This is a genomic window from Luteibacter sp. 329MFSha (genome assembly GCF_900111665.1).
Classification (GTDB): domain Bacteria; phylum Pseudomonadota; class Gammaproteobacteria; order Xanthomonadales; family Rhodanobacteraceae; genus Luteibacter.
Window position 1 is genome coordinate 565080 of record NZ_FOJE01000002.1, and the last position, 44009, is coordinate 609088.

Annotated in this window: 44 protein-coding genes (1 of these 44 only partly in view); 30 read left to right on the forward strand and 14 right to left on the reverse strand. The window is 68.0% G+C overall.

Translation table 11 applies throughout. The features are described from left to right. Positions 1-87: the 5' end (the start) of a hypothetical protein gene (locus tag BMW54_RS13835; protein ID WP_090056965.1), read on the reverse strand. The gene continues 444 nt to the left of window position 1, outside the view; 87 of the gene's 531 nt are visible here — the first part of the coding sequence; its start codon is at positions 85-87; the stop codon falls past the left edge of the window. 167 nt (positions 88-254) lie between these two features. On the opposite strand from BMW54_RS13835, the gene BMW54_RS13840 reads away from it, so the two are divergent. Both BMW54_RS13840 and BMW54_RS13845 read left to right on the forward strand, forming a co-directional pair. Beyond that, positions 255-1025, forward strand: coding sequence for a DUF4097 family beta strand repeat-containing protein (locus BMW54_RS13840; RefSeq protein ID WP_090056968.1), 771 nt, complete (start codon positions 255-257; stop codon positions 1023-1025). A gap of 73 nt (positions 1026-1098) precedes the next feature. Then, on the forward strand, positions 1099-2202 hold the full coding sequence (locus BMW54_RS13845) for an SLC13 family permease (RefSeq protein ID WP_090056969.1): 1104 nt from the start codon (positions 1099-1101) through the stop codon (positions 2200-2202). Positions 2203-2208: 6 nt separating this feature from the next. On the opposite strand, the gene phaZ is transcribed toward BMW54_RS13845, so the two are convergent. From phaZ to BMW54_RS13870, 5 genes are all read right to left on the reverse strand, one after another. Continuing rightward, the gene (gene phaZ / locus BMW54_RS13850) at positions 2209-3492 is read right to left on the reverse strand and encodes a polyhydroxyalkanoate depolymerase (protein WP_090056972.1); all 1284 of its coding nucleotides are present in this window, start codon (positions 3490-3492) and stop codon (positions 2209-2211) included. Positions 3493-3576: 84 nt separating this feature from the next. After that, positions 3577-4341: a class I SAM-dependent methyltransferase gene (locus tag BMW54_RS13855; RefSeq protein WP_090056973.1), complete on the reverse strand. Its 765-nt coding sequence runs from the start codon at positions 4339-4341 to the stop codon at positions 3577-3579. Positions 4342-4367: 26 nt separating this feature from the next. Continuing rightward, a complete protein-coding gene (locus BMW54_RS13860; RefSeq protein WP_090056976.1) occupies positions 4368-6644 on the reverse strand; it encodes a xanthine dehydrogenase family protein molybdopterin-binding subunit in 2277 nt (758 codons plus the stop codon). Next, a complete protein-coding gene (locus tag BMW54_RS13865) occupies positions 6641-7192 on the reverse strand; it encodes a (2Fe-2S)-binding protein (protein ID WP_090056979.1) in 552 nt (183 codons plus the stop codon). Before BMW54_RS13865 ends, BMW54_RS13860 begins: the two co-directional genes overlap by 4 nt. 47 nt (positions 7193-7239) lie before the next feature. Then, positions 7240-8553, reverse strand: a complete 1314-nt coding sequence (locus BMW54_RS13870) for an APC family permease (protein WP_090056981.1) — start codon at positions 8551-8553, stop codon at positions 7240-7242. A gap of 376 nt (positions 8554-8929) precedes the next feature. On the opposite strand from BMW54_RS13870, the gene BMW54_RS13875 reads away from it, so the two are divergent. From BMW54_RS13875 to BMW54_RS13895, 5 genes are all read left to right on the forward strand, one after another. Beyond that, a complete protein-coding gene (locus tag BMW54_RS13875; RefSeq protein WP_256374595.1) occupies positions 8930-11542 on the forward strand; it encodes a bifunctional aspartate kinase/diaminopimelate decarboxylase in 2613 nt (870 codons plus the stop codon). Beyond that, on the forward strand, positions 11539-12888 hold the full coding sequence (gene murL / locus BMW54_RS13880) for a UDP-N-acetyl-alpha-D-muramoyl-L-alanyl-L-glutamate epimerase (RefSeq protein WP_090056983.1): 1350 nt from the start codon (positions 11539-11541) through the stop codon (positions 12886-12888). The genes BMW54_RS13875 and murL overlap by 4 nt, the downstream gene beginning before the upstream one ends. Next, positions 12875-14227 (forward strand): UDP-N-acetylmuramoyl-L-alanine--D-glutamate ligase, encoded by a 1353-nt coding sequence (gene murD / locus BMW54_RS13885; RefSeq protein WP_090056985.1) that lies wholly within the window; start codon positions 12875-12877, stop codon positions 14225-14227. Before murL ends, murD begins: the two co-directional genes overlap by 14 nt. A gap of 343 nt (positions 14228-14570) precedes the next feature. Next, on the forward strand, positions 14571-14768 hold the full coding sequence (locus tag BMW54_RS13890) for a hypothetical protein (RefSeq protein WP_090056987.1): 198 nt from the start codon (positions 14571-14573) through the stop codon (positions 14766-14768). Next, positions 14765-15532: a hypothetical protein gene (locus BMW54_RS13895; protein ID WP_139206109.1), complete on the forward strand. Its 768-nt coding sequence runs from the start codon at positions 14765-14767 to the stop codon at positions 15530-15532. The genes BMW54_RS13890 and BMW54_RS13895 overlap by 4 nt, the downstream gene beginning before the upstream one ends. A gap of 85 nt (positions 15533-15617) precedes the next feature. Here BMW54_RS13895 and BMW54_RS13900 read toward each other — a convergent pair whose 3' ends face one another. Both BMW54_RS13900 and BMW54_RS13905 read right to left on the reverse strand, forming a co-directional pair. Next, positions 15618-15881, reverse strand: coding sequence for a hypothetical protein (locus tag BMW54_RS13900; RefSeq protein ID WP_090056991.1), 264 nt, complete (start codon positions 15879-15881; stop codon positions 15618-15620). Continuing rightward, on the reverse strand, positions 15878-17032 hold the full coding sequence (locus tag BMW54_RS13905) for a flagellar hook-length control protein FliK (RefSeq protein WP_090056993.1): 1155 nt from the start codon (positions 17030-17032) through the stop codon (positions 15878-15880). Before BMW54_RS13905 ends, BMW54_RS13900 begins: the two co-directional genes overlap by 4 nt. A 156-nt stretch (positions 17033-17188) precedes the next feature. Here BMW54_RS13905 and tgt point away from each other — a divergent pair, with 156 nt between their 5' ends. The 4 genes from tgt (at position 17189) to secF (ending at position 21724) form a co-directional block, all read left to right on the forward strand. After that, positions 17189-18319, forward strand: coding sequence for a tRNA guanosine(34) transglycosylase Tgt (tgt, locus tag BMW54_RS13910; protein WP_090056995.1), 1131 nt, complete (start codon positions 17189-17191; stop codon positions 18317-18319). Between the two features lie 143 nt (positions 18320-18462). Next, positions 18463-18810, forward strand: a complete 348-nt coding sequence (gene yajC, locus BMW54_RS13915) for a preprotein translocase subunit YajC (RefSeq protein ID WP_089974384.1) — start codon at positions 18463-18465, stop codon at positions 18808-18810. 63 nt (positions 18811-18873) lie between these two features. Beyond that, positions 18874-20748 carry a protein translocase subunit SecD gene (secD, locus tag BMW54_RS13920; protein ID WP_090056997.1) on the forward strand — a complete coding sequence of 625 codons (1875 nt, stop codon included), beginning with the start codon at positions 18874-18876 and terminating at the stop codon, positions 20746-20748. Between the two features lie 13 nt (positions 20749-20761). After that, positions 20762-21724: a protein translocase subunit SecF gene (gene secF, locus BMW54_RS13925; RefSeq protein WP_090056999.1), complete on the forward strand. Its 963-nt coding sequence runs from the start codon at positions 20762-20764 to the stop codon at positions 21722-21724. Positions 21725-21804: 80 nt separating this feature from the next. Here the strand turns inward: secF and BMW54_RS13930 are convergent, their stop codons facing one another. After that, complete coding sequence (locus BMW54_RS13930) at positions 21805-22044, reverse strand: hypothetical protein (protein WP_090057001.1); 240 nt, start codon at positions 22042-22044, stop codon at positions 21805-21807. 204 nt (positions 22045-22248) lie between these two features. Between BMW54_RS13930 and BMW54_RS13935 the strand changes: the two genes are divergently transcribed. The 5 genes from BMW54_RS13935 to BMW54_RS13955 all read left to right on the forward strand — a co-directional run bounded on the left by BMW54_RS13935 (position 22249) and on the right by BMW54_RS13955 (position 26190). Beyond that, positions 22249-22527: a hypothetical protein gene (locus BMW54_RS13935; protein WP_090057004.1), complete on the forward strand. Its 279-nt coding sequence runs from the start codon at positions 22249-22251 to the stop codon at positions 22525-22527. 91 nt (positions 22528-22618) lie between these two features. Then, complete coding sequence (locus BMW54_RS13940) at positions 22619-23932, forward strand: two-component system sensor histidine kinase NtrB (protein WP_090057005.1); 1314 nt, start codon at positions 22619-22621, stop codon at positions 23930-23932. A gap of 81 nt (positions 23933-24013) precedes the next feature. After that, complete coding sequence (gene motA, locus BMW54_RS13945) at positions 24014-24868, forward strand: flagellar motor stator protein MotA (RefSeq protein ID WP_090057007.1); 855 nt, start codon at positions 24014-24016, stop codon at positions 24866-24868. A gap of 6 nt (positions 24869-24874) precedes the next feature. Then, on the forward strand, positions 24875-25885 hold the full coding sequence (motB, locus tag BMW54_RS13950) for a flagellar motor protein MotB (RefSeq protein WP_090057009.1): 1011 nt from the start codon (positions 24875-24877) through the stop codon (positions 25883-25885). A 77-nt stretch (positions 25886-25962) separates the two neighbouring features. Continuing rightward, positions 25963-26190: a hypothetical protein gene (locus tag BMW54_RS13955; RefSeq protein WP_139206110.1), complete on the forward strand. Its 228-nt coding sequence runs from the start codon at positions 25963-25965 to the stop codon at positions 26188-26190. An 8-nt stretch (positions 26191-26198) separates the two neighbouring features. Here the strand turns inward: BMW54_RS13955 and murU are convergent, their stop codons facing one another. Both murU and BMW54_RS13965 read right to left on the reverse strand, forming a co-directional pair. After that, positions 26199-26876 carry an N-acetylmuramate alpha-1-phosphate uridylyltransferase MurU gene (gene murU / locus BMW54_RS13960; protein WP_090057013.1) on the reverse strand — a complete coding sequence of 226 codons (678 nt, stop codon included), beginning with the start codon at positions 26874-26876 and terminating at the stop codon, positions 26199-26201. Beyond that, on the reverse strand, positions 26873-27883 hold the full coding sequence (locus BMW54_RS13965) for an aminoglycoside phosphotransferase family protein (RefSeq protein WP_090057016.1): 1011 nt from the start codon (positions 27881-27883) through the stop codon (positions 26873-26875). Before BMW54_RS13965 ends, murU begins: the two co-directional genes overlap by 4 nt. Positions 27884-28161: 278 nt before the next feature. On the opposite strand from BMW54_RS13965, the gene BMW54_RS13970 reads away from it, so the two are divergent. The 3 genes from BMW54_RS13970 to BMW54_RS13980 are packed head-to-tail and all read left to right on the forward strand — an operon-like array spanning position 28162 to position 30667. Further along, positions 28162-29766: a flavin monoamine oxidase family protein gene (locus BMW54_RS13970; protein ID WP_090057017.1), complete on the forward strand. Its 1605-nt coding sequence runs from the start codon at positions 28162-28164 to the stop codon at positions 29764-29766. Further along, positions 29763-30173 carry a c-type cytochrome gene (locus BMW54_RS13975; RefSeq protein WP_090057020.1) on the forward strand — a complete coding sequence of 137 codons (411 nt, stop codon included), beginning with the start codon at positions 29763-29765 and terminating at the stop codon, positions 30171-30173. The genes BMW54_RS13970 and BMW54_RS13975 overlap by 4 nt, the downstream gene beginning before the upstream one ends. Positions 30174-30175: 2 nt before the next feature. Continuing rightward, positions 30176-30667, forward strand: a complete 492-nt coding sequence (locus BMW54_RS13980) for a RidA family protein (protein ID WP_090057022.1) — start codon at positions 30176-30178, stop codon at positions 30665-30667. A 52-nt stretch (positions 30668-30719) separates the two neighbouring features. Here the strand turns inward: BMW54_RS13980 and BMW54_RS13985 are convergent, their stop codons facing one another. Together BMW54_RS13985 and BMW54_RS13990 are read right to left on the reverse strand one after the other, a co-directional pair. Further along, on the reverse strand, positions 30720-32033 hold the full coding sequence (locus tag BMW54_RS13985; protein ID WP_090057024.1) for an ammonium transporter: 1314 nt from the start codon (positions 32031-32033) through the stop codon (positions 30720-30722). Continuing rightward, positions 32023-32361 (reverse strand): P-II family nitrogen regulator, encoded by a 339-nt coding sequence (locus tag BMW54_RS13990; RefSeq protein ID WP_090057026.1) that lies wholly within the window; start codon positions 32359-32361, stop codon positions 32023-32025. The genes BMW54_RS13985 and BMW54_RS13990 overlap by 11 nt, the downstream gene beginning before the upstream one ends. A gap of 330 nt (positions 32362-32691) precedes the next feature. Between BMW54_RS13990 and BMW54_RS13995 the strand changes: the two genes are divergently transcribed. The 7 genes from BMW54_RS13995 to BMW54_RS14025 all read left to right on the forward strand — a co-directional run bounded on the left by BMW54_RS13995 (position 32692) and on the right by BMW54_RS14025 (position 38954). After that, positions 32692-33144 carry an SUF system Fe-S cluster assembly regulator gene (locus BMW54_RS13995; protein ID WP_090057028.1) on the forward strand — a complete coding sequence of 151 codons (453 nt, stop codon included), beginning with the start codon at positions 32692-32694 and terminating at the stop codon, positions 33142-33144. A gap of 14 nt (positions 33145-33158) precedes the next feature. Next, complete coding sequence (gene sufB, locus BMW54_RS14000; protein WP_090057137.1) at positions 33159-34619, forward strand: Fe-S cluster assembly protein SufB; 1461 nt, start codon at positions 33159-33161, stop codon at positions 34617-34619. A gap of 84 nt (positions 34620-34703) precedes the next feature. After that, complete coding sequence (sufC, locus tag BMW54_RS14005; RefSeq protein WP_090057140.1) at positions 34704-35489, forward strand: Fe-S cluster assembly ATPase SufC; 786 nt, start codon at positions 34704-34706, stop codon at positions 35487-35489. Beyond that, complete coding sequence (sufD, locus tag BMW54_RS14010) at positions 35486-36811, forward strand: Fe-S cluster assembly protein SufD (protein ID WP_090057030.1); 1326 nt, start codon at positions 35486-35488, stop codon at positions 36809-36811. Before sufC ends, sufD begins: the two co-directional genes overlap by 4 nt. A gap of 17 nt (positions 36812-36828) precedes the next feature. After that, positions 36829-38076, forward strand: coding sequence for an aminotransferase class V-fold PLP-dependent enzyme (locus tag BMW54_RS14015; protein ID WP_090057033.1), 1248 nt, complete (start codon positions 36829-36831; stop codon positions 38074-38076). Positions 38077-38112: 36 nt separating this feature from the next. Further along, positions 38113-38643, forward strand: a complete 531-nt coding sequence (locus BMW54_RS14020) for a GNAT family N-acetyltransferase (RefSeq protein WP_090057142.1) — start codon at positions 38113-38115, stop codon at positions 38641-38643. After that, positions 38640-38954, forward strand: coding sequence for a non-heme iron oxygenase ferredoxin subunit (locus BMW54_RS14025; RefSeq protein ID WP_090057036.1), 315 nt, complete (start codon positions 38640-38642; stop codon positions 38952-38954). Before BMW54_RS14020 ends, BMW54_RS14025 begins: the two co-directional genes overlap by 4 nt. 7 nt (positions 38955-38961) lie before the next feature. Here the strand turns inward: BMW54_RS14025 and BMW54_RS14030 are convergent, their stop codons facing one another. Next, the gene (locus BMW54_RS14030) at positions 38962-39726 is read right to left on the reverse strand and encodes a MipA/OmpV family protein (RefSeq protein WP_090057144.1); all 765 of its coding nucleotides are present in this window, start codon (positions 39724-39726) and stop codon (positions 38962-38964) included. Positions 39727-39859: 133 nt separating this feature from the next. On the opposite strand from BMW54_RS14030, the gene BMW54_RS14035 reads away from it, so the two are divergent. Genes BMW54_RS14035 through BMW54_RS14050 form a run of 4 tightly spaced genes read left to right on the forward strand, consistent with a single transcriptional unit; the run spans position 39860 to position 43893 of the window. Then, positions 39860-40576 carry an MtnX-like HAD-IB family phosphatase gene (locus BMW54_RS14035; RefSeq protein WP_254779354.1) on the forward strand — a complete coding sequence of 239 codons (717 nt, stop codon included), beginning with the start codon at positions 39860-39862 and terminating at the stop codon, positions 40574-40576. After that, positions 40573-41976 carry an aspartate aminotransferase family protein gene (locus BMW54_RS14040; RefSeq protein ID WP_090057040.1) on the forward strand — a complete coding sequence of 468 codons (1404 nt, stop codon included), beginning with the start codon at positions 40573-40575 and terminating at the stop codon, positions 41974-41976. The genes BMW54_RS14035 and BMW54_RS14040 overlap by 4 nt, the downstream gene beginning before the upstream one ends. Positions 41977-41993: 17 nt before the next feature. Then, positions 41994-43058, forward strand: coding sequence for a GNAT family N-acetyltransferase (locus tag BMW54_RS14045; RefSeq protein WP_090057043.1), 1065 nt, complete (start codon positions 41994-41996; stop codon positions 43056-43058). After that, positions 43036-43893 (forward strand): arginase family protein, encoded by an 858-nt coding sequence (locus BMW54_RS14050; RefSeq protein WP_090057045.1) that lies wholly within the window; start codon positions 43036-43038, stop codon positions 43891-43893. The genes BMW54_RS14045 and BMW54_RS14050 overlap by 23 nt, the downstream gene beginning before the upstream one ends. The last annotated feature ends 116 nt before the right edge of the window (positions 43894-44009 follow it).

Sequence of the window (44009 nt, forward strand, 5' to 3'; positions counted from 1 at the left end):
CGGGGCGGCATCCTGCGCATACGCGAAGGCGGCCGAGCCGGCGAGGAGGAGGGAAGCGGCACTGGCGAGAAGGGTCTTGCGTTGCATAGGGTGTCTCCCGGTTGGACTTGCACGGGGAAAAACGTGCCGGCCCGGACGCGGTTGACGACGCCGTTGCCATCCGCTCAGGTTCGTGAGGACGTGCGGTTGCAACCTTTTCGCGCGTAGCGGCATCCATCACCGGCACACCGCCTTCCACGATAGGGGATCACCCAATGCGTTCTCTGCTTCTCGCTTCGCTCCTGCTGCTGCCCGCCGTCGCCATGGCCGACGAGCCGCCGTGCAAGTTTTCCGCCGACCGCAACCTCGACCTGGACCTGCGCGACGTCCGCTCGGTCCGCTTCGCCGTCAACAGCAACGATCTGCACGTGACCGGTGGCGCGGCGTCCGGCAAGGGGACTGTACGTGGCAAAGCCTGCGCGTCCGACCAGGAGGCGCTCGGCGATCTGGTCGTGACGCAGAGCAAGGAGGGCGATGCGCTGATCGTCGAACTGACGAACAAGCACAACGGCTGGTCCGGCTTCGGCGACCACTACGCGAATCTCCGCGTGGAGGCGAGCGTGCCGGCGAACATGCCCGTCTACGTGCGCGTGGGGTCGGGCGACGCGAAAGCCCGCGGTGTGCAGCTGGCGGAAGCCAGCGTCGGATCGGGCGACTTCGAGGCGCGCGATACCACCGGTTCCTTCCGCGGCAAGGTCGGGTCGGGCGACATGACGCTGGAGGGTTCCGGCCCGGTCCAGATCGATACCATCGGCTCGGGCGATTTCGCCGCCCGTCGCGTCAACGGCGACGTACGCATCGGTTCGGTCGGGTCGGGCGAGGCGAAGCTCGCCGACGTCACGGGCAACGTCGAGGTCGGCACGGTCGGCTCCGGCGACGTGGACGTCGACGGCGTGCGCGGCAACTTCACGGTGCGCAGCCTGGGCAGCGGCGACATCGACCAGAAGGGCGTGACGGGCCGCGTCGACATTCCGAAGGAGCGGTAACGAGCCGCGTCGTTCGACGAAATCTGCATCCTCGTGACACTATGATCCGCCATCCCCCGGCAGGATCCGTTCGATGACGTGGTTGCCCGATTCGCTGCGTCACCTGCGCCGCGACCTTCTGTTCCTTGTGCTGCTCGGCCTCGCGATCGTCTTCGCGATGGCGTTGCCGGGCCGGCTGCGCGAGTGGCCCGGCCTCGTGGACTGGCCGACCATCGGCGCCCTGACCGGCCTGCTCGTGCTGACCAAGGGTGTGGAAAGCAGCGGTGCGCTGGACATCGCGGGCCGCTGGCTGATCGATCGCACGTCGACGCGACGCGTCGCGGCGCTCGGCCTCGTCGCCGCGACGGCGCTGCTGTCGATGCTGCTCACGAACGATGTCGCGCTGTTCGTGATGGTGCCGCTGACCTTGAGCATGTGCCGCATCGCGCGCATGCCCGCGACGCGGCTCGTCGTCTTCGAGGCGCTCGCGGTGAACGCCGGCTCGATGCTCACGCCGATCGGCAATCCGCAGAACCTGTTCCTCTGGCAGCAGTGGAACAACGGGTTCGGCGCGTTCGTCTGGACGATGCTCCCGCTGTCCGGGATCGCGCTGGCGTTGCTGCTGGCGCTGACCGCGGCGGCGTTTCCGTCGTCGCCGCTCGAAGTGCACGAACGCGGCGACGACGGCGTCGATCGCACGATGCTCCTGGCGGCCGCCGTGCTCTACATACCCTTCATCCTGCTCGCGGACCTGCGCCACGTGGGATGGGGACTGGCCGGCGTGCTGGCCGTCTTCCTCGTGCTGCGTCGGCGCGTCGTCGCCAGCATCGACTGGGGCCTGCTGCTGACCTTCGTCCTCATGTTCATCGACCTGCGCCTGCTCGCGGGCCTCGACGCCGTGCGCTCGTTCGTCGCCGGCCTGGGGCTGGACCAGGCGACGCACCTCTACGCCACCGGTGCGCTGGCGTCGCAGGCCGTGAGCAACGTGCCCGCGGCGATCCTGCTCGCGGAGTATTCGCACGACTGGCGCGTGATCGCGTTCGGCGTGAACGTGGGCGGCTTCGGCCTTCTGCTGGGATCGCTCGCGAACCTCATCGCCCTGCGGCTGCTCGGCGAGCGCAAGGCGTATGGCAGCTTCCACCTGTGGTCGCTGCCGTTCTTCGCGGTGATGGGGCTCGTCGGCTGGCTCCTGCTGTAGGAGCGCTCAGGCCTTGCGCGTGCCCTGCGCGCCGGTGTTGCTGTTGCCGCGGTCGTACGCCTTGATGAAGTCGCGCACGTCCGGGTAGACGATGTCGCGCCAGCGGCGGCCGCTGAAGATGCCGTAATGCCCGGCGCCTTCGACCGTGATGTGCTTGCGACGCTTCTTCGCGATGCCCTTGCACAGGCCGTGCGCCGCTTCGGTCTGGCCCGGACCCGAGATGTCGTCGAGCTCGCCTTCGATGGTGAGGAGCGCGGTGTCCTTGATCTTCGCCGGCTGCACCAGCTCGCCGTGGACTTCCCACGTGCCCTTGGGCAGGCGGTGTTCCTGGAACACGGTTTCGATCGTGTCGAGGTAGTACTCGGCGGGCATGTCGAGCACCGCGTTGTACTCGTCGTAGAACTTGCGATGCGCTTCGGCGTCGTCGAGGTCGCCCTTGCGCAGGTTCTCGTAGAAATCCCAATGCGACATCACGTGGCGGCTGGGATTCATCGCCAGGAAGCCCGCATGCTGCAGGAAGCCCGGATACACGTCGCGGCCGGCGCCGGGATACTGGTACGGCACCTTGTGGATCAGCTGGTTGCGGAACCACGACAGCGGGCGCGTGGTCGCGAGGTTGTCCACGCTGGTGGGGCTCTTGCGCGTGTCGATCGGGCCGCCCATCAGCGTGAGCGTGGCGGGCGTGGTCTCGCCGCGCGCCGCCATCAGCGACACGGCGGCGAGCACCGGCACGGTCGGCTGGCAGACCGACACCACGTGCGCGCGATGCGCGCCCACGTGGCGGATGAATTCCTCGATGTACGACACGTAGTCGGCGAGCGAGAACGAGCCTTCGTCCAGCGGAATCATGCGCGCGTCGACCCAGTCGGTGATGTACACCTTGTGGTCGCGCAGCAGCGTGCGGACGGTGTCGCGCAGCAGGGTGGAGTGGTGTCCGGAGAGCGGCGCCACCACCAGCACGGCCGGGTCGTTCTTCATCCGGTCGACGGTGGCCTGGTCGTCGGAGAAGCGCTTGAAGCGCTTCAGCGTGCAGAACGGCTTGGCCATGGAGACCTGCTCGACGATCGCGACGTCATGCCCGTGCGCATGGACGCTGTGGATGTCGAAGGCGGGCTTCTCGTACGCCTTGCCGAGCCGGTACATGAGTTCGTAGCCGGCGGCGGCTCGGTCGGCACCCGGGACGCGGGCGAAAGGGCTGGCGATATCGCCGAACATCTTCGCCCCGGCCTCGGCCCAGTACGACAGCGGGCTGAGCATGGAGCGTTGCCATTCGTGCATCAGATAGAGCATGCCGCGTGCTTCCGGGGACGGGAAAGGTGGCGCATCATAACCAGTTGCGCCGCGCCATGTGTAAAGCCTCTGTTTTTGCTCGATTTAGGCTCCGGTCTTGCGGCAGACCAGCAGTACCTCGTCGACCCCGGGGCCCGGTGCGAAGCCGGGTGTGAAGGTCAACGGCTTCTGGAAACGGACCCCGAGCGGCATGAACACCCGGTTGTACCACCACATCGCGCGCGCCCGCTGGTGCGTGAGGAAATACTGGCCGAGGTCGAGCAGCCGGGAGGATTTCGGCTGCATGCCGTACACGGCGCTGCGCTCGATGACGAACCCGTGGCGGGCCAGCAGGTCGCGGATCGCCTCCGGCTCGTACCGGCGGTAGTGCCCGACGAATTCGTCGAAGGCGGTCCAGGCGTTCGGGTCCAGCGGCACGGATAGCAGCAGCCGCGCATCCGGTTCGGCGACACGGGAAAGTTCGCCCAGCGCGCCTTCGTCGTCCACGACGTGCTCGAGGATGTCGAACGCGCACACGAAGTCGAACGACGCGTCGCGAAACGGCAGGGCGCCGATCATCGCGTTGGCGACGCGCGCGCCGTGCCGGCCGAGTTCGGCGAGCGCGGGCAGGCTCAGATCGACGAACTGCGTGCCGGGGAGGGGCAGGCGGGGACGCAGGCCGGGCGCGACCTCCAGCCGGCGCGACGTTTGCGCGGCGATCTCCGCCACCAGCGGCCAGGTGTTGAAGCGCTCCGGCGAGAACAGCTTCGCGTCCGACCACAGCGCGTCGTAGAAGCGCTTGTTGCTGCCGATGAGGTCGGCGTCGGTCCGCGGCGCGGGCTTCTCCGAGGTGAACGATGCGATGGTCATGCGATACCTCGGATGGATGGGACGAACTAGCGCAGTCGCGCCAGCTCGCGCAGCAGGGGAAGCCGGCGGACGCGGACCGCGGTGGCGCGGAACACGGCGTTGGCGAGCGCGGGAGCCGCCGAGGGTACACCGACGACGCTCGCACCGGACGGATCCGCGGCGGACGACACGATCACCGTCTCGACCTCGTACGGCAGGGGCGCCGTCGGGGCGATGGGATAGTCGCGGAATCCGGTCTGCTGCACCTTACCGTCCTTCACCGTGATGGCGAGGTTGAGGGCGGTGGACAGCGCATCCATGGTGGCGCCCTGCAGCTGGGCTTCGAGACCCAGCGGATTGATCGCGCGGCCCACGTCGGCCACGCACACGACCCGGCGGATGTCGATGCCGTCGTTGGTCGGCGCGACCTCGACGGCATGCGCCACGTAGGCGCCGAACACGTAGGCGCAGGCGATGCCCAGGCCGTTCTCGCTGCGCAGCCAGCGGCTCCAGTCGAGTTTGTCTGCCGCGAGACGCAGCACGTTGGCCATGCGTGCCGTATCGATCGGGCCGCCGCGGCCGCCGTAGGGTAGCTGGCGTGGATCGCCGAGCAGCGCGAGGCGGAAGTCGAGCGGGTTGGCCTTCACCGCGTGCGCGAGTTCGTCGATGAAGCTCTCGCTGGCGAACGTCGGCGTGACGTGTGGCGAACCGCGCCACTCGCCGCGCTGGAGCTTCGACGGCAACGGATACCAGTCGCTGCGGAAGTTCGGCACGAGGCCCGCGGGCAGGGCGTCGGCGACGAGCTCCGACTGCCACAGGCGGTTTTCCGGCGTGCCGCGCCCCGCGAGCGCCGACGGGCTCGCCATGCGCTGGTGCCAGCCCACGATGGCCTTCTTGCGATCGAGCGACGCGTTGAGGCGATGCACGGCCATCGGGCGGTAGAAGTCGCGCGCCAGGTCGTCGTCGCGTGTCCAGAGCACTTTCACCGGGCGGTTGCGGATCTCGTCGGGCTTCTTCGCCAGCGCGATCGCCATGGCCTCCGCGACGTAATCGGCTTCGAGCCTGCGCCCGAAACCGCCGCCGCCGCGCGGCACCTGGATGTCGATCTGTTCCGGGCGGAACCCGGTCATGCGCTGCACTACCGCGTAGACCTGGCGCGGCGACTGCGTCGCGGCGATCACGGTCACGCTGGTGTCGGGGTCGAGGCGCACCACGCAGTTGGGCGTCTCCGCCGTCGCATGCGCGATCCACGGCTGGAAGTACGTGGCTTCCAGCGCGCGGGCCGCTTTCTTGCGCGCGGCGAGGACATCGCCGTCGTTGCGCACGGTGCTCGGCACGACCGCTTCGTCGGCGAACGCCTCGAGTGCCTTCTGCTCGAGCGCGGACGTCGCGGGTTCCGGCTCGTCGCCGGCTTTCCAGGTCGCCTTCAGCGCGGCGCGTCCGGACAGCGCGGACCAGGTGTCGCGGGCCAGCACCGCGAGGGCGGGGGCCTGCGCCGCGAGTCCGGCCGGTTGTCCTGCTTCCGGCGTGATGTCGATGACGTCGTAGACGCCCGGGATCTTCTTCGCGGCCTCGCGATCGGCGCCGTCGAGCGTGCCGCCGGGGTACGGGCAGCGCGCGAGCACGGCGATCACCGGGTCGCCGATCGTCTCGTCGAACGCGTAGCGCAGCGTGCCCGTGACGGCGGCACGCGCGTCGACGTCGCCGGCCGGCTGGCCGACGAGGCGGTAACGATCGGACGACTTCAGCGGCGGTGGCGTGGACGGCGCGTCGATGGTCGCGGCCGTCGACGCGAGGTCGGCGTAGGAAAGGCGGCGGCCGTCGGCGGTGATGGCGAAGCCGTTCTCGCCGCGCAGCTGGTCGGCCGGCAGGCCGAGCCGGCGCGCGGCGGCCTGCAGGAGCAGCCAGCGGCCGAGGGCGCCGGCCTGGCGCAGGTCGGCCCAGGCGGCCGGGATGCTGGTGGCGTCGCCGCTGCGCTGGCGGCCGTAGGTGAAATTCGGCTGGCCATTGCCCGGCGTGATGCCCAGGCCGAGCGGTTCGACGATCACTTGCGACCAGTCGGCGTCGAGTTCCTCGGCGATGATGCGGGCCAGCGAAGTGGCGGTGCCCTCGCCGTTGTCGGGATCGCGCACGCCGATGTAGATGCGCCCGTCCGCGGCGATGCGCAGGTAGGGGCCCACCTGGGACCACGCGTCGCCGAGCAGTCCGAGCGGCGGCGGCCGATCCACGGCCCCGACCGTGCCGACGCCGATGACGAGCGCGCCGGCGGTGCCGGCGGCGTACTTGAGGAAACGGCGGCGCGAGAGACGGACCTCGCCGCTCATGCCTTCGGTTCCTTCATGGCGGAGGCGGCGCGCTTGATCGCCTTGCGGATGCGGCCATAGCTGCCGCAGCGGCACAGGTTTCCGATCCGGTCGATGTCGGCGTCCGAGGGGTTCTTCTGGCGCGAGAGCAGGTCGACGGCGGCCATGATCTGGCCGGGCTGGCAGAAGCCACACAGGATGGCGTCCTCGTCGATCCACGCCTGCTGCACCGGGTGCAGGGTGCCGTCGGCGGCGGCGAGGCCCTCGACGGTGGTGACGCGCTTGCCGGGCAGTTTTTCCATCTTGGTCTGGCAGGCGGCGACCGCCTTGCCGTCGACGATGACGGTGCAGAAGCCGCAGTCGCCCTGGTCGCAACCGTATTTCGCGCCGGTCAGGCGCAGGACGTCGCGCAGGTACCACAGCAGCGGCATGTCCTTCGCGCCGGTGTGCCGGTAGCGTTTGCCGTTGACGATCAGGTCGATACCTTCACGTACCGCGTTGGGCGCCGGCTGACTGGCGTCCTGGCGGGTCGGGGCGGGTACGGGCGACGTCGGGCCTTGCTGTGCCATCTGCTTTCCTCAGCTGAACCGGGCCATTGTGGCATCCGTGCCCGGGATCAGCGAGCGACTTTACTGAACAGGTGTCGCCACACCGCGTAGACAGGGAGTCCCGCGAGGACCACGGCGCACACGACGGCCGCGCTCGCGGGCTTGTCCCAGGCATAGGCGACCACCACCGCGATCACCACGGCGAGGAAGGTCAGCGGCAGCAGCGGGTAGGCGGGAGTGACGAACGCGGGGCGCCCGGCCGAGTGGCGGCGATACCAGAATAGCGTGGCGATGGTGACCGCGTAGGCGGCCCAGTCGCCGAAGGTCGCGAAATCGAGAAGCTGGCCGTAGTTGGCGACCAGCACGAGGACGATGGCCCAGACGGAGAGCGCCATCAGCGCGATGTTCGGAGTGCGGTAGCGCGGATGCAGCTTCGCGACGCTGGCGAAGAACAGGCCGTCGTCGCCCATCACCTGGAGCACGCGCGCGCCGGCGACGAGCGTGATGTTGCAGAAGCCGAGCGTCGAAATCGCGATGCCGATGGCGATGAGCTTCGCGCCCGCCCCGCCGAACACGCGGCTCATCACGTCGGCGGCCGGCGCCTGGCTCGTGGCGAGGCCGTCGTGACCGAGCACGGCGAGGTACGCGTAATTGGTCAGGACGTACGCGGCGATCACCACCAGCATGCCGAGGATCAGGGCGCGCGGCAGCGTGCGCTGCGGGTCGCGTACCTCGCCGGCGAGATTGTTGAGGTAGCTGAAGCCCGAGAACGCGAAGAGCACCGGAAGGAGCGCGCCGGCGAGGCTTCCCGCCACGTGCTCCGGCGATGGCGTCATCGCCTGGGTGGTGCCGGCCCCGGCGAAGGCGAGGCCCGTGACCACGAGCACCGCGATCGCCGTCAGCTTCAGGATCGCGAAGACGTTCTGCACCTGGGCGCCGAAGCGGATGCCGAACAGGTTCAGGCCGGTGACGAACACCAGTGCGCCGACCGCGAGCGGCTTGACCAGCGTGGGCGACAGGCCGAAGACGTTGGTCGCGTAGCTGCCGAAGATCGTCGCCACCGCGGCCGCGCTGCCGCTGTAGATCACCAGCAGCATCGTCCAGCCGAAAAGGAAGCCGGCGAGCTTGCCGAACGCCTCGCGCAGGTACACGTAGCTGCCGCCCGCTTCCGGCCGCCGCGCGCCGAGTTCGGCGTAGCAAAGACAGCCGATCAGCGTCAGGAGGCCGCCGCCCACCCACAGGGCGAGCAGGACCAGGCCGGAGTCGGTGCGCTGCGCGGCGATGCCGGGATTGAGGAAGATGCCGCCGCCGATGATGCCGCCGACGACGATGAGGGCCGCGTCCATGAGCGTGAGGCGTCGGGCGTAAGTGGTGGTTTCCATGCGAGCGTTCGTTTGGGGCAGGCGTGGAGGATGGCGTGCGGCGCGAGGGATGGGAAGGGGGCGACGAGCGGGAGGTGGGGATGGGAGTTGGGAGCTTGGGGATGGGAGTTCGGAGGTGGGAATTGGAGGCGCGATTCCGGCGTTCGCCCGAGGGGACTGGAAACACAGCGCCTGCCTCGCGCTCGTCGACACGTCTCCGACCCCCTCGAGCGCACGCCGGAAATACGCCCCCAATTCCCAACCCCCATCTCCCAGCTCGTCGCGCGCCCAATTCCCATCTCCCACCCCCCGCTCGTTTGCCTTTTTCCCGTTGCGGCGCAACACTTCGGCGGATACGTCCCACCGATTCCTTCCCTCCCACGACACAAAGAGTCCCGTGAGCGAAATCGCAAACGCGCCGTTGCCCGTCAACGCGCCCTGGATCGTCATGAAGTTCGGCGGCACCTCCGTGGCCACCGCCGCACGCTGGCGAAATATCCTCGAGCTGGCCGCCAGCCGCCGCGCCGAAGGCGCACGCGTGCTGATCGTGGTCTCGGCCCTGTCCGGCATCACCGACGGCCTGAAACAGCTTTGCACGCACACGGATTCGAAACGCCGCTCGGACGCGGGCTCCGCACTGGCCGATCGCCATCACGCCCTGCTCGCCGAGATGTCCCTGGCGATGCCGGAGACGCTGGGCGCGCGGCTGGCCGACCTCGCGGAACTGGCCGCGTCCGGCGCCGCCGAACTGGGCGAGCTGGCCTGGCAGGCTCGCGTGCAGGCGCACGGCGAGCTGATGTCCAGCGCGCTGGGTGCCGCGTTCCTTTCGGCCCACGGCCTGCCAACCACATGGGTGGACGCGCGCGAGTGCCTGCATTCGGTGGCGCTGCCCAACCAGAACGAACGCACGCGACTGCTCTCGGCGATGGTCGAGCCGCACCACGACGCCGCGCTGTCCGCGGCGCTGGCGTCGCGCGGCGAGGTGTTCATCACGCAGGGCTTCATCGCGCAGGACGAGGCCGGCCGCACCGTGCTGCTGGGCCGCGGCGGGTCCGACACGTCCGCCGCGTACTTCGGCGCGCTGCTCGCCGCCGCGCGCGTGGAGATCTGGACGGACGTCGCGGGCATGTTCAGCGCGAATCCCCGCCAGGTGGCCGGTGCGCGCCTCCTGCAACGGCTCGACTACGAGGAAGCCCAGGAAATCGCCTCCACGGGCGCGAAGGTGCTGCATCCGCGCTGCCTTTCGCCGCTGCGCGAACCCCGCGTGCCTCTGCTGATCAAGGACACCAACCGGCCCGAGCTGGAAGGCACCGCGATCGGTCCGGAGGTGCGCGAGCACGCGCCGAGCATCAAGGCGATCAGCGCGCGCAAGGGCATCACGCTGATCTCGATGGAGTCGGTGGGCATGTGGCAGCAGGTCGGCTTCCTCGCCGACGTGTTCGACGCGTTCAAGCGCCACGGCCTTTCCGTCGACCTCATCGGTTCCGCCGAGACGAACGTCACGGTGTCGCTCGATCCGACGGAGAACCTGCTCGATTCCGACGCCATCGCGGCGCTCGCCGCCGACCTGGCGCGCGTGTGCCGCGTGAAGGTGATCGCGCCCTGCGCGGCCATCACGCTGGTGGGCCGCGGCATGCGCTCGATGCTGCACAAGCTCTCGGGCGTGCTCGCCGAGTTCGGCCAGCTGCGCGTGCACCTGATCTCGCAGTCGTCCAACAACCTCAACCTCACCTTCGTGGTCGACGAGGACGTGGTCGACGACATGCTCCCGCGCCTGCACGAGCTGCTCATCGGCGCCGGGGCGTTGCGCACCGACGACAGCATGGTCTTCGGCCCGTCGTGGCAGTCGCTGTACGGCAGCGGCGAGACGGCCGCGCCGGGCGCGGCCTGGTGGCAGGGCGCGCGGGCGACGCTGCTGACGCTGGCCGACGAGCGCACGCCGCGCTACGTCTATCACCTGCCGACCGTGCGCGCGCAGGCGCGCCGCGTGAAATCGCTCAAGGCCGTCGATCGCGCGCATTACGCGGTCAAGGCCAACACCCATCCGGGCATCCTCAAGGTGCTGGCGGAGGAAGGCTTCGCGTTCGAGTGCGTGTCGCCGGGCGAACTCGCGGCCGTCTCCGCCGCCGTGCCGAACGACGTGCCGCTGCTGTTCACCCCGAACTTCGCCGCGCGCCGCGATTTCGAGGCGGCGCTGCGGACGCGCGCGACGATCACCATCGACGCCATGCATCCCATCGAACACTGGGGCGACCTGTTCGCGGGCCGCGAGATCGTGCTGCGCGTCGACCTCGGTCGCGGCCTCGGTCATCACGACAAGGTCAAGACCGGTGGCACGGGCAGCAAGTTCGGCGTGCCCATCGAACACGTGGACCGTTTCCTTCGTCTCGCCGACGCGGCGGGCGCGAAGGTCATCGGCCTGCACGCCCATCTGGGGTCCGGCATCCTCGACCATGCGCACTGGGGCGAGGTGTACTCGCAGCTGGCGGCGCTGGCCGAGCGCATCGGCACGATCACGGTGCTGAACATCGGCGGTGGCCTGGGCGTGCCCTCGCATCCCGGCGAGTCCGCCCTCGACATGGCGGCGCTCGACCGCGTGCTCACCGCGGTGCGCCAGGCCTACCCGCAGTTCCAGCTGTGGATGGAGCCGGGCCGTTACCTCGTGGCCGATGCCGGCGTGCTGCTGGCGAAGGTCACGCAGGAGAAGGAGAAGGGCGTCAACGTGCGCTACCTGGGCCTCGACACGGGCATGAACAGCCTGATCCGTCCGGCGCTCTACGACGCGTGGCACGAGATCGCGAACCTCTCCCGCCTCGACGAGCCGGCGACCACCATGTACCAGGTGGTCGGCCCGATCTGCGAGTCAGGGGATATCCTCGGTTCGGACAGACGGCTGCCCGAGTCGAAGGAGGATGATGTGGTCCTGATCGCCCAGGGTGGTGCGTACGGCGCCGTGATGTCGTCGCGCTACAACCTTCGCGACGAGGCCGACGAGGTGCTGCTGCCGTGACGTCCCCGCTTTCCGATCCGCGCCAGAGCCGCACGTTCCGGTTCGTTCGCCATGCGTACGCCGATGGCGTCGCCGAACTCGCTTACGCGTTCGACGACGGTGCCGAGCTGGTCGAGCGCATCACGTTCCCCGGCGCGCCCGTAGTGCCCGCCGGTCGCGAGGCCGCCTTCGCGGCGGCGCTGCGCCTGCTGCACCTCGTCGCCGGCGTCAGCTACTACAAGGCGGGCATTCCGGAGACGATCGTCATCGAAGGCGATCCGCTCGACGAGGAAAGCGCGACGCTGGCCGACGCGCTCTACCTCCACGGCCTCGCCGAGTTCGCCTATCGCAACGGCCTGGACCTGCGCGGCCGCATCCGCTTCCCGTTCTCCGCGCCGCGCCCGGCGCCGCCGCCGGCCATCGGCCTGCCGAAGCGTTCGCTGCTGCCCATCGGTGGCGGCAAGGATTCCGTGGTCGCGGTCGAGGCGGTGAAGTCGATCGGCGCCGACGCGACCGCCGTCTGGGTCGGCAATTCGCCCCTGATCGCGGAGTGCGCGGCGCGCACCGGACTGTCGACGCTCAACATCTCCCGCGAACTCGCACCGGGCCTGTTCGAACTGAACCGGCTCGGCGCGTGGAACGGCCACATTCCGGTCACGGCGATCAATTCGGCGATCCTCGCGCTGGCCGCGATCCTCTACGGCTACGATTCGATCGTGTTCGCGAACGAGCGCTCGGCGTCGGTCGCCACGCTGGAATACGAAGGCCAGCAGGTGAACCACCAGTGGAGCAAGGGCTTCGGTTTCGAGAAGACCCTGCACGACTACCTGCATTCGCACGTGGCCGCCGATCTCGATTACTGCTCGCTGCTGCGGCCGTGGTCCGAGCTGGCGGTGACCAGCGCGTTCGCGCGCCTGGGCGGCGATTATTTCAACGTGTTCTCCAGCTGCAACCGCAACTTCCGCATCCTTGGGCCCAAGCCCGCGGATCGCTGGTGCGGGCAGTGTCCGAAATGCCACTTCGTGTTCCTCGCCCTCGCGCCGTTCATGGCCAAGCCGCGGCTCGTGTCGATCTTCGGGCGCAACCTGCTCGACGACGAGGCGCTGGCCGGCGCGTTCGACGCGCTGCTGGAATACAAGGACCACAAGCCGTTCGAGTGCGTGGGCGAGGGCGCGGAAGCGCGTGCCGCGCTCGCCGCGCTCGCCGAACGCCCGGAGTGGCGCGAGGACGCGCTCGTCGCGCGCTTCCGCCGCGAGATCCTGCCGCAACTCGACAAGGCCGAGCTGGCCCTCGAGCCGTGGCTGACCCCGGGCGCATCGCACCTCGTGCCGGAGCGGTTGCGCGGAGCGCTGGATGCGCTGGGCTGATCTGGAAGGACGGCGCATCGCCGTCTGGGGCTTCGGCCGCGAAGGCCGCGCCGCGTTGCACGCGCTGGCTCGCCGGCTGCCGGGACAGCATGTCGACCTGTATTGCGCCGCCGACGAGGCCGGTGCGGCGCGCACGGCGTTTCCCGATGTCCTGGTGCACGAGGTCGCGCCCGACGCCGACGCGCTGGCGAGCTACGACATCGTCGTGAAGTCGCCGGGCATCTCGGCGTACAAACCCGAACTGCTCGCGGCGAAGGAGCGCGGCACGCGCTTCACGTCGGGCAGCGCGCTCTGGTTCTCGGGGCACGTGGACGCGCGCACCATCGCGGTGACGGGCACCAAGGGCAAGAGCACGACCTCGGCGCTGATCGCGCATCTCGCGCGGTCGCTCGGCGTCCGCACGGCGCTCGCCGGCAACATCGGCATGCCGCTCCTCGAACTCGACGAGTCGCACGCCGATCTGTGGGTCATCGAACTGTCGAGCTTCCAGACCGGCGAGGCCTTCGGCGTCGATCTCGGCGTGGTGACGAGCCTGTACGAAGAACACCTCGACTGGCACGGCTCACGCGAGCGCTACGTCGACGACAAGCTCAAGCTCCTGGCGGCGAGCGCGCGCGTGCTGGTGAACGCCGGGCAGCCGCACCTGCTGACGCGGGCCGAGCGGCACCCGGGCCTGCATACTTTCGGCGATGCCGCCGGCTGGCACGTGCACGACGGCTGGATCCAGCGGGGCGACGAGCGGATCATCGAAGCGCATCGCGTGTCGGCTCCCGGTCTGCACAACGCGACCAACGCGTGCGCGGCGCTCGCCGCGCTGGAGATCATGGGATTGGACGCACGCGCGGCGGCTCCCGCGCTGTCCACCTTCGCGCCCCTGCCGCATCGCCTGCAGCCGCTCGGCGCGCGCGATGGCGTGGCATGGATCAACGACTCGATCAGCACCACGCCGCTGGCCAGCCTCGCCGCGCTGGAAAGCGTCGGCGCGAAACGCGTCGCCCTGATTGTTGGCGGTCACGACCGCGGCCTCGACTGGACACCCTTCGTCGAGGCGATGCGCGCGCACGCGCCAGCGGCGATCGTGTGCCAGGGCGCGAACGGCGGTCGCATCGCCGACGCGCTCGATGCCGCGGGCATCGGCGGAGTCCACCGCGTGAACGATCTCGCGGAAGCCGTGAACACGGCACGCCGGGCGCTGGCCGGCGACGGCTGCGTCGTGCTTTCGCCGGGCGCCCCGAGCTTCGACCAGTTCCGCGACTACGCCGAGCGCGGCAAGCGCTTCGCGGAGCTCGCGGGCTTCGAAGCCCATGCAGCAGGCATCCGCGGACTGGGCGTCGGGTAGGAATCGGCGCGACCCCAATCTGGTGGGAGCCGATCGTATCGGCGATCCCGCGGCAGCGGGCAACCTCGCCCAGTCTGGTGGGAGCCGATCGCATCGGCGATCCCGCGGCAGCGGGCAACCTCGCCTCAGTCTGGTGGGAGCCGATCGCATCGGCGATCCCGCGACAGCGGGCAATCTCGCCTCAGTCTGGTGGGAGCCGATCGCATCGGCGATCCCGCGGCAGCGGGCAATCTGGCGACAGCGCAGCGCGGGCGACCCGCAGCCCGCTCACGCGCCGTCGCCCGACATACCTGAACACCTCCGCCTCCTACGTTGCTGGTTCCTGTCCCACGAGGAGCCTTCAATGCAACGAAATATTCTTTGGAGCGGCGTCGCGCTGCTCATGCTTACCTGCACCTTCGGCGCCCATGCACAGTCCGTGATTGCCGGCGCAACGTGCCCATCGGTTCCCGGGTGCGAAACCATGGCCATCGGCCCGGTCTACGACGCGTCGATCGACGCGAACGCGGCCTTGGTGACCCGCGAAAGGAGCCAGTCATGAACGTCACCTCTTCAGGTCATTGCAAAGGTCCCGATGCATCACTGGTCCCGACCAAAGGTACCGTCTTCGCTGCACTCGCGACGCGGGAAGGGCAGCGACCAGGCGACACGCTGATGACCGTGGACTCGAAAGCGTATGCGGAGGCGCTTGACGTGCGCTATGAAGCACAGGGACATGATTCTGCGATCATGGCTAACGATCAGCTGCGGATGGGGAGTGCCTTCACGCGATTCGCGGAGGCCCTCGTTCCTATGCTGGCCCGACTGGCTGTCGAGCGCCCGGATGTGGTGTCGAGGACGTTCGATCTTCGAAAGGACGACCAGTCGCTCAAGGTCGTCGATGCAGATCTGGATCCGGACCAAGCGGCTTGGCTCGAGGCGCGCCTCAACGAGTTACCTGATCTCCTCTGCCTGGCAACGGAGTTCAATCGCTCGGTCGCATACGCCTACGGCGACGGGAGTCGCGACTATTACCTGACCGAGACGGTAACCGGATACATCGACCATCCACCCGTCGCGAACCTCGACGCAACGGTCGATCGCGACGTGCGGTTCATGTCCTTGTTGCGCAGCGTCCGCGATGCGGATGTCGATAACGAAAACGTGTACCTGCTGCGCGACCACTACAAGGCGAACCCGTATGCCCTCGCGGCGATCAAGGTCCGCGACTTCGTGATTCCCGCCGACACCTATCGGCCCGTCCCGGGTGGCGGTCTCGCCGTCTCGAAGCCGACCGCCGGTCCGATCGTCTCGACGATGGCGTGATCATCATGCGCAAAGTGCGCTCGCGGCGAGCACCCGTTCGCGCGCGAGTGCGCTTCCCACAGGGTTAAGAAATCGCCGGTCGCGCCTATCCGTCCGTGGCGGCGAGCAAGGTCCCGACCACGGCCGACAGTGCCGCGTAGAGTTCCGGCGGCACGTCGTCACGCAGGCGTACCGCGGCGAGCAGCGTCGCGATCTGCGGATCGAGCTGCGGTGCGAGGCCTAGTGCCTGCGCGCGTTCGAGCATCGTTTTCACGCCGTGGGCGTCGATGCGCTGGCTGTTGCCGTTGCTCGTGGGGGACGCGAGGCGCAACGTGACGCTGCGCCGGGGCGAGGGGAGGGCCGTCGTCATGCGCGGGCTTCCAGCAGGACGGCGCTGTAGGCGCTGCTCGGTGTCGGCAGGCCGTGCATGCAGCTGAAGTGATCCAGGATGAGGCCGCTCTTTTCGAGCAGGCGGCGCAGCACGACGAACGCGTTCTCGAGATGCGCGACCGTTTCGGGACGCTGTGCCCACAGGCGGACGGAAACACGCGGCACGCGGAGCTGGATCTCGCCCTGCACGGCGCCGAGCGATGGCGGGTCGATGGCGAAACCCACCGTCCATGGGCCCTCGGTGTCGCCCAGCAGCGGCTGGCCTTCCTCGATACGAATCTGCAGCACGTCGTAGCCGCGCCCGGCGGCGAGCGGCACTTCGATCATCCACACGCCCGCCTGCGGGTGCGATTCGAGCTGCGCGATCTCGACGCGCGACAGGGCCGCGCGCGTGTCCGTGCGCAGCTGGCCGACGACGGCCTCGATGTCGTCGTCGCCGAGGCTGAGTTCGGGAGCTCGCGGCTGGGCGACGAGCGCCCGCTGCACAAGCGGCGGTGGCGTGTCGCTGGCTGGCCGGGCGAGCTGGGTGCCCGGCCGGCCGGTGGGAATATCGGCGAGCGCGCGGCGCAGGGCTAGCAGCGCCGCCTTGAAGTCGTCGGCGGCGGGCGTCTCGTGCTTCGGCTCCGCGAGATGGGCTTCGAGGAACGCGCCGCTTTTCGCGATCGCCTCCTTCATGCCAAGCGGCGAACTGACGTCGGACGGTTTGCTGATGGCGGCTTCGAGGGTGGCCAGCGCGGCGCGCAGCGGTGCCGGAAGCATCCGCGCGACGGGGCGGCGACCGAGCGCCGCGAGGACGCCGAGCAGAGGCGCGTAGCCATTCTGCAGCGGCAGGCGTTCACGCAGGCCCTGCATGGCCACGCGTTCGTCGGTGTTGCCCGGGACGATCTCGAGCTGCGGCTGCGCGCCCTGGGTCAGCACGCGCACCTGGAACTGCTGTGGCAACTGGCCGCCGGGCGCGTCGGCCTCGACGGCCATCCCGCCGATGTCGAGCAACAGCTTGCCGATGTCGGTCTGCCCCATGATGCGCGCCGACAGCAGGGTCCCGACCCGCCAGCTGTCCGCTGCGGCCGTGGTGCCCGCGGCCGCGCCGGCCCAGAGCTGGGCAGCGAGACTGGTCGGCTGGATGATCAAGGGGGATGCCCTCCCGGCGCCAGGCGCACCCTCGGTGGGCACGCTCCTGTGTCCCAAGGGATCGGCGGGTTTTTACGAAACTTTAGGTCGGGCGCGCCCTTGGGCCATGCCTTATCGGCAAACCTGCGCTCCGCGCGGGCAGGTTAGAATGGGCGGATGACCCAGCTTCCTTTCGACCTCCTCGCCACCGATGGCGCGGCCCGGCGCGGCCGTCTCCGTTTCGGCCGCGGCACCGTGGAAACGCCGGCCTTCATGCCCGTGGGCACCTACGGCTCCGTGAAGGCCATGACCCCGCGCGATGTCCTCGACACCGGCGCGGAGATCATCCTTGGCAATACCTTCCACCTGTTCCTGCGCCCGGGCCTGGAGATCGTCGGCGAGTTCGGTGGCCTGCATAAGTTCATCGGCTGGGACAAGCCGATCCTTACCGATTCCGGCGGCTTCCAGGTCTTCTCGCTGGCGCACAAGCGCAAGATCACCGAAGAAGGCGTCACGTTCGCCTCGCCGGTCGACGGCTCGAAGGTGTTCCTCTCGCCCGAGGAATCGATGCGGATCCAGAAGGTGCTGGACTCCGACGTCGCCATGATCTTCGACGAGTGCACCCCGTATCCCGCGACGGAGCGCGTCGCGTCGGACTCCATGGAGCTGAGCCTGCGCTGGGCCGAGCGTTCGCGGCGGGCCTTCGACGACCTGAAGAACCCCAACGCGCTGTTCGGCATCGTCCAGGGCAGCACGTTCGAGAACCTCCGTCGCCGCTCGGCCGAGCGCCTGATCGAGATCGGCTTCGACGGCTACGCGGTGGGTGGCCTGGCCGTGGGCGAGCCGGAAGCCGAGCGCAACCACACGCTCGATTTCACCCTGCCGATGTTGCCGAAGGACCGCCCCCGTTACCTCATGGGTGTGGGCCGGCCGGAAGACATCGTGGAGGCCGTACGCCGCGGCATCGACATGTTCGACTGCGTCATGCCGACCCGGAACGCCCGCAACGGCTTCCTCTTCACGGCCGCCGGCACCCTGCGCATCCGTAACGCGAAGTTCGCGACGGACACCCGCGTGATCGAGGAAGGCTGCGACTGCTACGCCTGCGCCAACGGTTTTTCCCGCGCCTACCTGCGCCACCTCGACCGTTGCAACGAGATCCTCGGCAGCCAGCTGGCGACGATGCACAACCTTCGTCATTACCAGAGGCTCATGGCCGGACTGCGTGGCGCCATCGAGGCCGGCGGTCTGGAGGACTTCGTGGCGGCGTTCTATGAGGCGCGTCGCAAGGGCGCCACCGACGGCTGATCCGGCCTTGCAGGGGTGCCCCGGCGCCCCCAACCCCTTGACGGGGTGCGGTACATAACCGCCGGGGTGCGTGGCATAATCCACGATCTTTTTACGTGAACGGCAGCTTTTCCTTGGCCGTTCCATGACTTGCGAGAAATCCGATGAGCCTTCCTACGTTCGCTGCCATTGCCCAGGCCACCGCTCCCGCCGCCGGCGCCGCTCCGCAGGGGGCCTTTGGCTTCTCGCCGCTGATCATGATGGCGGTGCTGTTCGGCATCTTCTATTTCATGATGATCCGGCCGCAGATGAAGCGGCAGAAGGAGCACCGCGCGCTTCTGGCCGCCCTGGCCAAGGGCGACGAGGTGGTCATGAGCGGCGGCATGGCCGGCCGCATCGAGGACGTGGGCGAGTCGTTCGTCCGTGTCGAGATCGCCCCGGGCACCGTCGTCCAGGTGCAGAAGGGCTCGATCACCCAGGTCCTGCCGAAGGGCAGCCTGAAGAAGTCGTAAGACTTTCCTCTTCCATAGCGTCAGCCGCGGCCGGTGCACGGCCGCTTTCACGGAATGTAAGGCATGAGTGATTTTCCACGCTGGAAGTACGCGCTGGTCGTGATCGTGTTGCTGTTCGGCATCGTGTATGCGTTGCCGAACGTCTTCCCGCCGCAGCCCGCCGTGCAGATATCGGGCAACCGCGGGGCCGCCGTCGACCCCGCGCTGAAGACCAAGGTCGAGGGCATGCTGGCCACCGCGAAGGTGCCGGCGACGTCCCTGGAGCTCGATGAAAAGGGCACGCGTCTGCTGGCGCGCTTCCCGAGCGTGGACGCGCAGGCCAAGGCGTCCGACGCCCTGCGCACGGGCCTCGGCGAGAACTACACCGTGGCGCTGAACCTCGCGTCCACGGTGCCGGGCTGGCTGCGTTCGATCAACGCGAACTCGATGCCCCTGGGCCTCGACCTTCAGGGTGGCGTGCACTTCCTGATGGAGGTCGACCAGAACGCCGTGATCGACGCGCAGGAAACGCGCTACGCCGACGACATCCGCTCGCTGCTGCGCGACAAGAACGTCTCGTACGACGCGGTGAACCGCAATGCGCGCGGCCAGGGCGTCAGCGTCGTGCTGCGCTCGGACGCCGACCGCCAGCAGGCGGCCACGCTGATCGGCACCGATTACCCGGACCTCGCCGTCAACGACGGTCCGACCACCGGTAACCGCTTCATCCTCAACGCCACGGTCAAGCCGGCGAAGCTGCGCGAACTGGCCCAGAGCACCATCACGCAGAACGTGACCACGCTGCGCCAGCGCGTGAACGCCCTCGGCGTGTCCGAGCCGCTGATCCAGCAGCAGGGCCCGAACCAGATCATCGTCGACCTCGCCGGCGTCCAGGACACCGCCGAGGCCAAGAAGATCATCGGTGCCACCGCCACGCTCGAATACCGTGCCGGCCTGTACACGCCGCAGCAGGCCGTGGACGCCGCCCGCTCGGGCAGCGTGCCGCCGGACGCCAAGCTGTACTACGGCCGGGACGGCCGTCCGTACCTGCTGAGCAAGAAGGTGATCGCGAAAGGCGACGAGCTCACCAGCGCGGTTTCCGGTCGCGATCAGCAGAACGGCACGCCGAACGTGAGCGTCTCGCTCAACAGCGCCGGCGCGCGCAAGATGCAGGAGTTCACCAACGACAACGTCGGCAAGCCGATGGCGGTGCTCTACATCACGCGCACGGTCGAGACCAAGACGGTCGACGGCAAGGAGATCAAGACGCCGAAGATCACCGAGGAGGTGATCAACTACGCGAACATCAGCTCGCCGTTCGGCAAGCAGTTCTCGACCAACGGCCTGCCGAACGACCAGGAAGCCTCCGAGCTCGCGCTGCTCCTGCGCGGCGGTTCGCTCGCGGCGCCCGTCGACATCGTCAGCGAGAGCGTGATCGGTCCCAGCCTGGGCGCGGACAACATCGACAAGGGCTTCAAGGCGGTGATGCTCGGCCTCGGCCTCGTGCTGGTGGCCGCGGCGATCTACTACAAGCTCTTCGGCCTCGTCGCGGACATCGCGCTGTTCTTCAACCTCGTGCTGCTCGTCGCCGTGATGTCGCTGGTCGGGGTCACCCTGACCATGCCGGGCATCGCGGGTATCGTGCTCACCCTCGGCATGGCGATCGACGCCAACGTGCTGATCTGCGAACGCATCCGCGAGGAACTGCGCAACGGCTCGTCGCCGCTGGCGTCGATCCGCACGGGTTACGACAAGGCGTGGGCGACGATTCTCGATGCCAACGTGACGCATCTGCTCGCGGCGCTGGGTCTCATGACCATGGGCTCGGGTCCGATCAAGGGCTTCGGCGTCACGCTGTTCATCGGTATCCTCACGTCGATGTTCACGTCGGTGACGGTGACCCACGCCATCACCGCGCTGATTCACGGCGGCCGCAAGCTCAAGACCCTGTCGGTCTGACGGGAGGGACGCCATGGAAATCTTCAACCACAATTCGAACTTCAACTTCCTCGGCCTGCGCAAGTACAGCATCGGTCTGGCGATCCTGCTCATGATCGGCTCGGTCGCGCTGATCCTCACGAAGGGCTTCAACTACGGCCAGGACTTCCTCGGCGGCGTCGCTGTCGACGTGCAGTACGCCTCGCCGGCCGAAGTGAACGACGTCCGCGCGGCGCTCGAACACGCCGGCCTGGAGAATCCGCTCGTGCAGGCCGTCGGCGGCGCGCGCGAATTCTCCGTGCGCCTGCAGCCGAAGGACGACAAGGGCGCGGCGAATCTCAGCAACGACGAGGCCGCGTCGCGCGTGGCCGCGGACGTGGTCGCGGCGCTCAAGGCCACCCGCCCCGACGTCACGATGAAGAGCCGCTCGTTCGTCGGCCCTCAGGTCGGCGAGGAGCTGCGCAGCGACGGTATCGTCGCGGTGATCTTCGTCATCGTCGGCATCATGGGTTACCTGTGGATCCGCTTCGAGAAGCGCTTCGCGATCGCGGCGCTGGCGACGGAAGTGCACGACGTCCTCGTCACGCTCGGCATCTTCGCGCTGACGCAGCGCGAGTTCGATCTCACGGTGCTCGCCTCGGTGCTCGCGGTGGTGGGCTACTCGATCAACGACAAGGTCGTCGTGTTCGACCGCGTGCGCGAACTGTTCCGCTCCAGCCGCAACGCCACGCCGGAAGAAGTGCTCAACCGTTCTATCAACAGCACGCTGTCGCGTACGATCATCACGTCGCTGTTCACCGGCATCACGATGGCCGCGCTGTTTTTCATCGGCGGTCCGGTGGTCCACGGCTTCGCGATCACGATGCTGATCGGCATCCTGGTCGGTACGCTCTCGTCGATCTTCGTCGCCAGTCCGATCCTCCTCTGGCTGGGCGTGTCGAAGCAGGACCTGATGCCGCGCACCAAGGAAGACCCGGAGCTCGAGCGTCGCCCCTGATCCGGCGATGCTCCCGCGCCAAAAAAAAAGGCCCGTCGCGAGACGGGCCTTTTTTCTTGAGCCATCCCTCATCCCTGGGATCAGAAATCGTCACCGTCCTCGGTGGCGCCTTCGGCGTCGTTGGCCAGAGTGACCACGACGTACGCGGAGCCGACCAGTGATGCGCAGAGCCAGGCGTAGACCATCTGGATGCCCGTCCTCGGGATCGCGGCCGCCACCTGCGGCGCGAGTGCCAGGCCGACGATGCCGGCCAGGGCGAGTACGGATGCGACGGCCCACGCAAGACGCCGGGACGGCGACGCGGTGGTGATGAGGTTCATGCTGCGGTGCCCCTGTGTTTCCCCTGTTTCGCGACGGCGTGAAGACGGCGTGACGTCGCTTGACGTACGGAATACCGTAGAACGACGCATCAGGCAAGTGCGAGGTTGTTCAACATTGTATTGATTGATAAGGTTTTTTGTGCGGGAAGTGGGCCAAGCCTCTGGCTGCGCTAGACTTTCCGTTCCTTACGAGGCATCGGCCCCATGGCAGCACGCGACTTTCCCCGTTTCACCCTCACCAGTGGCGCGACCCGCGAGGGTTCCCGCTATACCGCCCTGCTGATATCGCAGCCGGCGGACGGTGGCTATCCGAGCTATTTCGCGGTGTACGAGAACCGCAGTTTCCGCGACGAGGCGAGCGCGGCGCAGGCGGCCGAGAAGGCTCTGGGGCTGGTTCTCGGCGTCGAGGACGACGGGGCGCCGGTGTTCGCCGAGGGCGAAACCGGCTTCGACGACGACGCGGACGCCCAGCCGGAAAGCTGATCCGGCGACCTGCGTGAAAATTCCGTCTTGACAGCGACCCGTGGCGCGGCGCGTCATATCCCTCATTCAGGGTGACGAGCGGCGATACGCCATGAGTGATTGGGACGGGCGGTACCGGCAGTTCGTGGAGGCATCCTCCGACTGCATGAAGGAACTGGACCGTGACGGCGTGATTCGCTTCGTGGCGGGCCTCGGTTGCGCGGCCCTCGCGCCCGAGGGAGCCGATCGGCTCATCGGACGGCACTGGCTCGAGCTCTGGCCGCCCGAAGCGCAGGACATGGTCGCGCGCGTCCTCGATCGCGCGGCTGCCGGCGAGCGTGTCGACTTCGTCGGATCGCGCAACCCCGGCGCCGGATCCGCGCGCTGGTGGGAGGTGATGGTCGCGCCGGTCGTGGCCGACGACGAGCTCGATCACTTCATCGTCATCAGCCGGGACGTCACGGAGCGCGTCGAGCTGCAGACGTCGCTCGAGTCGATCATCGAGATCATGCAGGACCGCCTCAACCAGACGGTCGCGAGCACCGCCACCGCTTCCACCCGTTACGGCACGCTGATGGAACGGCTCGAGTCCGAGCACGGCGCGCGGCGGGATGCGGAAAGCCGGCTGGCGGGGGTGCGCGAGCAACTCGACATGGCCAACCGGGCGCGGCAACTGGCGGAGGCGGGCGCCCGGCAGGCCCAGAAACAGCAGGCCATCGGCCAGCTCGTCAGCGGCATCGCCCATGACTTCAACAACATGCTGCAGACGGTGATCGTGAGCCTCTCCGGCCTGCAGGACGACTGCGAGGAGCTCGCGCCGCGCCACCGCCGGATGGTCACCTACGCGGTGGAAGGCGCGCGGCACGCCACCGCGCTCACCCGCCGGCTGCTCGCCTTCGCCCGCAACCAGCACTCGCAGCCCGAGGCGGTGGACCTCGGCGACCTGGTGATGGCGTTCGCCGACTTCGCCCGCCATGCGCTCGGAGGGCGCGTGGGGGTCGAGGTGTTCCGCCAGCCGGGGGCGCTGCCCGTGTGGGTCGACCGTCACGGCCTGGAGCAGGCCCTGATGAACGTGTGCCTCAACGCGCGCGACGCGATGGACGGGTTCGGCCAGGTGGTGATCGAGGTCGGCGAGCGCGAGGGAGGCCCCGTGCTATCCGAGTTCGCCCGGGACGCCGCGACGTACCGCCAGGTTTTCGTCAGCATCGCGGACACCGGCGGGGGCATGCCGGAGGAGGTCCGGCAGCGCCTGTTCGAGCCCTACTTCACGACGAAGGAAGGCGGCTCCGGGCTGGGCCTCGCCCAGGTCTACGGCACGGTGGCGCAGGCCGGCGGCGGCGTGGAGATCGAGAGCGAAACGGGTGTCGGGACGCGCATCCGGCTGGTCTTCCCGCGCTATCCCGGGCCCCTCGATGGCGAGGAGTGAAAGCTGCCAAAAAGACATGGTGCACCGCCTCAATTTCGTCCCGGCCCTGCCGATATGTGAAAGGACTGGGAGGAAGTAGTCATGTTGGTCATCATCGGTTCCATCGTCGTCCTGGTCTCCGTACTGGGCGGTTATGTGCTTTCGCACGGCGAAATCGCCGCGCTCTGGCAGCCTTACGAGCTGCTCATCATCTTCGGTGCCGCCCTGGGCGCGTTCGTGAGTGCGAACTCCATGGACGTGGTGAAGGGTTCGGCACGCGACGCGCTGGCCCTGTTCAAGGGCCCGAAGTACCGCAAGCAGGATTACATCGACCTCCTGTCCCTGCTCTATGACATCTTCACGAAGATGCGTAAGGAAGGTCAGCTGGGCATGGAGGCGCACATCGAGGATCCGGCGAACAGCTCGCTGTTCTCGGCGTACCCGCGCCTGGTCGCCGAACACCACCTGATTGACTTCATCACCGACTGCCTGCGCCTCATCGTCGGCGGCAGCATGGACCCGCACGAGCTCGAGCAGCTGCTCGAGGTCGAGCTCGAAACGCACCACCACGAGGCCATGGTGCCCGCGCTCGCGGTGCAGAAGATGGCCGACGCGCTGCCGGGCTTCGGCATCGTGGCCGCGGTGCTCGGCATCGTCATCACGATGAAGTCGATCGACGGCGACGCGGCCGTCATCGGCGAGCACATCGCGGGTGCGCTGGTCGGCACGTTCCTCGGCATCCTGCTGTCCTACGGCTTCATCGGCCCGCTCTCGGCGGCGATGGAAGCCCGCGTGAACACCGACGGCAAGGCCTTCGAGTGCGTCAAGGTCGCGCTCATGGCGAACCTGCGCGGCTACAACCCGATGGTGTCGGTGGAGTTCGCGCGCAAGTCGCTGAAGTCGAGCAGCCGCCCGTCCTTCCAGGACCTCGAAGCCCATCTCAAGGCGGCCCGGTAAGCGGCCATGAGCGACCTGAAACAGATCATCGTCGTCCGCAAGAAGCGGGGCGGGGGCCACGGTCACCATGGCGGGGCCTGGAAGGTCGCCTACGCGGACTTCGTCACCGCCATGATGGCGTTCTTCCTCGTGATGTGGCTCGTCGGCGCGGGCACGAAGCAGCAGCGCGCCGCCATCTCGGAATACTTCAAGAACCCGAGCATGACGCCGGGTCAGTCGACCATGGCGCCGTCGGGCAAGATGGGGCCGGGTGGCGCGAGCACGAGCATGATCAAGCTCGGCGGCGCGCTCGACCTCCCCAAAGGCCCGGGCGACCAGCAGGCGTTCGCGAAGCCGAGCGCCGCGGAGATCGACAAGCAGGCGAAGGCGCAGGAGAAGCGCCGCCTCGAACAGCTGATGCGGGACCTCCAGGAGGCCATCGCGAAGAGCCAGGCCATGGCCCCGTACAAGGATCAGTTGCTGCTCGACATCACGTCGGAAGGCCTGCGCATCCAGATCGTGGACAAGCAGAACCGCCCGATGTTCGATACCGGCAGCGGCGTGATGAAGAACTACACCGTGCAGATCCTGCATGAGTTGGCAGGCTTCGTGAACCAGGTACCGAACGCGATCAGCATCTCGGGTCACACGGACAGCGCGCGCTACGTGAGCGCGGACAGCGCGTACGGCAACTGGGAACTCTCCGCCGATCGCGCGAACGCCGCGCGTCGCACGCTCGTCGAAGGCGGCATGCAACCCGACAAGGTCGCGCGTGTCGTCGGATTGGCCGCATCGGTGCCGTTCGACAAGGCCGATCCGGCATCGGCGATCAATCGCCGCATCAGCATCGTCGTCATGACGAACGAAGCGCGGAAAGCCGCGTTGTCGTCCGACGTCGTGGCGGAGCCGGTGGCACCCGAGGCGCCGGCGCATCCGGCGGAGGCCGAGCATGTCGGCGCGGGCATGCCCGGCACGCCCGGGCCGACGACGAATGCCGCCCCGGCCAACACGGTCGCCCACGTCGGCGACGGCGGCTAGGCCGGACAGCCATCGTCCGGTCACTTGCAACCGTCATCTTCCCCCGGCAGTATCGAGGCACAGGGGAGGGAGACGCAGTGGAAAATCACAGTAAGTACCGGGTAGTCGCCAAGGCGGTGAAGCACCATGGCGACGCGGGCGAGCAGCTCTACCGCAGCAGCTACCGCATCCTCGATCACATCGGCGAAGAAATCGAAGCGGGGACCGGGTCCCACGACTTCGCCGACATCACCAGCGCCTTCAACGAAGCTTTCACTCTCGGACACGAGCGCTTGCGCGAACTCGGCGTCGAGACGGTGCAGTAACCGATCCTCTATCGACCGACGGCGCCGCGCAGCTCGTCGAGCTGCGCGGGTGTCCCGACATTTCGCCAGAAGCCGTCGAAGCGTTCGCCGGCGAGGCGGCCTTCCGCCATCGCCTTGCGATACATGGGCAGCAGCTTGAAGCGCCCGGGCGCTTCGTTTTCCACGATCTCACGGCGATACACGCCGACGTTGCCGAACGTCAGGCGCTCCGCGCCGTGCGGGCCCCCGCCCTCGAACAACCGTCCCGCCGCCAGCGCGAAGTCGCCGGCCGGATGGAAATCCGGGTTGGGAACCATGACGAGGTGCGCGACGCCCTCCGGCTCGCGGGGAAGCGCGGCATAGTCGATCTCGCTCCAGATGTCCGCGCTCACGACGATGAACGGTTCCGGTCCCAGCAGGGGCAGGGCGGCGAGCATGCCGCCTCCGGTTTCCAGCGGCGTCGGACCTTCGTACGAATAACGGATGCGGACGCCCCAGCGCGAACCGTCGCCCAGAGCGTCGGGAAACTGATCGGCGAGGTGCGACGTGTTGATCACGATGTAGCGCACGTCGGCAGCGACGAGCTTCTCGATGTGATGCACGATGAGCGGCTTGCCGGCCACCTCGAGCAGCGGTTTGGGTGTCCGTTCCGTGAGCGGACGCATGCGCTCGCCGAGCCCGGCGGCAAGGATCAGCGCGTGCCTCATGCGTCGCGCGCTACGGTGATGTCGCGACCGCCGATCTTCGCCTCGATGTAGTCGGCCAGCGGCGCGACGTCGGCGTGGCGGCGCGCGGTGTCGAGCACGTAGCGCAGCACGCGCGGGAGATCGGCGAGGTAGCCGGGCTTGCCGTCGCGGTAATGCAGGCGACAGAACAGTCCGAGGATCTTGATATGCCGCTGCAGGCCCGTGAGGTCGAACCAGCGACGGAAACGATCCGTGTCGACCGTCTCGTCGATCAGTCGCGCATCGAGCAGGCGCAGGCGGTAGGCTTCCACCCAGCCTTCCACGCGTTCGTTGTCCCACACGATGTACGCGTCGCGCAGCAGCGAAGCGAGATCGTAGGTGATCGGACCGGACATCGCCCCCTGGAAATCGATGATGCCCGGCGAGCGCTCGTCCGTTACGAGCAGGTTGCGGCTGTGATAATCGCGGTGCATGAAGGCACGCGGCTGTTCGGCGATGACGTGCATGATCGCGGTGAACGCCTGCTCGACGACGTCCCACTCCTCGCAGGCGACGTCGACGCCGAGATGCTCCTGCAGCAGCCAGCGCGGCATGATCTCCATCTCCATGGTCTGCCATTCACGGTTGAAGGCGGGCAGGCCTTCGGTGTCCATGTGCAGCTGCATGCGCAGGAGCGCGTCGAGCGCGTCGCCATAGAGTGCGTCGACGGTGCCGTCGTTCAGTTCGGGCAGGTACGTGCGCGTGCCCAGGTCTTCGATCAGCAGGAAGCCGCGCGCCGCGTCCGCCACCATCACCGTGGGGACGTGGAGGCCCGCGTCGGCGAGCCGCTTGCCGATGGCGATCCACGGCGCGGGATCTTCCTTCTCGGGCGGCGAATCCATGACGATGACTGGCTGGCCGTCGACGTGACCGCGCCAGTAGCTGCGGAAGCTGGCGTCGGAGGAGGCCGGTTCGAGGACGAGAGTGGCGTCGCCGGTGGCTTCGCGAGCCCAGGCGAGACGTGCGGCGGAACGATCGGTGGCGGTCATGCGGTCTTCGCGTATGCGGTGCTGCGCACGAGCTTAGAGCCTTTGCCCACAGGTGTCAGCGACGGTCGTGGGAGCGGACCTGGCCGCGACAGCTTCAGCCTTGTTGGAGCGGACATGGCCGCGACGCCTTTGAGGCCGTGAGCCACAGGCCTGTTGCTCTTCGCGAAAAGCTGTCGCGGCCAGGTCCGCTCCCACAACGCTGTCGCCACTCCCAACCCAGTTGTTCCGCAGCGCAACATCTGGGATGCTGCCGACAGGGGTTCCTTCGGGGTAATGCGATGGCGAACGAGACGAGCACGGCTTCCCTCACGCGCCGCGATCTGTTGCGCATGATCGGCCTCGCCGGCGGGGGTGCGGTGATGTACCAGGCGATGAGCAGCCTCGGTATCGCCGCCGAATCGACCTACCAGCGGCCACCACCACTGCAGGGCACGGGGAAGGGGACTGTCCTGGTACTGGGTGCGGGGCTCGCGGGTCTCGTCGCCGCATACGAGCTCGGGAAAGCGGGCTACAAGGTGAAGGTGCTCGAATACAACGCGCGCGCCGGCGGGCGTACGTGGACACTGCGAGGCGGCGACACCTTCACCGAGCTCGGCGGTCACCGCCAGGTCTGCCGCTTCGACGACGGCCTGTACTTCAATCCGGGGCCGTGGCGGCTCCCGTATCACCATCACGGCATCCTCGACTACTGTCGACGCTTCGGCGTGACGCTCGAACCGTTCCTCCAGGTGAACCAGAACGCGTACATCTACGGTAAGGACGCGTTCGGCGGCAAACCGCAGCGCATGCGCGAAGTGCAGGCGGATTTCCATGGTGGTATCGCCGACCTGCTCGCCAAGGTCGCAGGGAAGGGTGGCCTCGACGACCTCGTGAGCAAGGAAGATCGGGAAATCCTTCTCGAATCGCTCCGCCAGTTCGGCGGCCTCGACGCGCAGTATCGCTACGTGCAGGGCCCGGACAGCAGCGCGCATCGCGGATACGCGAAAGACGCCGGTGGCGGGCCCGACGGCGCGCCGAAGTTCTCGAAGCCGGTCGGTTTGTCCGACGTGCTCAACGCCCGGTTGTGGACGGGGCTGGGCATGGCAGAGATCTACGATTACCAGCCGACGATGCTCCAGCCGCGCGGCGGCATGGATGCGATCGCGAAGGCGTTCGCGCGCGAGATCGGCGATGGGGTAATCCAGTACGACGCGAAGGTCACGGCGATAGCGCAGGACGATCGCGGCGTCACGGTCAGCTATGAGGACGCCAGGACACCGGGCGCCACGCGTCAGGAGAAAGCGGACTGGTGCGTCTGCACGATCCCGCTGTCGATCCTCAGCCAGATTCCGATCCAGGTCTCCGCCGCGAAACAGGCGGCGATCGCGGCCGTACCGTACATGTCGTCATCGAAGGTCGGCCTCCAGTTCAAGCGGCGCTTCTGGGAGGAGGACGACGCGATCTATGGCGGCGTGACCATGACCGACCTGCCGATCGGCATGATGGCCTACCCTAGCCACGGCATCGGCACGAAGAAAGGCGTGATGCTGGCCTCGTACGCGTTCTTTCTCGAGGCCTACGAGTTCACATCGCTCGATCCGGAGACACGCATCCGCAAGACCATCGAGTACGGCGCGAAGGTGCATCCGCAGTTCCCCGAGGCGTTCGAGAACGGGATGGCGGTGGCGTGGCATCGCGTTCCGTCGACGCTCGGCTGCTTCGGCTGGTGGACGGACGACGCGCGCGAGAAACATTACGCGGACATCTGCTCGATGGACGGCCGCATCGTGCTCGCGGGCGAGCACGCCTCCTACCTGCCCGCGTGGCAGGAAGGAGCCATCCTTTCATCCCTCGCGGCCATCGACATGCTGCATCGTCGCGCCGTCAACGGAGCAGGCGCATGAAGCCGCTGGCATTCGTCCTATTCGCGGTCGCCTCGGGCGCGTCGGCGCAGTCCATGGATCCGACCTTCATCGATCAGAAGCAGGCGGCGCAGGTCACCGGCGAGCAGATCTTCCAGCACATCTGCCAGGGCTGCCACATGCCCGACGCGAAGGGTGCGGTCGGCGCCGGGCACTATCCAGCACTTGCGAACAATCCAAAGCTGGCCGCGCGGGCTTATCCTGTCGCGATGGTCATGGGCGGCCGCGGCGGCATGCCGCCGTTCGGCATGCTGCTGACCGACGCACAGGTGGCCGACGTCGTGAACTACGTGCGCACGCACTTCGGCAACCACTACACCGACGCCCTCACGGCCGACGACGTCAAGCCGTTCCGTCCACCGACTCCGACCCGCTCCCGAGGCCACTGACCATGACCCGATCGATTCTCGTCGCCGCCACGCTCCTCGCCATGGCCGCGCCCGTCGCCGCATCCGACGTGGTGCGGCACAAGCTGCCCAACAGCAACTTCCCCATCGCCGGCGCCGTCGAAGTGCCCGCGGGCAAGACGCTGGTGTTCGTCAGCGGCGCCGTTCCTCCGATAGCCGATGCGAACGCGCCCAAGGACAGCATCCAGGCCTACGGCGACACGAAGACGCAGGCGCTCGGCGCGCTCGGCAACATCGAAAAGCAGCTCAAGGCCATCGGCCTGACCATGGGCGACGTGGTGAAGATGCAGGTCTTCCTCGTCGGCGATCCGGCGAAGGGCGGCAAGCTCGACATGGCCGGCTTCACCGCCGCGTACAGCCAGTACTTCGGCACCGCCGCGCAGCCGAACCTGCCCGCACGCTCCACCATGCAGGTCGCCGCCCTCGTCAGCCCGGCGTTCCTGGTGGAGATCGAGGTCACGGCCGTGCGGCCGTGATCTCCTGGGCGAAACGCCCGGTCGCTGCCGGGCGTTTCGCGAGGCGCATCGCTCAGGACAGGTTGTAACCGCGCTCCTCGTGCAGCGCGATGTCGAGGCCGATCTGTTCCTGTTCCTCGTCGACGCGCAGGCCCATCGTCACGGCGATGCCCTTGAAGATCGCGTAGCTGAGCACGGCGCTGTAGACGACGGTGAACGCGACGCCCTTGAACTGGATCCACAGCTGCAGGCCGAGTTCGGTCACGGTGCCGAAGCCGCCGAGCGCGGGCGCGGCGAGCGGGCCCGTGAGCAGGGCGCCGAGGATGCCGGCGACCGCGTGCACGCCGAAGACGTCGAGCGAGTCGTCGTAGCCGAAGTAGCGTTTCATGCGCGTGGCGCAGAAGAAGCAGACCACGCCGGCGACGAGCCCGAGCACGAGTGCGCCGCCAGGGCCGCAGGTGCCCGCCGCGGGCGTGATGGCGACGAGGCCCGCGACCGCGCCGGAAGCGATGCCGAGCACGCTGGGGCGACGATGCGTGAGCCATTCCACGACGGTCCAGCCGATCGCCGCGGCGGCGGTGGCGATCTGCGTCACGAGCATGGCCATGCCGGCGCTGCCGTTGGCCGCGACGGCGGAGCCGGCGTTGAAGCCGAACCAGCCGAGCCAGAGCATGCTCGCGCCCACCAGCGTGTAGCCGAGGTTGTGCGGCGGCATGGGCGTGGTCGGATAACCGCGGCGCTTGCCGATCACGAGGCAGCCGACCAGACCCGCGATGCCCGCGTTGATGTGCACGACGGTGCCGCCGGCGAAGTCGAGCACGCCCAGGTCGCCGAGGAACGAACCGGGGCCGCCCCAGACCATGTGCGCCACGGGCAGGTAGACGAGCGTGAACCACAGCGCGGTGAACACGAGCAGCGCGGAGAACTTCATGCGCTCGGCGATCGCGCCGACGATGAGCGCCGGCGTGATGATCGCGAACGTCATCTGAAACATCACGAACACCGCTTCGGGGATCGTGTTGTAGAGGGAGCCGGGCGCGAGACCCGCCAGCATGGCGTGGCCGAAACCGCCGACGAACGAGTGCAGGTTGGTCGTTCCGGCGCTCATGCCGCTGGCGTCGAACGCGACGGAGTAGCCGTAGACCACCCACAGCACGGTGACGAGCGCGGTGATCGCGAAGCACTGCATCAGCACGGAGAGCAGGTTCTTCGCCCGCACCATGCCGCCGTAGAAGAGGGCGAGGCCCGGAATCGTCATCAGCAGCACGAGCATGGTCGCCGTGAGCATCCACGCGGTGTCGCCCGAATCGAGCTTCGGCGTCGCGGCCTGCGCGAACGCGAGCGACGGGAGGAGGGCGGGCAGGGCGAGCAGCGATTTAGAGCGCATCGGCGTCGACCTCCTGCGTGCGGATGCGGATCGCCTGCTCGAGGTCGATCACGAAGATCTTGCCGTCGCCGATCTTGCCCGTGCGCGCCGCGGTGCCGATCGCTTCTACCGCGCGTTCCACCTGATCGTCGGTGACGGCGATCTCGATCTTCAGCTTGGGCAGGAAGTCCACGACGTACTCGGCGCCCCGATAGAGCTCGGTATGCCCATGCTGGCGACCGAACCCCTTCACTTCCGTCACCGTCATCCCCTGCACCCCCACCTCGGCGAGCGCTTCGCGCACGTCGTCCAGCGTGAAGGGCTTGATGATCGCGTTGATCCATTTCATGGCTGCGTTTCCCCGTTGGCTGGCCTGGGGAGGTGAGAGCAGGATGCGTGCCAGCCGGCGGAGGCCTTGTGCGGTGCGGCATGCGGCTTCCGTTGCCGCGAAGATGCACCACTTCGCTACGACGATTGCCCAAAACAGGTGCAATGGCGCACCGTAGGAGCGGACCTGGCCGCGACGCCGTTAGCCTCACTCTGCAACCTCGCGCGCCAGCTCCAAGGCCCCGCGAAGAGCCATCGCGGCCAGGTCCGCTCCTACAAGGCCGAGCGCCGCGTTGCAACGCGGGAGCGAAAACAGTACCATTTTGGTCTGGTTTCCAAGACCCCTTCCCCCATGCTCCGTGTCAGCCGACTGACCGACTACGCGACGGTGGTGATGACTTGCATCGCCGCGCACCCCGACGACGTTCTGAGCACCGCCCAGATCGCCGAAGAGGCGCGCCTCGAGCTGCCCACCGTCTCCAAGCTCCTGAAGCTGCTCGGCCATGCCGGGCTGGTGGAGTCGTTCCGCGGCGTCAACGGCGGGTACCGCCTCGCGCGGCCGGCGGAGGCGATCAGCCTCGCCGACATCGTGGTGGCGATGGAAGGCCCGATCGGCATGACCGAATGCAGCACGGCCCATGGCCAGTGCGATCGCCAGTCGCAGTGCGGCGTCAGCGGTAGCTGGCGGTCCGTCTCCGGTGCGATCGACAACGTGCTGCGCGGCATGACGCTGGCACAGATGCTGGCCGCGCGCCCCAAGGCGCCGGCCATGGACGCGGTCCCCACCGCGCAGGCGAACGTATGAACGAGAGCGAGAACATGACACGCGAAGTGGCAGCGCCGGTGCGCGACAACGCCGAGGTCGAAGCGGCACTCAACCGCCGTTACGAGGCCGGCTTCGTCACGGACATCGAGTCCACCAGCCTCCCGCCGGGCCTGAGCGAGGACATCGTCCGCCAGCTCTCCGCGATCAAGGGCGAGCCGGAGTGGATGACCGAGTGGCGCCTCGCCGCCTACCGCCACTGGCTCACCATGCCGGAGCCCGACTGGGCCAAGCTCGACATCGCGCCCATCGATTACCAGGGCGTCAGCTACTACTCGGCGCCCAAGGCGGGCCCGAAGTCGCTCGACGAGGTCGATCCGAAGCTCCTGGAAACCTACGAGAAGCTCGGCGTGCCGCTGCACGAGCGCGCGAAACTCGCGGGCGTGGCCGTCGACGCGGTGTTCGATTCCGTCTCGGTCGGCACCACCTTCCGCAAGGAGCTGGCCGAAGCGGGCGTGATCTTCTGCTCGATGTCCGAGGCCATCCGCGAGCATGGCGACCTGGTGCGCGAGTACCTCGGCAGCGTGGTGCCCGTCGGCGACAACTACTTCGCCGCGCTGAACTCGGCCGTGTTCTCCGACGGCAGCTTCGTGTTCATCCCCAAGGGCGTGCGTTGCCCGATGGAGCTGTCGACGTATTTCCGCATCAACGCGATGAACACGGGGCAGTTCGAGCGCACGCTGATCGTGGCGGAGGACGACTCCTACGTGTCCTATCTCGAAGGCTGCACCGCGCCGATGCGCGACGAGAACCAGCTCCACGCGGCCGTCGTCGAACTGGTCGCGCTCGAGCGCGCGCAGATCAAGTACTCCACCGTGCAGAACTGGTACCCCGGCGACGAGAACGGCGTCGGCGGCATCTACAACTTCGTGACCAAGCGCGGCGACTGCCGCGGCGCGGATTCCAAGATCAGCTGGACCCAGGTGGAGACCGGCTCGGCCATCACGTGGAAGTATCCCAGCTGCGTGCTGCGCGGCGACCGCTCGGTCGGCGAGTTCTATTCGGTGGCGCTGACGCATCACCGCCAGCAGGCCGATACCGGCACCAAGATGATCCACATCGGCAAGGGCACGAAGTCGAAGATCGTCGCCAAGGGAATCAGCGCCGGCCGCAGTTCGAACAGCTACCGCGGCCTCGTGAAGATCGAGAAGGGCGCGGACGGCGCACGCAACTACACGCAGTGCGATTCGCTGCTCATCGGCAAGAAGTGCGGTGCGCACACGTTCCCGTACATGGAAGTGAAGAACCCGGGCGCCATCGTGGAGCATGAGGCCACCACCTCGAAGATCTCGGACGACCAGCTGTTCTACTGCCTCTCGCGCGGCATCGGCGAGGAAGACGCCGTGTCGATGATCGTCGATGGCTTCTGCAAGCAGGTCTTCCGCGAATTGCCGATGGAATTCGCCGTCGAGGCGAAGAAGCTTCTCGAAGTATCGCTCGAAGGCGCGGTGGGCTGAGCCAGCCCATCCCTCGCCCCGTCACCGCGCTCGCAGCGCGTTCGTAAACCACGCCCCGATTTCCTGGACCGCCACGTCATGCACATGCTCAAGATCGACAACCTCCACGCCCGCGTCGAAGGCAAGGAGATCCTCAAAGGCCTCTCCCTCGACGTCCGTCCGGGCGAAGTGCACGCCATCATGGGCCCGAACGGCGCCGGCAAGTCCACCCTCGGCAACGTGCTGGCGGGACGCGATGGCTACGAGGTCACGCAGGGCTCGGTCGAGTTCGCCGGTCGCGACCTGCTGGCGCTGGAGCCCGAGGAACGCGCGGCGGTCGGCGTCTTCCTGGCCTTCCAGTACCCCGTCGAAATCCCCGGCGTGAACAACACGTACTTCCTGCGTGCCGCGCTCAACGCGCAGCGGAAGTTCCGTGGCGAGGACGAACTGGACTCCATGCGCTTCCTGAAGCTCGTGCGCGAGAAGCTGAAAGTGATGCAGATCTCCGACGAGCTCCTGCACCGCGCGGTGAACGAAGGCTTCTCGGGTGGCGAGAAGAAGCGCAACGAGATCTTCCAGATGGCGGTGCTCGAGCCGAAGCTGGCGATCCTCGACGAGACCGACTCCGGCCTCGACATCGACGCGCTCAAGCAGGTCGCGGAGGGCGTGAACGCCCTGCGCTCGCCGGATCGCTCGTTCGTCATCGTCACCCATTACCAGCGCCTGCTCGACTACATCCAGCCGGACTTCGTCCACGTGCTCGCGGGTGGGCGCATCGTCGAAAGCGGCGACAAGGATCTCGCGCTGAAGCTCGAGGAGCAGGGCTACGCCTGGCTCGCCGAGAAGCACCCGGAACTGCGCAAGGCCGATCTCGCGGGAGAGCCGGCATGACGAGCGCGCCGTCCCCGTTCGTGCGGGCGGCGCTCGATGCCGCCGCCGCGCTTCCCGGTACCGGCATCGCATGGCTGGATGCCGCGCGCCGCGAGAATCTCGATGCATTCGCCGCGGGCGGACTTCCCGAAAGCCGTGATGAGGCCTGGAAATACACGCCGCTGCGCGCGCTGGCGCAGCGCGGGCTCGCGCTCGCCGACCGCGAAGCCGCGGCCGCGCTCGCCGTCGACGCGGCGCGCCTCGCCCTGCCGGGTGTCGACGGCGACCGCGTCGTCTTCGTCGACGGCACCTTCCGCGCCGATCTTTCGTCGCTGACGGGCGCGACCGGCGTCTCGCTGGAGCCGCTCGCCGCCGCGCTGGCGCGGAATCCGGAGCCGTTGCGCTTCGCGCTCGCCAACCGTTACCGGCATGGCGCCGCGGACGCGTTCGCGCACCTGAACGCCGGTCTCGCCGTCGATGGCCTCGTGCTCCGCGTCGCGGACGGCGTCGCCGCCACGAAGCCCGTGCACGTCGTGCACGCGTCGAGCGGTGCGCAGGCGGACACGTCCTGGCACGTGCGCCTGCTGATCGAGGTCGGCAAGGACGCCAGCGTGGACGTGATCGAGCACTACGTGACACTGGGCGATGCCACGCAGCTGGGCACGGTCGTATCGGACATCGTCGTCCGGGAGAACGGCCGGCTTGGTTTCGTGCTGTTGCAGGACGCCTCGTCGGCGACGACGCTCGTCCGCCGCAACCATGCGCGTCTCGACGCGGGCGCCGCGGCGACCGTGCACGCGCTGGAACTGGGCGGTGCGCTGGTCCGCCACGAGCTTCAGGCCGAACTCAACGGCGACGGCGCGCGCTTCGATTCGCGCGGTGTGTTCGCCCTCGCGGGGCGCCAGCACGTCGATACGCAGCTCGAAGTGCGTCATCAGGCGCGCGATACGTCCTCCGACGCGTTGTGGCGCGGCATCGCCGACGGCCGTTCGCGCGGCGTGTTCCGCGGCGCGATCGTGGTCGCCGAAGGCGCCGACGGTACCGATGCCTCGTTGAGCAACAAGAACCTCCTGCTTTCCGGCCAGGCCGAGATCGACACGAAGCCCGAACTCGAGATCTACGCCGACGAGGTCAAGGCCGCGCATGGCGCGACCATCGGCCAGCTGGACGAGCGATCGCTGTTCTACCTGCGTTCGCGCGGTATCCCCCTGATCCAGGCGCGCAGCCTGCTGACGCTGGCCTTCTGCCGCGCGGCGCTGGAGTCGCTGCCGAACGAGGCGCTGCGCGACCATCTGGGCGAACTGCTGGTGGCGCACCTGCCGACCGGCCCCGCCGCCGAATGAGCCCCACGGAGCCCGCCATGAACGCCAAGCCCGAGACCCTCGCCGCGCCGCTGGACGTCGAGCGCATCCGCGCCGACTTCCCGCTGCTGTCGCGCACCGTGCACGGCAAGCCGCTCATCTATTTCGACAACGCCAACACGGGGCAGAAGCCGCTGGCGGTGATCGAAGCCGTCGATCGGCATTACCGCGAGCACAACGCGAACGTGTCGCGCGCCGTCCACCTGCTGGGCGAGGAGGCGACGGCGGCCTACGAGGGCGCCCGTGACGCCATCGCGCGGTTCATCAACGCGCCGTCGCGCGACGAGGTGATCATGACCTCGGGCACGACGCAGTCGATCAACCTCGTGGCGTACAGCTACCTCATGCCCCGGCTGAAGGCCGGCGACACGATCCTGACCACGGTGATGGAACACCACGCCAACATCGTGCCGTGGCAGCTCGTGGCCGAGCGCACCGGCGCCACGGTCAAGGCGGCACCGATCGACGAGAACGGCGAGCTGATCGTCGAGGCGTTCGTCGAGATGCTGACGCCGGACGTGAAGCTCGCCTGCGTGACGCATGTGTCGAACGCCCTGGGCACGGTCAATCCCATCCGCGAGATCGCTCGCGAATGCCGCAAGCGCGGCATCCCGCTGCTGGTCGACGGCTCGCAGGCGGCGCCGCATCGCGCGATCGACGTGCAGGCGCTGGGCTGCGACTTCTACGCGATCACCGGGCACAAGATGCTCGCCCCGACCGGCACCGGCGCGCTGTGGGCGAAGCGCGAGCACCTGATGGCGATGCCGCCGTTCTTCGGCGGTGGCGAGATGATCCGCGAAGTGCGCTTCGAGGGCACGGTGTTCGCGGATCCGCCGCACCGTTTCGAAGCCGGCACGCCGAACATCGCCGGCTTCGCCGGCGTCTCCGCGGCCATCGGCTACCTGGAAGGCATCGGCTTCGACCGCATCAAGGCGTACGAGCAGGAGCTGCTCGCGTACGCGACCGACGCGATGGACGCCATCCCCGGCCTGCGCATCTTCGGGCGCGCGAAGGAAAAGGAACCGGTGATCTCGTTCCTGATCGAGGGAGCGCACGCGAACGACATGGCCACGCTGCTCGATCTGCAGGGCGTCGCCGTTCGTTCGGGGCACCATTGCGCGCATCCCCTGATGCAGTTCTTCGGTGTACCGGCGACGCTCCGCGCTTCGTTGGCCTTCTACAACACCAAGGCCGAGGTGGACGGATTCATCGAGGCGATCGGGCGGGTGCGCAAGCTGTTGCTCTGAGCGTCGTCACTTCGGCGAATGACCTACAATCCGGCGATGGACCCCAAGCACACCTTCCGCCAGGCCACCGCCGCCGACGCCCCGCTCATCGCGGCGCTGGTCGAATCGGCCTACCGCGGCGACGCCAGCCGCGCCGGCTGGACCACCGAAGCCGACTTCCTCCACGGCCGTCGCACCGACGTCGACGAGATCGAAACCCTGCTGGCCGGCGAGAACGGCCGCTTCGTGCTTTTCGAGCGGAACGGCGCGGTCCTCGCCTCCTGCTACATCGAACGACGCGAGCGCACCTGCTACTTCGGCATGTTCTCCGTGCATCCGCCCGCCCAGGGCACGGGCATCGGCCGCCTCGTGATCGAGGAGGTGGAGCGCATCGCCCGCGAGGAATGGACTTGCGGCCAGGTGGAAATGACGGTGATCGACATCCGCGCCGAACTCATCGCGTGGTACGAACGGCGCGGTTATCGCCGCACCGGACGCCACGGCGCGTTTCCGTACGGCGACGAACGCTTCGGCATTCCCCAGCGCGACGACCTGCGCTTCGAATACCTCGTGAAGGACCTCGCATGAACGGCTGGGTGAGGGTCGGCACGCGCAGCGAACTGCTGCCGGGCGAATTCCGGGTGGTGTGGGACGGCGACACGGCCATCGCCGTGTACAACGTCGACGGCGATCTCTACGCCATCGAGGACGTCTGCACGCATGACGGTGGCGAGCTCGCCGGCGGGCCGGTCGTCGGTCACGAGGTGGAGTGCGTGCGCCACGGCGCGCGTTTCGACCTGCGCACGGGCGACGTCACCTGCCCGCCGGCCTACGAACCGGTGACCGTGTTCCCGGTCCGCGAATCCGACGGCGCCATCTGGACCCGCGACGACCGCTGAGCCGTCGTCAGAAGTGGTAGACGAACGCCAGCGTCTCGGTCACCTGTCGCGTCGACCCGAAGCGGCGGACGAGCGGGCTGTCGCCAGCGTTGCCGAATAGACGTCCATACGACACCGCCAGTGCGAATCCGGTGTGCTGCGACGTCGGAACGAAGGCGTCGTACTCCACGTTGGCGGATTGCCAGCCCGCACCCGGTCGCCAGGTGGAGGTGCCCAGTGCCGCGGCCTCGCCGGGCCTGACGCCGAAGAAACGCCGCATCGCGGGCCCGTTCATGCCTTCCACCTGCACCTCGAGCGAATGCTGGATGTACCACACGTCCGGTAGCTGATAGTCGGCATAAACCGCGGCGTACCCGCCCGCGCCGTCCGTGTCGTGCGCGACGTGGGTCCCGACGCTGAAGCGCTTGTCGAACGCGTATTCGAGATACCCGCCCGCCTGGAACCGCGGCGAGAGCGAGGCGACCTTGCCACCCAGCGGACCGAGGTCGCCGCGCGTGCGTCCCCAGAGCCAGTTGCCGTAGACGCCGCCGTGCCAGTGCTCGCCACCGATCGCGTCGAGCGTGAGCCCGTCCGCCGTGGATAGCTCGCCGACGCCGGGGAGATCGATGTCCACGTACGGGATCGCCTGGGTGCGCTGGTCCTTCGCGCCTTGCCACGACGGCATGCGCTGCGCGCCGGCGCCGAACGCGTAGGTCGGGGCGTCATCGTCGGCCGCGTGCGCGGCGAACGGGGCCAGGAGCAGGGCGGCGATGGCGGGGCAGGAACGACGCATGGGGGTGTTCAGCGCGGGGACGAGCGCGAGCGTGGCACGCAAAGCCTTACGAAAGGCTTTCGAAAACGGGAAAGGGGTTCGAAAGGATGTACGCCTAGGCTCCGTCTCCATGTTGGCCGATGGCGCAGACGACGTGCTCACCACTCCTTCCTGGAACATCCTGTGCGATTTCGACGGCACGATCGCCGTCGAGGACGTGATCGACTCGTTGCTCGACCGCTACGGTCGCCCCGGCTGGGAAGTGCTCGAGCGCGACTGGCGCGCCGGGCTCATCGGCTCGGCCGCCTGCATGGCCGGACAGGTGGCGCTCCTCGACATGAGTCGAGAGGAACTGGCCCGTCACCTCGATGGCCTCCACATCGACCAGGGTTTCGCCGCCTTCGTCGCGGCGACGATCGAGCACGGTATCCCGATGGAAATCGTCAGCGACGGCCTCGATCACGCGATCCACGCCATCCTCGCGCGACACGGCATCGACGGCCTGCCGACCGTCGCCAATCGCCTCGCGCAGTCGGACACGCGCGCATGGACGCTGACCTCTCCCTTCGCCGCGGACGGCTGCCGCAGCGGTACGTGCAAATGCGCGCGCGTCGACGCCGCACGCCGTCGCGGCGGGAAGACGCTCCTCATCGGCGACGGCGCGTCCGACTTCTGCGCCGCCGATCGCGTCGACTTCGTCTTCGCCAAGAACCGCCTGATCGAACATTGCCGCGCCGCCGGCATCCCATACGCCCCCATCGCCAGCTTCGACGAAGCGCTGTCGTTGCTTCCCGACCTTCTCGACGGGCGCCTGCCGCCGCGAACCGTCATGCCCCTCCACGCGGCGAGCATTCAGGAAATTCCCGCATGAACATCCTCACCAAGCAACCCGAACTGGTCATCGACGACGCGACGCTGCTCGCGGACGAGGCGAAGTACTGCTCGTTCGGCGACACGGTCCACTACGTCGACCCGCCGAAGATCTTCCGCCACGCGGAAGGCAGCTACATCTACGACAGCGAGAACATCCCGTTCCTCGATCTGCAGATGTGGTACTCGGCCGTGAACTTCGGTTACGGCAACAAGCGTCTGAACGATACGCTGAAGGCCCAGATCGACCTGTTGCCGCAGGTGGCCAGCCAGTACCTGCACCAGGGCAAGATCGAGCTCGCGAAGACGATCGCCGTGGACGCGAAGCGTAAGTTCGGCCTCGACGGCCGCTGCCACTTCAACGTCGGTGGCGCGCAGGCGGTGGAGGATTCGCTGAAGCTGGTCCGCAACGCGCGCGGCGGCAAGAGCCTGATGTTCGCCTTCGAAGGCGGTTACCACGGGCGCACGCTCGGCGCGTCCTCGATTACGTCGAGCTATCGCTACCGCCGCCGCTTCGGCCACTTCGGCGAGCGCGCGCAGTTCATTCCGTTCCCGTATCCGTTCCGCCGCCCGAAGGGCATGACGCCGGAGGAGTATTCCGACGCGTGCGTGCGCCAGTTCGAGCGCCTGTTCGAGACCGAGTACAACGGCGTGTGGGATCCGAAGGTCAACGAGGCCGAGTACGCCGCCTTCTACGTCGAGCCGATCCAGGGCACCGGCGGCTATGTGATCCCTCCGAAGAACTTCTTCATCGACCTCAAGAAGGTGCTCGACAAGTACGGCATCCTGATGGTGGTCGACGAGATCCAGATGGGCTTCTGGCGCACCGGCAAGCTGTGGTCGATCGAGCATTTCGGCGTGACGCCCGACGTGATCGTGTTCGGCAAGGCCCTGACCAACGGCCTCAACCCGCTCTCGGGCATCTGGGCACGCGAGGAACTGATCAATCCGACGATCTTCCCGCCGGGTTCGACGCATTCGACGTTCAATTCCAACCCGCTCGGCACGGCCCTCGGCCTGGAAGTGATCCGCATGGGTCACGAGCTCGACTACGAGACGAAGGTGGCGGAGAAGGGCAGGCACTTCCTCGACGGCCTGCGCGATCTGCAGAAGCGTCACAAGGAGATCGGCGACGTCGACGGCCTCGGCCTGGCCCTGCGCGCCGAGATCTGCACGGACGACGGTTTCACGCCGAACAAGGCGCTGCTCGACCGCATGGTCGACATCGGCCTGGCCGGCGGTCTCACTCACGAAGGCAAGAAGATCGGTCTCGTGCTCGATGTCGGCGGCTGGTACAAGAACGTGATCACGTTCGCCCCGTCGCTCGACATCAGCCACGAGGAAATCGACCTCGCCATCGCGCTGCTCGACCAGCTCCTGACGCTGGCCAAGCGCGGCTGATACCCGGCAGCCAGCCGATGGCATTCGTGAACCAGCTCGAGCCGGACGGTTTGCTCGGGCACTTCGAGCGCCATCCGCCGCAGGGCTTCACGCCCGTTCGCGCGGCGGATAGCGCGCCACTTTTCGTGGCGCCCTTCGATCTTCTCACCACCGCCGACGACGACCTGCGCCGGCGCGTGGATGCGTCGCCCTTCCGCGGTTGGCTCCGCCGGTCGCTGACCCTGCGCACGTGCTTCGCGGGTACCACCGTTTCCGAGTACGCGCTGTTCGACGCCCGGCACGATCCCGCCGCGGTTCCGCGTGCCTGGGCGCACGCGCAGGGAAGGCGGCAGCCGTTGTTCATCGTCAAGGACATCGCACTGGACTCGCCACTGACGTCGCCGGCCGAGCGCGCGTGGACGGCGCGTTTCGTGGACGCAGCGCGCGACGCCGGTTACGTCATGGTCGAAGGCCAGGCGCTGGCCTACGTGCCCATCGATTTCGCCTCGATCGACGAGTATCTGGCGCGGCTCTCGTCGTCCCGCCGGAAGAACCTGCGCCGCAAGCTGCGTTCGCGCGATGGCCTGCAGGTGGACGAGGTGCCGACGGGCCCGGCGTTCGCGGACGACGCCGTCGTCGACGCTTTCTACGCGCTCTTCGAGAACGTGCACGCGCAGAGCGACATCCATTTCGACAAGCCGACCCGCGAATTCTTCGCGGCCGTGCTGCGCGATGCCGGAGGGCTCGTCTTCACGTACCGCGTGAACGGCGAGCTGATCGGCTGGAACCTCTGCTATGAGCATGCCGGCAAGCTGCTCGACAAGTACGTGGGCTTCGCCTATCCCGCCGCCCGGGACGCCGACCTCTACTTCGTCAGCTGGTTCGTGAACCTCGAGTACGCGCTGCGCCGCGGGCTGTCGCATTACGTCGCCGGCTGGACCGACCCGGCCGTGAAGGCGTCGCTCGGCGCCCGCTTCCACCTCACCCGCCATGCGGTCTACGTGCGCAACCCGCTGCTCAGGGTGGTACTGCGCCGTTTCGCGCACCGTTTCGAAGCGGAGAGCGCCTGGGGAGCATCCGATGCGATCGCCGATCGTTCTTGATCTGGACGACTCCGTCGGACCGTTGCCCGGCGGATCGATCGTGTCCCTGCGCGCGTGGGAAGAGGCGATCCGTTTCGGTTGTTCGCTGCGTTCGCTGCGTCATCTCGTCACCGCGATCGGTCCGGTCCTTCCACGCGAGCACGGCACCGTGTTCCTGGGCAGCGGCGACTTCCATCACCTGACCTGGCCGCTGGTCGAGCGCGTGCCCGGTGATGGGCCCCTGCAGGTCGTGGTGCTCGACAACCATCCCGACAACATGCGCTTTCCCTTCGGCGTGCACTGCGGCTCGTGGGTCCGGCGCGTCGCGATGCTTCGCCGCGTGTCGCAGGTGCACGTCGTCGGGATCACGTCGCAGGACATCGGGCGCGCGCACGCGTGGGAGAACTACCTCGGCCCGCTGCGGTCCGGAAAACTCACCTACTGGTCGACCGGTGTCGACGTGAGCTGGGCGACCCGGCTCGGCCTGGCCGCGTGTTTCCGTGCCTTCGCCGACGCACGGTCGCTGGTCGACGCGTTCGTGGGCAGCCAGCGCGGACAGAAGGAACCGGTCTACCTGTCGATCGACAAGGACGCGTTCGCGCCGGAAGTCGCGATGACGAACTGGGACCAGGGCGTGATGACCGAAGCGGACGGCGCGGCGATCATCGGGGCGCTGCGGGATCGCATCGTCGCCAGCGACGTCACCGGTGAGATATCCCTCTACCGGTACCGCACCTGGTGGAAGCGCCGCCTCAGCGCGATGGACGGCCAGTCGGAACCGGACGCCGCCATGCTGCGCGAGTGGCAGGCGCAGCAGCATGCGTTCAACCTGCGGCTGCTATCCCTGCTCAAGTAGGAGCGCGCCGTGCGCGCGACATCTTTTGAGGCCGTGAGCCTCAGGTCCTGCGGCGCCTCGCGAAAACATGTCGCGCGCAGGGCGCGCTCCTACGGTGGATGAGCCCGAACGGCAGG

Coding starts and splice junctions, on each gene's coding strand:
- BMW54_RS13840 (WP_090056968.1), top strand. CDS start 255: ATGCGTTCTCTGCTTCTCGCTTCGCTCCTGCTGCTGCCCGCCGTCGCC.
- BMW54_RS13845 (WP_090056969.1), top strand. CDS start 1,099: ATGACGTGGTTGCCCGATTCGCTGCGTCACCTGCGCCGCGACCTTCTG.
- phaZ (WP_090056972.1), bottom strand. CDS start 3,492: ATGCTCTATCTGATGCACGAATGGCAACGCTCCATGCTCAGCCCGCTG.
- BMW54_RS13855 (WP_090056973.1), bottom strand. CDS start 4,341: ATGACCATCGCATCGTTCACCTCGGAGAAGCCCGCGCCGCGGACCGAC.
- BMW54_RS13860 (WP_090056976.1), bottom strand. CDS start 6,644: ATGAGCGGCGAGGTCCGTCTCTCGCGCCGCCGTTTCCTCAAGTACGCC.
- BMW54_RS13865 (WP_090056979.1), bottom strand. CDS start 7,192: ATGGCACAGCAAGGCCCGACGTCGCCCGTACCCGCCCCGACCCGCCAG.
- BMW54_RS13870 (WP_090056981.1), bottom strand. CDS start 8,553: ATGGAAACCACCACTTACGCCCGACGCCTCACGCTCATGGACGCGGCC.
- murD (WP_090056985.1), top strand. CDS start 12,875: ATGCGCTGGGCTGATCTGGAAGGACGGCGCATCGCCGTCTGGGGCTTC.
- BMW54_RS13890 (WP_090056987.1), top strand. CDS start 14,571: ATGCAACGAAATATTCTTTGGAGCGGCGTCGCGCTGCTCATGCTTACC.
- BMW54_RS13895 (WP_139206109.1), top strand. CDS start 14,765: ATGAACGTCACCTCTTCAGGTCATTGCAAAGGTCCCGATGCATCACTG.
- BMW54_RS13900 (WP_090056991.1), bottom strand. CDS start 15,881: ATGACGACGGCCCTCCCCTCGCCCCGGCGCAGCGTCACGTTGCGCCTC.
- tgt (WP_090056995.1), top strand. CDS start 17,189: ATGACCCAGCTTCCTTTCGACCTCCTCGCCACCGATGGCGCGGCCCGG.
- yajC (WP_089974384.1), top strand. CDS start 18,463: ATGAGCCTTCCTACGTTCGCTGCCATTGCCCAGGCCACCGCTCCCGCC.
- secD (WP_090056997.1), top strand. CDS start 18,874: ATGAGTGATTTTCCACGCTGGAAGTACGCGCTGGTCGTGATCGTGTTG.
- secF (WP_090056999.1), top strand. CDS start 20,762: ATGGAAATCTTCAACCACAATTCGAACTTCAACTTCCTCGGCCTGCGC.
- BMW54_RS13930 (WP_090057001.1), bottom strand. CDS start 22,044: ATGAACCTCATCACCACCGCGTCGCCGTCCCGGCGTCTTGCGTGGGCC.
- BMW54_RS13935 (WP_090057004.1), top strand. CDS start 22,249: ATGGCAGCACGCGACTTTCCCCGTTTCACCCTCACCAGTGGCGCGACC.
- BMW54_RS13940 (WP_090057005.1), top strand. CDS start 22,619: ATGAGTGATTGGGACGGGCGGTACCGGCAGTTCGTGGAGGCATCCTCC.
- motA (WP_090057007.1), top strand. CDS start 24,014: ATGTTGGTCATCATCGGTTCCATCGTCGTCCTGGTCTCCGTACTGGGC.
- motB (WP_090057009.1), top strand. CDS start 24,875: ATGAGCGACCTGAAACAGATCATCGTCGTCCGCAAGAAGCGGGGCGGG.
- murU (WP_090057013.1), bottom strand. CDS start 26,876: ATGAGGCACGCGCTGATCCTTGCCGCCGGGCTCGGCGAGCGCATGCGT.
- BMW54_RS13965 (WP_090057016.1), bottom strand. CDS start 27,883: ATGACCGCCACCGATCGTTCCGCCGCACGTCTCGCCTGGGCTCGCGAA.
- BMW54_RS13970 (WP_090057017.1), top strand. CDS start 28,162: ATGGCGAACGAGACGAGCACGGCTTCCCTCACGCGCCGCGATCTGTTG.
- BMW54_RS13975 (WP_090057020.1), top strand. CDS start 29,763: ATGAAGCCGCTGGCATTCGTCCTATTCGCGGTCGCCTCGGGCGCGTCG.
- BMW54_RS13980 (WP_090057022.1), top strand. CDS start 30,176: ATGACCCGATCGATTCTCGTCGCCGCCACGCTCCTCGCCATGGCCGCG.
- BMW54_RS13985 (WP_090057024.1), bottom strand. CDS start 32,033: ATGCGCTCTAAATCGCTGCTCGCCCTGCCCGCCCTCCTCCCGTCGCTC.
- BMW54_RS13990 (WP_090057026.1), bottom strand. CDS start 32,361: ATGAAATGGATCAACGCGATCATCAAGCCCTTCACGCTGGACGACGTG.
- BMW54_RS13995 (WP_090057028.1), top strand. CDS start 32,692: ATGCTCCGTGTCAGCCGACTGACCGACTACGCGACGGTGGTGATGACT.
- sufB (WP_090057137.1), top strand. CDS start 33,159: ATGACACGCGAAGTGGCAGCGCCGGTGCGCGACAACGCCGAGGTCGAA.
- sufC (WP_090057140.1), top strand. CDS start 34,704: ATGCTCAAGATCGACAACCTCCACGCCCGCGTCGAAGGCAAGGAGATC.
- sufD (WP_090057030.1), top strand. CDS start 35,486: ATGACGAGCGCGCCGTCCCCGTTCGTGCGGGCGGCGCTCGATGCCGCC.
- BMW54_RS14015 (WP_090057033.1), top strand. CDS start 36,829: ATGAACGCCAAGCCCGAGACCCTCGCCGCGCCGCTGGACGTCGAGCGC.
- BMW54_RS14020 (WP_090057142.1), top strand. CDS start 38,113: ATGGACCCCAAGCACACCTTCCGCCAGGCCACCGCCGCCGACGCCCCG.
- BMW54_RS14025 (WP_090057036.1), top strand. CDS start 38,640: ATGAACGGCTGGGTGAGGGTCGGCACGCGCAGCGAACTGCTGCCGGGC.
- BMW54_RS14030 (WP_090057144.1), bottom strand. CDS start 39,726: ATGCGTCGTTCCTGCCCCGCCATCGCCGCCCTGCTCCTGGCCCCGTTC.
- BMW54_RS14040 (WP_090057040.1), top strand. CDS start 40,573: ATGAACATCCTCACCAAGCAACCCGAACTGGTCATCGACGACGCGACG.
- BMW54_RS14045 (WP_090057043.1), top strand. CDS start 41,994: ATGGCATTCGTGAACCAGCTCGAGCCGGACGGTTTGCTCGGGCACTTC.
- BMW54_RS14050 (WP_090057045.1), top strand. CDS start 43,036: ATGCGATCGCCGATCGTTCTTGATCTGGACGACTCCGTCGGACCGTTG.